36 protein-coding genes (2 of these 36 running past the window's edge) are annotated in these 57671 nt (G+C 47.6%); 29 read left to right on the top strand and 7 right to left on the bottom strand.

Annotated features, from left to right (window positions below; all coding sequences use genetic code 11):
• From purT to AC0WRU_RS13405, 12 genes are all read left to right on the top strand, one after another.
• On the top strand, nucleotides 1-960 hold the 3' portion of the coding sequence (gene purT / locus AC0WRU_RS13460; protein ID WP_476125061.1) for a formate-dependent phosphoribosylglycinamide formyltransferase. It extends 225 nt beyond the left edge of the window; the window shows 960 of its 1185 coding nt (coding positions 226-1185); its start codon lies beyond the left edge, outside the window; its stop codon occupies nucleotides 958-960.
• Entirely contained in the window at nucleotides 953-1414 is a 462-nt protein-coding gene (locus tag AC0WRU_RS13455) for a GNAT family N-acetyltransferase (RefSeq protein ID WP_476125059.1), read from the top strand. The genes purT and AC0WRU_RS13455 overlap by 8 nt, the downstream gene beginning before the upstream one ends.
• Before the next feature lie 206 nt (nucleotides 1415-1620).
• The gene (locus tag AC0WRU_RS13450) at nucleotides 1621-2364 is read left to right on the top strand and encodes a CAP domain-containing protein (protein WP_476125057.1); all 744 of its coding nucleotides are present in this window, start codon (nucleotides 1621-1623) and stop codon (nucleotides 2362-2364) included.
• Nucleotides 2365-2620: 256 nt separating this feature from the next.
• A complete protein-coding gene (locus tag AC0WRU_RS13445; RefSeq protein ID WP_476125055.1) occupies nucleotides 2621-3301 on the top strand; it encodes a TIGR00266 family protein in 681 nt (226 codons plus the stop codon).
• A gap of 208 nt (nucleotides 3302-3509) precedes the next feature.
• Nucleotides 3510-4421, top strand: a complete 912-nt coding sequence (locus tag AC0WRU_RS13440) for a GDSL-type esterase/lipase family protein (protein WP_476125053.1) — start codon at nucleotides 3510-3512, stop codon at nucleotides 4419-4421.
• A complete protein-coding gene (locus AC0WRU_RS13435; RefSeq protein ID WP_476125051.1) occupies nucleotides 4421-5497 on the top strand; it encodes an ABC transporter ATP-binding protein in 1077 nt (358 codons plus the stop codon). The genes AC0WRU_RS13440 and AC0WRU_RS13435 overlap by 1 nt, the downstream gene beginning before the upstream one ends.
• On the top strand, nucleotides 5490-6479 hold the full coding sequence (locus tag AC0WRU_RS13430) for an ABC transporter permease (protein WP_476125049.1): 990 nt from the start codon (nucleotides 5490-5492) through the stop codon (nucleotides 6477-6479). The genes AC0WRU_RS13435 and AC0WRU_RS13430 overlap by 8 nt, the downstream gene beginning before the upstream one ends.
• Nucleotides 6480-6577: 98 nt before the next feature.
• A complete protein-coding gene (gene parE / locus AC0WRU_RS13425) occupies nucleotides 6578-8557 on the top strand; it encodes a DNA topoisomerase IV subunit B (RefSeq protein WP_476125047.1) in 1980 nt (659 codons plus the stop codon).
• A 22-nt stretch (nucleotides 8558-8579) separates the two neighbouring features.
• Nucleotides 8580-11042: a DNA gyrase subunit A gene (gyrA, locus tag AC0WRU_RS13420; RefSeq protein WP_476125045.1), complete on the top strand. Its 2463-nt coding sequence runs from the start codon at nucleotides 8580-8582 to the stop codon at nucleotides 11040-11042.
• Between the two features lie 275 nt (nucleotides 11043-11317).
• Nucleotides 11318-11788: a MarR family winged helix-turn-helix transcriptional regulator gene (locus AC0WRU_RS13415; RefSeq protein ID WP_134914017.1), complete on the top strand. Its 471-nt coding sequence runs from the start codon at nucleotides 11318-11320 to the stop codon at nucleotides 11786-11788.
• Between the two features lie 345 nt (nucleotides 11789-12133).
• On the top strand, nucleotides 12134-12619 hold the full coding sequence (locus AC0WRU_RS13410; protein WP_476125043.1) for a MarR family winged helix-turn-helix transcriptional regulator: 486 nt from the start codon (nucleotides 12134-12136) through the stop codon (nucleotides 12617-12619).
• Complete coding sequence (locus AC0WRU_RS13405) at nucleotides 12603-14105, top strand: DHA2 family efflux MFS transporter permease subunit (RefSeq protein ID WP_476125041.1); 1503 nt, start codon at nucleotides 12603-12605, stop codon at nucleotides 14103-14105. Before AC0WRU_RS13410 ends, AC0WRU_RS13405 begins: the two co-directional genes overlap by 17 nt.
• 95 nt (nucleotides 14106-14200) lie before the next feature.
• Here the strand turns inward: AC0WRU_RS13405 and AC0WRU_RS13400 are convergent, their stop codons facing one another.
• Both AC0WRU_RS13400 and AC0WRU_RS13395 read right to left on the bottom strand, forming a co-directional pair.
• Complete coding sequence (locus AC0WRU_RS13400) at nucleotides 14201-14947, bottom strand: RluA family pseudouridine synthase (RefSeq protein WP_476125039.1); 747 nt, start codon at nucleotides 14945-14947, stop codon at nucleotides 14201-14203.
• An 8-nt stretch (nucleotides 14948-14955) separates the two neighbouring features.
• Nucleotides 14956-15819 (bottom strand): class I SAM-dependent methyltransferase, encoded by an 864-nt coding sequence (locus AC0WRU_RS13395; RefSeq protein ID WP_476125037.1) that lies wholly within the window; start codon nucleotides 15817-15819, stop codon nucleotides 14956-14958.
• 1178 nt (nucleotides 15820-16997) lie between these two features.
• Here AC0WRU_RS13395 and AC0WRU_RS13390 point away from each other — a divergent pair.
• From AC0WRU_RS13390 to araA, 3 genes are all read left to right on the top strand, one after another.
• Complete coding sequence (locus AC0WRU_RS13390) at nucleotides 16998-34763, top strand: amino acid adenylation domain-containing protein (protein ID WP_476128644.1); 17766 nt, start codon at nucleotides 16998-17000, stop codon at nucleotides 34761-34763.
• Nucleotides 34764-34775: 12 nt separating this feature from the next.
• Complete coding sequence (locus AC0WRU_RS13385; protein ID WP_476125035.1) at nucleotides 34776-36041, top strand: MFS transporter; 1266 nt, start codon at nucleotides 34776-34778, stop codon at nucleotides 36039-36041.
• Nucleotides 36042-36381: 340 nt separating this feature from the next.
• Nucleotides 36382-37872 (top strand): L-arabinose isomerase, encoded by a 1491-nt coding sequence (gene araA / locus AC0WRU_RS13380; protein WP_476128643.1) that lies wholly within the window; start codon nucleotides 36382-36384, stop codon nucleotides 37870-37872.
• A gap of 143 nt (nucleotides 37873-38015) precedes the next feature.
• Here the strand turns inward: araA and AC0WRU_RS13375 are convergent, their stop codons facing one another.
• Complete coding sequence (locus AC0WRU_RS13375) at nucleotides 38016-39575, bottom strand: IS1182 family transposase (protein WP_476125033.1); 1560 nt, start codon at nucleotides 39573-39575, stop codon at nucleotides 38016-38018.
• A 253-nt stretch (nucleotides 39576-39828) separates the two neighbouring features.
• Between AC0WRU_RS13375 and AC0WRU_RS13370 the strand changes: the two genes are divergently transcribed.
• From AC0WRU_RS13370 to AC0WRU_RS13325, 10 genes are all read left to right on the top strand, one after another.
• Nucleotides 39829-40287, top strand: a complete 459-nt coding sequence (locus tag AC0WRU_RS13370; protein WP_476125031.1) for a flavodoxin — start codon at nucleotides 39829-39831, stop codon at nucleotides 40285-40287.
• Nucleotides 40288-40307: 20 nt separating this feature from the next.
• Nucleotides 40308-41126 carry a hypothetical protein gene (locus AC0WRU_RS13365; RefSeq protein ID WP_476125029.1) on the top strand — a complete coding sequence of 273 codons (819 nt, stop codon included), beginning with the start codon at nucleotides 40308-40310 and terminating at the stop codon, nucleotides 41124-41126.
• Between the two features lie 360 nt (nucleotides 41127-41486).
• The gene (locus AC0WRU_RS13360) at nucleotides 41487-42140 is read left to right on the top strand and encodes an HlyD family secretion protein (RefSeq protein ID WP_476125027.1); all 654 of its coding nucleotides are present in this window, start codon (nucleotides 41487-41489) and stop codon (nucleotides 42138-42140) included.
• A 14-nt stretch (nucleotides 42141-42154) separates the two neighbouring features.
• Nucleotides 42155-43672, top strand: a complete 1518-nt coding sequence (locus AC0WRU_RS13355) for a DHA2 family efflux MFS transporter permease subunit (protein ID WP_476125025.1) — start codon at nucleotides 42155-42157, stop codon at nucleotides 43670-43672.
• Between the two features lie 70 nt (nucleotides 43673-43742).
• Nucleotides 43743-45209: an efflux RND transporter periplasmic adaptor subunit gene (locus AC0WRU_RS13350; protein ID WP_476125023.1), complete on the top strand. Its 1467-nt coding sequence runs from the start codon at nucleotides 43743-43745 to the stop codon at nucleotides 45207-45209.
• 248 nt (nucleotides 45210-45457) lie between these two features.
• Complete coding sequence (locus AC0WRU_RS13345) at nucleotides 45458-46300, top strand: STM4015 family protein (RefSeq protein WP_476125022.1); 843 nt, start codon at nucleotides 45458-45460, stop codon at nucleotides 46298-46300.
• A gap of 59 nt (nucleotides 46301-46359) precedes the next feature.
• A complete protein-coding gene (locus AC0WRU_RS13340; RefSeq protein WP_476125021.1) occupies nucleotides 46360-47697 on the top strand; it encodes an STM4014 family protein in 1338 nt (445 codons plus the stop codon).
• Nucleotides 47694-48476: an STM4013/SEN3800 family hydrolase gene (locus AC0WRU_RS13335; protein WP_025684064.1), complete on the top strand. Its 783-nt coding sequence runs from the start codon at nucleotides 47694-47696 to the stop codon at nucleotides 48474-48476. Before AC0WRU_RS13340 ends, AC0WRU_RS13335 begins: the two co-directional genes overlap by 4 nt.
• Before the next feature lie 69 nt (nucleotides 48477-48545).
• Nucleotides 48546-49970 carry an STM4012 family radical SAM protein gene (locus AC0WRU_RS13330; protein WP_476125019.1) on the top strand — a complete coding sequence of 475 codons (1425 nt, stop codon included), beginning with the start codon at nucleotides 48546-48548 and terminating at the stop codon, nucleotides 49968-49970.
• A complete protein-coding gene (locus tag AC0WRU_RS13325; RefSeq protein ID WP_476125017.1) occupies nucleotides 49967-50845 on the top strand; it encodes an STM4011 family radical SAM protein in 879 nt (292 codons plus the stop codon). The genes AC0WRU_RS13330 and AC0WRU_RS13325 overlap by 4 nt, the downstream gene beginning before the upstream one ends.
• Nucleotides 50846-50950: 105 nt before the next feature.
• On the opposite strand, the gene AC0WRU_RS13320 is transcribed toward AC0WRU_RS13325, so the two are convergent.
• The 4 genes from AC0WRU_RS13320 to AC0WRU_RS13305 all read right to left on the bottom strand — a co-directional run bounded on the left by AC0WRU_RS13320 (nucleotide 50951) and on the right by AC0WRU_RS13305 (nucleotide 53223).
• On the bottom strand, nucleotides 50951-51229 hold the full coding sequence (locus AC0WRU_RS13320) for a YxcD family protein (RefSeq protein WP_134914723.1): 279 nt from the start codon (nucleotides 51227-51229) through the stop codon (nucleotides 50951-50953).
• A gap of 3 nt (nucleotides 51230-51232) precedes the next feature.
• The gene (locus tag AC0WRU_RS13315; protein ID WP_025684060.1) at nucleotides 51233-51688 is read right to left on the bottom strand and encodes a hypothetical protein; all 456 of its coding nucleotides are present in this window, start codon (nucleotides 51686-51688) and stop codon (nucleotides 51233-51235) included.
• A gap of 156 nt (nucleotides 51689-51844) precedes the next feature.
• Nucleotides 51845-52411, bottom strand: coding sequence for a PadR family transcriptional regulator (locus AC0WRU_RS13310; RefSeq protein WP_025684059.1), 567 nt, complete (start codon nucleotides 52409-52411; stop codon nucleotides 51845-51847).
• A 248-nt stretch (nucleotides 52412-52659) separates the two neighbouring features.
• Nucleotides 52660-53223 carry a beta-class carbonic anhydrase gene (locus AC0WRU_RS13305; RefSeq protein ID WP_476125014.1) on the bottom strand — a complete coding sequence of 188 codons (564 nt, stop codon included), beginning with the start codon at nucleotides 53221-53223 and terminating at the stop codon, nucleotides 52660-52662.
• 257 nt (nucleotides 53224-53480) lie between these two features.
• On the opposite strand from AC0WRU_RS13305, the gene AC0WRU_RS13300 reads away from it, so the two are divergent.
• The 4 genes from AC0WRU_RS13300 to AC0WRU_RS13285 all read left to right on the top strand — a co-directional run.
• Nucleotides 53481-54998 (top strand): carboxypeptidase M32, encoded by a 1518-nt coding sequence (locus AC0WRU_RS13300; protein ID WP_476128642.1) that lies wholly within the window; start codon nucleotides 53481-53483, stop codon nucleotides 54996-54998.
• A gap of 146 nt (nucleotides 54999-55144) precedes the next feature.
• Nucleotides 55145-56233 carry an ABC transporter substrate-binding protein gene (locus AC0WRU_RS13295; RefSeq protein ID WP_476125012.1) on the top strand — a complete coding sequence of 363 codons (1089 nt, stop codon included), beginning with the start codon at nucleotides 55145-55147 and terminating at the stop codon, nucleotides 56231-56233.
• Nucleotides 56230-57042, top strand: coding sequence for an ABC transporter ATP-binding protein (locus tag AC0WRU_RS13290; protein WP_476125010.1), 813 nt, complete (start codon nucleotides 56230-56232; stop codon nucleotides 57040-57042). The genes AC0WRU_RS13295 and AC0WRU_RS13290 overlap by 4 nt, the downstream gene beginning before the upstream one ends.
• An 8-nt stretch (nucleotides 57043-57050) precedes the next feature.
• Nucleotides 57051-57671, top strand: the 5' portion of a protein-coding gene (locus AC0WRU_RS13285; protein ID WP_476125008.1) for an ABC transporter permease. It continues 213 nt past the right edge of the window; 621 of the gene's 834 nt are visible here — the first part of the coding sequence; the start codon lies at nucleotides 57051-57053; its stop codon lies beyond the right edge, outside the window.

Below are 57671 nucleotides of genomic sequence, written 5' to 3'. Positions count from 1 at the left end.
ATAATTGTACCTGAAATCGAAGCTATTGCTACGGGTGCTTTGGAAGAATTGGAGCAAGAGGGATTTCACGTAGTTCCAACGGCCCGGGCCGCCCGTCTTACGATGGACCGGGAGGGTATTCGCAGACTTGCTGCTGAGAAGTTGCAAATTCCGACTGCCGCCTACCGCTTTGCAGATGATTTTGAGCAATTGCGGTCAGCGGTTCATGAGCTGGGCACGCCATGCGTGGTCAAGCCCTTGATGAGTTCGTCGGGGAAAGGGCAGTCTGTATGCCGGACACCCGAAGACGCTGAATCCTGTTGGAATACGGCGCTGGAAGGCGCACGTGCCAAAACAACACGTGTCATTGTTGAAGCTTTTGTTCCGTTTGAGAGTGAAATTACGTTATTGACCGTCAGATCAGTATCGGGTACGACTTTTTGCCCACCGATTGGCCATATTCAGAAGGATGGGGATTATGTCGAATCTTGGCAACCTCATGGCATGACGGACAAGCAGCTCTTGGACGCGCAGGACATTGCCCGTACGATTACGGATGAACTGGGTGGTTACGGATTGTTTGGCGTTGAGCTGTTTTTAACGGCTGATGGCGTCGTATTCAGTGAAGTATCCCCCCGTCCGCATGATACGGGAATGGTGACGATGATTACGCAGGATTTGTCGGAATTTGCGCTTCACGTGCGGGCCATTCTCGGATTTCCGATACCGTCGGTCACACTGCTAACTCCTGGGGCTTCGGCTACCTTGAAGGCAGAACGAGCTACACGAGATTTTGTAATCGGTGGTCTGCATGATGCATTATTGCTTCCCCGGACACAGGTGCGAGTGTTCGGGAAGCCTGAAACCAAGCCGGGACGCCGGATGGCTGTAGCGCTTAGCGCTGCGGGAGATGTGGAAACAGCACGGAAGACGGCCAAAGAAGCTGCCAATATGCTGAAAGTGGAGGTAAATCATGTCTAACAATGTGATGATTCCAGTACTGACAATTCGTTCCGTAGAGCTTGGCGATTGCGAAGCCGTAACAGGACTGCTAAGAGAAGTCGGTTATCCGATGACTTGTGCTGTGATGAAAGAAGTTATGGGAACTACGCAGGAGGACTATCAAGCGAATATGATGGTCGCAGAAATGGATGGTCGTGTTGTCGGCGTAATCGGCATGCATACGGCTCAAAGCCTTGCTTATCCTGATCCTGCTGTACAAATCACCATGCTGGTCGTGAGCAAGGAGTATCGCGGCGAGGGCATCGGCAAGCGCCTGGTGGCCTGTGGTGAGGAGTGGGGTCGTGCGCAAGGAAGCTTCCATTTGTTCATTACCGGAGCGAATAACCGCATCAAACAAATAGAGGCCCAAGCATTCTACAACCGAATCGGCTTTGAAAAGCAAGGCTACCGTTTCAGCAAAAAGCTTAAATAAAAGTTCTGACAAGCCCGGATTATATTCAGAGCCTCATTAACCCATAGATCAGTCCCGTTTAGGCTATTGCCGAGCGGGGCTATTTTTTTTCCAAATATTATACCATTGATCCTGCTATGAAACATGATATACTGCTAGAGAAAAGATTACAAAGTTGTAACCAGGCGAGTTCACAACAAGATATTATACAACAAGGAGATGACGAAATGAAGAATATGTTGAAAAAAACACTGGTGATGGGAAGTTTAACCGCTATGTTATCCGCAGGATTCATCGTTCCGGCATCAGCTTCACCAGCCGACGATTTGTCTGCCCAACTACAACAATGGTTCCAAGATAACGGATATAAGGTGAATACCTCTAAGGGAACGACTACGATTACGAAGACCGTAATTCAGGATTTGTCCGGACAGGATAAAGCAAAGACGAAGACAAAGACAAAGAATCCTTCTTCCGACAAGCAAGTAGCAAAGCCAGCTAACCAAAAAGGTTCACAGCCTGCTACAAACAAACAGCCGAAATCACAAAATACGAATTCAGGAGCGGGTCAGTCCGCTGGGTCGGCTGCACAGCTCAGCAAGTCCCAATTTGCAGCAGAAGTAGTCAAGCTGGTGAATAACGAGCGTAGCCAAAAAGGTTTGAGTCCACTCGCTTCTAATGCGAAGCTTACCGAAGTGGCCTTGGCCAAGGCAAAGGATATGAGTACAAACAATTACTTTTCCCATACATCCCCGACCTACGGCTCACCATTTGATATGATGAAGAAATTCGGCGTTACTTATACGTATGCGGGTGAAAATATTGCGATGGGACAACAAACCCCGCAAGAGGTTATGAAAGCCTGGATGAACAGTCAGGGACACCGTGAAAATATTTTGAAGGCAGAATTTACACAAATCGGTGTAGCTTACTACAATGGATATTGGGTACAGGAATTCACACGTAACTAAAAGTCGATAATAAAAAGCGCTTCAAACGTCATTATGTTTCTCATGTATACCATTATACTGACAATTTAAAGCTAATTTTAAGGGCCTGCTGATACGTTCAGCGGGCTTTTTTACGTTGTTTTCCCTTCTAATAGAATAATGCGCTTACCTATTACTTTTGCTTATATGCAAGAACAGGTATAAGTGCTGCAAGTATAGTATGATAACACCAAGCTATATTGATAACTAATGACTTATGGGAAAGTCAGGTGAACGAATGAGCTACGAAATTGTGCATGAAGGTGCTTTTGCTATGCTCAAGGTGCAGTTGAACCCCGGAGAAACGATTAAAGCGGAGATGGGAGCTATGGTTTCCATGTCTTCCAGTGTGGATATAAAGGGGACTGTGGATGGTGGATTGTTGCGCGGTTTAGGCCGGATGCTGAGCGGGGAGAAATTCTTTTTTCAGGAGCTGAGAGCATCTCGAGGGCCAGCTGAAGTGCTGCTTGCTCCGGCAAGTATAGGTGATGTGCAAGCGGTGGAATTGGACGGTACGTATAGACTTTTGGTGCAAAAGGATGGCTTCCTGGCGTGTACGGAAGGCATTGAGGTCAGCACCAAAATGCAGAATCTGATGAAAGGATTGTTCTCGGGCGAAGGTTTTTTTATCGTTGAAATCAGCGGTCGCGGAACAGTATTTTTGTCCTCTTACGGGGCCATTCATCCGATTTATGTTGCACCCGGAGAGGAGCGTATTATTGATAACGCTCATCTGGTGGCATGGCCGGACTATATGGATTACAAAATTGAAAAAGCGTCCAAAGGCTGGTTGTCCAGTGTAACGAGCGGAGAAGCACTTGTATGCCGTTTTCGCGGCGAGGGGACGGTATTGATCCAAAGCCGAAATCCGGGCAGCTTCAGACAATGGATCAAAAGCTTTATACCCGATAGCAAGTAGTTTTTCGTTTATGTAGAGGTAAAGGATGAGCTGTACGAACCAAAAAGGCGTAATGAAAAGGATGGCTAAATGCCATCCTTTTTAACATACTTATGTAACTTTCTGCTTTCTTTTTACATGTATGCTTCATAACACTCAGAACAGTTTATTTGCAAAATGATATGAGAAGCTTTATGTTTATTTCACCAAGGATCAGGAGGGAACACAAGTGAATTCATCAAAATGGATCTGGCGGTCTGTCGGTTCCGTGTCCATCGCCGCCACACTGCTATTATTGTACGGATTTATTGCCGCAGTAGGAAGTATTACGGCCCCCGAGCCGCTCGCTAGCACCAAACCTGCAAATTCGGGTTCATCACAAATACAAAATGCGCCATCCGCTGCAACTCAGGTGGGGGAGTTTAGGGTAGCTGCCATAGGAGATTCGCTGGCAAAAGGAACCGGCGATGACTCGGGCAGTGGTTTTGTACGACGGTCGGTAACCTTGTTAAATGATCAGGAAGGCCATAAGGCTCAGCTCATTAATAACCTTGGCATTAACGGGCTGACGACTCAAGGACTTTTGACCAAACTGGATGAGCCTGGCGTGGCTTATGTGTTGAAAAAGGCTAATGTTATTATTGTGTCCATTGGCGGAAATGATTTGTTTCAGGGGGCACAAGCTGCCCAAACTGGCAAAGAGCCACCTACGCTTAATGGCTTGCGCAAGGCTCTGCCTGATGCAGCCAAGCGTTTGCAAAAAGTGCTGATAAAAGTCGGAAAAATCAATCCGAAGGCTAAAATTATATACGTTGGACTATATAATCCATTCAGTGACCTGCCGGAAATGAAAATTCCGGGAAATCTCGTCGTGACGGAATGGAATCTGGCTGCTATGGCGATTACCGATCAAAACAGTAATATGACGCTGATTCCAACCTTCGATTTATTTCAGCAAAATTTGCCGGTTTATTTATCCTCTGATCATTTTCATCCTAACGGACAGGGCTATCAGGCAATTGCTGAGCGTATCGCTCAAGGGTTTGCGGTAGCAGCGGCCAAGGAAGGCGACAATACGGGGGATGGACAACAGTCCACGAGCAGCCAACCCGCTGATGTGAAGAAGGGAGGGAACAAGTGATGGGTATTCAATCTGCTGACAAGACCGAGACCGATGTAGTAAGGGCTTCGACAACCACAGATGGAGCATCCGTCTATCATCCCGACAATCAGATCCGCAGTGCAGACGGAGGCAGAAGCGACAACGAAACGGTTCTCTCTGTTCAGCACGTCAAAAAGCGTATCGGACGCAAAATGATCATTCATGATGTAACCTTCGACGTACGTGCGGGTGAAATTTTTGGCTTTCTTGGTCCCAATGGAGCCGGAAAAACAACAACCATCCGTATGCTGGTCGATCTGATCAAGCCTACGGAGGGCACTATAACGGTATGTGGTCATAATGTGAACCGTGATCCGGAGCAGGCCTTGCAGCATATCGGTTCTATTGTGGAAAATCCGGAGGTGTACAGTTACCTGACAGGGTGGGAGAATCTGGAGCATTTTGCCCGGATGCAGCCTGGTGTGGATGAACAGCGTATTCGTGAAGTGGTGGAGCTGGTGCGGCTGGATCGCCGTATTCATGATAAGGTAAGTACGTATTCTCTCGGGATGCGTCAGCGTCTCGGTATTGCCCAGGCCTTGCTTGGCAAACCCAAGCTGCTTATTCTGGACGAACCGACAAACGGGCTGGACCCCAAGGGGATCAAGGAGATGAGAGCTTTTATCCGTCTGTTGGCGGCAGAGGGCATGGCTGTATTTGTTTCCAGTCATTTGCTTAGTGAAATCCAGTTGTTATGTGATCGTGTGGCAATTATAAGTCGGGGAAAGGTGCTGGCTGTTGGTGGTGTGCGGGAACTGGTTGAGACGCACTCGCACATGGCCGTATGGCAACTGGAGCCTCGTGATCAGGGCCTTGCCCTATTGCAAAAAAATCCGCATGTGCGAATTATTACGAATGCCGATGAACTGATTGATGACAGCATTGTTGCAGGCAGCGGAGCGGATGCCATTTTTACTGAAATGGACGAAGAACATATCGCGGAGCTGGTCGTACAAATGACGGCTTCCGGCATTTCCGTTAAAGGTGTAAGCAAAATCAACCCTACACTGGAGCAGCTATTCCTGAAAATGACGGAAGGTGAGATTCTTGAATAACATTTTACCGCTCGTACAAAATGAAACGCTCAAAATCATCAAGAAGAAACGATTTTATGTCATTTTACTTGTTTTGCTTGTGCTTGTGCCGATTTTTACGTACGCTCAGATGAAGGTGGCGGAAAATAACCGCGAAAAATTCGGCAATGACTGGCGACTGGAGCTGCGTCAGGCCATTACCGACAACCAAAATTCGCTGGGCAGCGACCGGGTTCCGGAAGAATGGAAGACCTACAGGCGAGTATTTGTCCAACAAATGCAATATTATCTGGAAAATGACGTGAACCCGAATGAGCCAAGTGGCGTAACCTTTACCAGAGAGTTTATGGACAATTCCATTAATTTGTTCGTTCCATTGCTTATTATGGCTATTGCCTCCGATCTGGTTTCAGGAGAACGAACGACGGGTACCATAAAAATGCTGCTGACCCGTCCTGTCAGGCGGTGGAAGGTACTGCTGAGCAAGCTGCTAACGCTATATATGTTCGTTTCGCTCATCATTTTGGCTGTGTTTGTGATTAGTTATCTTATATCGGGCTTGTTTTTTGGCTTTCGCGGTTTTAATGTTCCGGTATTTACGGGCTTTCAAATTGTTGGATCGACGGTGGATATGTCTGCGGTACATGCGATCCCGCAATGGTACTATCTGATGCTACAAGCCGGATTAATCTGGTTCGTCAGTCTCGTGGTAGCCTCGCTTGCCTTTATGGTATCGGTGCTGGTACGCAGTACGGCGGCAAGCATTGTGGTAATGATGGCTGCGCTTATTTCAGGCACAATTTTAACGAACATGGCCTCATCCTGGCAGAGTGCCAAATATTTATTTATGGTCAACCTCGAATTGACCGATTATTTATCAGGAAGCCCCGCCCCGATTGAGGGGATGACCTTGCCGTTTTCTTTGGCTGTACTGGGCATTTGGGGGGCTGCGGCGCTGATTGTTTCATTCGCCGTCTTTACGAAACGGGATATATTGAATTAAAATGGACAAGGTAAAAGAAAACATCTGTTTGCATTTTTGGTGAAAATCATCGAGAATAAGGCAAAACACGGTTACGATTAGACAAAGGGGGAGCATGAATGGTCGACAAAATCGACTTGTCTGCGGGAGCGTCCGGCACTCAGAACGGAGCTTTGGAATATGGCGTGGACGACATTCAAGTGCTCGAAGGGCTTGTAGCAGTTCGCAAACGGCCGGGCATGTATATTGGAAGCACCAGTTCTTCGGGACTACATCATTTGGTATGGGAAATTGTGGACAACGCGGTTGATGAGCATCTTGCCAAGTTTTGCTCCCGCATTGACATTACAATGCATAAGGACGGTTCCGTTACAGTAACAGATAACGGGCGTGGTATTCCTACGGGAATGCACAAAACAGGAATCCCAACACCACAGGTAGTATTTACCATTTTGCACGCCGGAGGTAAGTTCGGCGGTTCGGGATATAAAAAGTCCGGGGGTCTGCACGGTGTGGGCGCGTCCGTAACGAACGCTCTTTCGGAATGGCTTGAAGTGGAAATTTACCGGGACGGCAAGATTCACCGTCAGCGGTTTGAATATTGGCAGGACAAGAAGGGCGTGGAGCATGTCGGGGAACCGACCACAGGCCTTGAAGTGCTGGGCAATACCAACAAGACGGGCACCAAAATTACATTTAAACCGGATATTCGCGTATTCCAGGCAGGCATTCATTTCAACTACGATACGCTGGCCGAACGGCTTCAGGAAATTGCTTTTCTGAACTCGGGTCTCCGTATCCAGCTTAAAGATGAACGCAGCGGGAAGTCGGATGAGTATTTTTATGAGGGCGGAGCGAGTCAGTTTGTCGCTTTTCTGAATGAAGGCAAGGACGTGCTGCATGACGTCATTCACTTCAATGCAGAGAAGGAAGACGTTGAGGTGGAAATTGCCATTCAGTACAATGCAGGTTATACCGAAACGATTGCTTCGTTTGTCAACTCCATTCCGACACGGGGCGGGGGTACACATGAAACGGGCTTCAAAACCGCTTACACCCGTGTCATGAATGACTATGCGCGACGCACGGTAATGCTGAAGGAAAAGGATAAAAATCTGGAAGGCAATGATTTGCGAGAGGGAATGATGGCCGTAATCAGTGTCAAGATGGCTGAGGTTGAATTCGTCGGCCAGACAAAGGATCAGCTGGGTAGCGCATCCGCACGCAGTACCGTGGATGCGATTGTATCGGAGCAGATGCAGCGTTTTCTGGAGGAAAATCCGCAGGTCGCGCAAACGTTAATCAAAAAGGCAGTACAGGCGTCCAGAGCGCGTGAAGCAGCACGTAAGGCTCGTGACGAAATGCGTTCCGGCAAGAAACGCAGTGAAAGCTCTAATCTGAACGGCAAGCTGTCGCCTGCGCAGTCCAAGGATTTTACACGAAACGAGTTATTTATCGTGGAAGGTGATTCGGCTGGAGGATCGGCGAAGCAGGGACGGGATTCCAAAATTCAGGCTATTTTGCCCTTGAAGGGCAAGCCGATGAACCCGGAGAAATCCAAGCTGGCGGATGTTATGAAAAATGATGAGTACCGCGCGATTACAGCAGCAATCGGGGCGGGGGTAGGAACAGAGTTTACGCTGGAAGACAGCAATTATTCCAAAATCATCATTATGACGGATGCGGATACGGACGGCGCGCACATTCAAGTGCTGCTGCTAACGTTCTTTTATCGGTATATGAAAGAGCTGATTGATGCGGGACGCATATTTATCGCTCAACCGCCATTGTATAAGATAACCCGGAAGTCGGGTAAGCTCGAAACGGTACGTTATGCCTGGACTGACGAGCAGCTTGATAATTACTTAAAGGAATTTGGACGGAATTTTGAGCTTCAACGCTATAAAGGACTCGGGGAGATGAATCCTGATCAGTTATGGGAAACGACGATGAATCCCGAGTCACGTACCCTGCTGCGCGTCCAGATTGAGGATGCAGCCAAGGCTGAACGCCGTGTGTCCACATTGATGGGCGACAAGGTTGATCCGCGCAAGCGCTGGATTGTGGAAAACGTAGATTTTACGGAATATGTAGAGTAGTGCTATCAAATGAGGTGTATACATGAGCTTATCGGAGCAATTTTTGCCAGCTTTTCTGGAGGAAGTGGTCGGTGACCGCTTTGGCCGATATTCCAAATATATTATTCAGGATCGAGCGATACCCGATGTGCGGGATGGATTAAAGCCAGTACAGCGCCGGATTTTGTACTCCATGTACGATTCCGGCAACACACCGGATAAAGCATATCGGAAATCTGCCAAAACCGTCGGTGATGTTATGGGTAATTATCACCCCCACGGTGACTCGTCGATTTACGACGGAATGGTGCGGATGGCGCAGCCTTGGAAAATGAGTCACGTACTAGTGGACGGTCACGGCAACTGGGGTTCCCAGGACGATGACCCGGCAGCCGCTATGCGGTACACGGAGGCCCGTCTGTCTCCTATCGCGATGGAAATGCTGCGTGATATCGAAAAACGCACGGTTATGTTCAAGGATAACTTTGATAACTCGGCAAAGGAGCCGGTTGTGCTGCCTTCCCGCTATCCGAATCTGCTAGTAAACGGCTCCAGCGGAATTTCGGCCGGATTCGCGACTGAAATTCCAACGCACAGCTTACGTGAGGTCATTGACGCCAGCATTGCTGTGATGGAAAAGCCGGATATTGAGCTGGAAGAGATTATGACCTTTATTAAAGGTCCTGATTTCCCGACGGGCGGACTGATTATGGGTGGCGAAGGCATTAAAGACGCTTATCGCACAGGTAAAGGGCGTATTTATATCCGTTCCAAAACGGAAATTCAGTCTTTGCGCGGAGGTAAGCAGCAACTGGTCATTACGGAGATTCCATACCAGATTGTTAAATCAAGGCTCGTAACCGCCATGGAGAATATCCGTCTGGAGAAAAAGGTGGAAGGGATTGCCGAGGTTCGTGACGAGAGTGGACGGAACGGTTTGCGAATTGTGGTGGAACTGAAGAAGGAAGCCGATGCGGAAGGGATTTTGGCTTATTTGCTGAAAAAAACCGACCTTCAGGTGGCATACAACTTCAACATGGTAGCCATTGTGAACAAAGCGCCGCATCAGCTTGGATTGAAGTCCATTTTGGAAGCATATATCGCCCATCAACGCGAGGTTGTCACACACCGTATCCAGTTTGAGCTGGAAAAGGCGGAGGATCGTGCCCATGTGCTGGAAGGTTTGGTCAAGGCGCTGAACATTCTGGATGAGGTCATTGCGGCCATTAAAGCTTCCAAAAATCGCCAGGACGCGCAAAATAATTTGCAATGGATGTTTGGCTTTAGCGAACGTCAGGCTGATTCTATTTTGACCTTGCAGCTGTACCGTCTCACGAATCTGGAAATCACTACGCTGGAAAAGGAATTAAGTGAAATCCAGAAAAAAATTACCCAGTACCGTTCTATTTTGGAAAGTGATCGCAAGCTGATCAGTTTGATCCGCAAGGAACTGCTGGAAATCCGTGAGAAGTACGGCATTGACCGCCGTTCAGACATACAGGGTGAGGTTGAAGAGATTAAGGTAAATCTGGAGGTCATGGTTGGGGCAGAGGACGTATTGCTGACGCTTTCCAAAGACGGCTATGTGAAGCGTACAGGTATGCTGTCCTTTACCCGTTCCGGTGGGGAGCGCTCAGCTTCCGGCGTTAAGGAAGGGGATTATGTCACCCAGTTGCTTGATGTCAACACACTGGATGTGTTACTCGTCTTCACTCAACGCGGACAATATTTCTTATTGCCTGTGCACCAGGTGCCGGAGTACAAGTGGAAAGAGCCGGGAACTCCGATTGTTAACGTGATTCCGTTAACCAAGGATGATCGTATCGTGAGTGTTATTCCGGTCAAAAACATTGAGGAAATCGGCAAAAGTCTGGTGTTTGTAACAAAGAAGGGCCAAGTGAAGCGGACAGAGCTGACGGAATATGCAACGAAACGTTCCAGTGCTGTAGCAGCCTGCAAGGTAGCAGGGGACGATGAAGTGTTGTCGGTAACGCTAAGCGACGGCACCCGGGATATTATGCTGATTACCCGTGCGGGGATGAGCATACGCTTCAAGGAGCAAGAGGTTAATGCGATGGGCCGCGTCTCGGCAGGTGTTAAAGGTATACAACTGGCGGAAGGCGATGAAATTGTCGCAGCGCTGTGGGTGGTAGAGGATGAAGGAGAAGTACTGGTGCTGACTGAGTCCGGTTATGGCAAGCGTACGCTTCTACTGGATTATCCTGCTCAGGGACGAGGCGGTAAAGGAATCACCACCTTTGAGTTCAAGGAAGGTAAACGAGTACGTCCGAACGGAACTCGGATCGTGGCTGCCTTCTATTGCCGTGAAGCTATTCAATTATTTGCGATCACTGCAGAAGGGCAGACGATGTCTTTCCTTTCGGAAAAAGCTCCTTTGACCGACCGCAAGGATACAGGCAAGCTGCTGGCTCCTCTGGAGAAGAAGGACGAAATTGTGAATGTGCTGCCGCGTAGTGAACCGCTGGCTTCCCAGTCCATAGAATAACAGGAAAGTCAAGCGCTTTTTAGCTCGAAAAAGAGAGGTCCTCTCGTGCCATTCCGGCACGAATGAGGACCTTTTTGCCGTCATGCTGTCGAACCCTGAGCAGCCTCCAAAACCGAAGTGAGACTTCCTTCCCCTTTTCAATTGATGCTCCAAAAACGGCAGGAAACCAGGGCTGAATGGCGAAAATTTAATGTGATGAAATACAATCCGGACGGTGGCCCATACGGTAACTTTGATGCTTTTACTGACCCTGTTATTCAAAGGAGTGAGGCAAAATGCAAACGACCGAATTTGCGAAAATCTGGTCCAGAATGGCTAAGGATTACAAGGTTCATATGGAGCAGCAGTTGGCTCCATCATTGACTGAGGCTCAGCTTACGGTGCTGGAGGTTCTGAACGAATACGGCCGCATGAAACCGTCTCAACTGATCCCGTATCTCGCAACCACACCTGCGGCGGTTACGATGCTGCTGGACCGGATGGAGCGGAATCGCCTGGTCACCCGCTTTAGAGACGTAAAGGACCGTAGAATCGTATGGATTGTTATTTCGGATCAAGGGAGAGAAGAAGCTGAACGGGGATTGCAGATAAGAGATGATTTTCTGGGCTCTGCACTAAACCGGATTTCGCAGCATAATCAAAATTTGCTGGTTTATCTGTTGGGTAAAATCACCACAAAGACGAAACCGTCTGCATCGGCAAGCGAGGCAAAGGGAGTAAAGGAACAAATAGAGCGAGCGGAGTAAGCGGAACATCAGTTGAATGAAAAACGGCTTACATGAACAGACCGTCTCTTTAATATTCTAAATAAAAATGCGCGGATAATGCTGGCCAAATGGGCCACATATGTCCGCGTTTTTTGTGCTGAAAAAACACATTCTGTAGCTGTTGTCACTTTTTTAAATGACTTGTTGTATCCTGCAAGTTTCAGATGTTCTTTTCAATACCTAATGTCTGTTACAGGGGTGAATGTTGACATTTACATATAACATGATAAAATTAGTTATACATAAATAACATTTCGTATACGAATAATTGCTTTAATATGTATATGGAATGTGAATTGGGTAATGGGAAGAAGGATGGTTCCAGTGAGTGACAGAGAGGAAGACAGACTTGAGGTGTACCGGATTATTCAGTCGGTAAGGGAGGTTAACAAAACGATATTTTATGCCTTCTGGAATGAGGAGCAGCATTTGGAACTGACAGCCGTTCAGCACATGGCTTTGGCGATTCTGAATAAACGACCCAATATCGGGTTATCCGAGCTGGCAGACATAGCCCATATGGGGTGTAGCTCCATGAGCGGGGTGGTTGACCGCTTGACCAAGGCAGGATATATCGCTCGCGGACGGCATGAGCATGATCGTAGATCCTTAGTGCTGACGCTTACCCCGGAAGGAAAAGACATCATGCAAAAAGTAGACGCCATGTGGATGGAGCGCGTCTTGCCCATTCTGGACATCCCGAAGGAGCATCTGGAGATGGTTCTGGATACCCATAAACAAATGATAATGAAATTGACACCGAAGGGAATGAATCAACTTGAGCAGTCCTCAAATGACACTACCAGGTAATGTACGCAGAGCACCCATTGTGGCCGCTCTGTTGATTGGCGCGTTTGTTGCGATTTTAAACCAGACGTTGATAAGTGTGGCTTTACCGAAAATGATGAGTGATCTGAATGTAGATGCCAATGTAGCTCAGTGGCTTAGTACGGGCTTTATGCTCGTGAACGGGGTATTGATCCCGGTGACCGCATTTTTGATTGCGCGTTTTTCCACACGTAAATTGTTTATTAGTGCGATGATTATCTTTTCAATCGGCACGCTGTTATGCGCTATTGCGCCCAGTTTTAGCATATTGCTGATCGGACGTCTCGTTCAGGCCGCGGGTGCGGGTATTATGATGCCTTTAATGATGGTCGTTATCTTGAACATCTACCCAATAGAGCGTCGTGGGCGGGCGATGGGAACGCTGGGGATTGCGATGGGTTTTGCTCCAGCCATTGGACCAACCTTATCCGGTTATATAGTCCAGCATTATGACTGGCGGGTACTGTTCTGGATCATCCTGCCGATTTCAGTGATGTCGATTGTGATTGGATTTATTTTTCTAAAAAATGTAACGGAGCAATCCAAGCCTAAGCTGGACATTCCCGGTATTATTTTGTCTACGCTCGGTTTCGGCGGACTGTTATACGGCTTTAGTGATGCAGGAACATCGGGCTGGGGAAGTATTCCGGTCCTGTCTACACTTATTGTGGGGACGATCGCGCTCATTCTGTTTATTGTTCGCCAACTGAAGGTTGATGAACCTATGCTGGAGTTCCGTATCTTCAAATATGATGTGTATAGCTTGACGACAATCATTAATGTCATTGTGACGATGGCTTTGTACGCAGGTATGATATTACTGCCGATTTATTTGCAAAATATTCGCGGATTTTCACCGATTGAGTCCGGTATGCTGATGTTGCCGGGGGCGATTCTGATGGGGGTGATGTCTCCTGTAACCGGAGCTATTTTTGACCGGATCGGAGCACGATGGTTGTCTGTGATCGGTTTGTTGATCATGGCTGTGACGACTTGGGAGTTCACACGCTTGACCGAGACAACGACCTACATGACGCTGCTGGCTAATTATACGGTTCGGATGTTCGGAATGTCATTGCTGATGATGCCGATCCAAACGGCCGGGTTGAACCAGCTTCCGCAACGATTGAATGCGCATGGTACTGCGATGAGTAATACACTGCGTATGATTTCCGGTTCAATCGGAACAGCAATTCTGGTGACGGTGATGTCGACTCAAAGCAGCAACCGTCTGACGAATATTGTTGCATCTGAGGGATTATCTGTTACAAATAAAGCAGAGATGCTGGCAGCAGGCAACCAGGCTACGATTTATGGTATCAACTCAGCCTTTATCATTGCGACGCTGTTGAGTGTGACGGCCCTGATTTTGGCATTTTTCATCAAGAATACGAATGCTCAAAACGCTCGGCCCCGTCAGCAGTTGGTGAACAGCAAGAAAGGGCAGTCTGTGGTCTCCTCGTCATAAGGACGGGAGGGCTATCAGATTTTTAACAAAAAAAGAGCCCGTAATGCATGTTTGTTTGATTACATGCGTTACGGGTTCTTTTTGTATATGCCTGCTCAATTTTCAGCTTTGATCATGCTTTCATAAAGCGATTTGGGCCACTCACTCCATGGGAATTGGGCTGGAGGGAACGAGTGGAAGCTCATGTGCTCCTTGCTAACAGGATGCGGTGCCCCGGCAAGCAGAGACCAGAGCGCCAACTGTTGACCTGGGCGGCTCAGGCTGCCACCGTATTTTTGATCCCCGTATAGAGGACAGCCGATAGCCTGCATCTGTACACGAATCTGATGCGAGCGTCCGGTGTGTAGGTCAATTTGTACAAGACTGAGCCCATCTGCTTGCCCAAGCACTTGGTATTCTAAAATGGCCTCCTTGGCCCCGGCCGTACCAGGACGAACTGCCTGAACCGTGTTAGTGCGGCTGTCCTTTAGCAGATGATGGGTCAGACGGCCTTGTGAGGCCGCGGGAACACCGTTTAGAACCGCTGCATACATCTTGCGGAAACTACGGCCTCGAACCGACTCTGACAGCCGAGAAGCGGCTTTGGACGTCTTGGCAAAGATCATGGCACCGCCTACAGGCCGATCCAGTCTGTGAACCAGTCCTAAAAAGACATTACCAGGCTTATCGTGTCTGATTTTGAGGTCTTCCTTGAGTAAAGACAGCAGATCAGGATCACCGCTGGCGTCCTCTTGTGTCGGAACGTTGACAGGCTTTACAACGGCCAGAACATGGTTGTCCTCATATAGAACAGGGATATTCGGCTGTGCGTGTCCGTGCCGGGTAAGTTCATCTGGAGTCATAGGAGGAATTAAGCCTCCCAGCGTCCGAGAATACCACAAGGCAGATTCAGCCCCGAGCGGGTAATCGGCAATCCGATTTCACCAGCGCTGATTTGACCGCCATACTTTTGTTGCATCGTCATACTCAGCATGTTGCGCAGTACGGTAGGCGAAATCCCTGTGGTATAGGAGTTAATCAGCATGAACAGCGGTTGATCTGAAATGATACTCATGCAGGATTCCAGGAACGGATACAGGCTTTCTTCCAGCTTCCATGTTTCTCCGCTTGGTCCGCGCCCGTAAGAAGGAGGGTCCATAATGATCGCATCATACCGGTTTCCCCGGCGTTGCTCCCGCTGTACGAACTTGAATACGTCGTCTGTGATGAAGCGCACCGGACGGTCGGCTAAACCGGACAATTGCACGTTTTCCTTCGCCCATTGCACCATACCTTTGGCCGCATCCACGTGGACAACACTTGCTCCAGCATACGCTGCGGCAGTAGTGGCTCCCCCCGTGTAGGCGAACAGGTTCAGTACCGAAATCGGTCTGCCAGCGCCTTTGATTTTATCCATCATCCAGCTCCAGTTCGCTGCTTGCTCCGGAAAAAGACCGGTATGCTTGAAGCTGGTCGGTTTAATGTGGAATTTAAGCGGCCCGTAGCTGATCGTCCAACGCTCGGGAGTAGGCTTCTTCATATCCCAGCTGCCGCCCCCGGAGGAACTGCGGTGGTAATGTCCATGAACATCGCGCCACTCGGCTGTTTCCTGGGACAAAGGCCATATAATTTGCGGATCGGGCCGACGCAGGACAATATCGCCCCAACGCTCCAGCTTTTCGCCGCCGCCTGTATCTACTACTTCATAATCTTTCCATTCTTGTGCTACATACATGTACAATCCATCCTTCAGCAGTCAATTCAGGATTCCGGCAGTCCTCTGCACAAAAATCCCCATATGGAGTCTATTGTACAACAAACCTCAGCAACAATCGAATGATTCCATGGAGAAGCTGGTGCTGACCGTTATAGGTCCCAGCATTTTTTGTCGCTTTATGGCGGTTAGTGATGTGCAAATATTTGTTATGTTGCAGAATTGTTTATTTTCCAAATAATTTATATTATGAGGAATTTAAAAATCATTGACATTTTTCAAATTTATATTTTATCATGTAAATAAATAGTTATATGTTACGTTTACTTGTTAAACAAAACATCCTGCATTACCTCGACGTTATCTTATCAATTTCATTTATGATACTGAAATCTTTAGCTATAAATCTAAGGTTTCAGTCCACTTCCAGTTTTGCCTACTTCTAAGATCTCACACTTAAATTTAAAATACTTTACTCACACTACGAAACGCTATTCCATAATTCTATTCTATTTTAAAGTTTATTTTTTATTAAATTGATTTTTTATTAAATTGATTTTTCTACTGTCGGCTACAACGATTTCCGTACATATGCACGTTAACGCTTGAATCGTGGAAATATTTTTGTTTTGCCACCTCCTTGGGCAGGAAAATGGGTTTAATAAAGTACAAACATACATAGCAGTTATACAGACGCGAAGAGTCTATTGAACGATCGCTAATATTTGAGGTTTGTAAAAGAACGAGGCCACTTCGTCTACAAATTTTTCCAAATATTTATAATTTAAGAATACGCCTAACTATGAATTGTCAAGTGTTTGTATAATTTGGGTGGAGGTGAGCTCAATTAGATAGAGTTTTATCATGTGTTCATGGGTACGATGAGCGTTCACAATTTGGAAGGTTGGTGTATATTTCGGACTCCCAAAACAAGCTTCGAATATCAGTGTTTGTTGTCAGAAAGCCGGACCGGGTGCGTACCGAATCTTGTAATCGGTAATTTGTCGTCCAACATTTCAAGTTGAACCTTGTCGGAAGGTACGTATGATGCTTTCAATATGTGAAAAAATCCGCGATATAGGATATTTTTTACGTCGATTTGAGCAGACAGTAACGGAGCATACAAGATTGTCCCATTTATTCAACGAGATGCCAGACGAGCTCATAAAAACTCAGCGATAAAGGAGTATGTATATATGGTGAACGAGTATTCAGGGACAGAATCAGCCCCTGACCGGCACAAAGCTCATGTCAGACAAAAACTAGTCAAGATGATCGGAAATGTGACCCAACTTAACGAAGATGAAATGGAACTGCAAACGCATTTTTTAGAGCTAGGGCTGGATTCCATTACTCTATCTCAAGTCCGTCATAGCATTAAGAATACATTTGGATTTGACATACCTATCAATGAGTTTTTCGATACGCTGACCACGTTGGAATTGTTGACGAATCATGTGGCCGAAAGAGTAGTTATTCCCATTGAGTCTTCAAATCAGAAGGTGGTAGAAAATCCTTTAGAGATGCCGGGTAATGGGATAGAATATACGGCCCCCGATGTGTTACATGCGAGCGAAAAACCGGACCTTTCGCTATCCACGCCTGTGTATACGGCCGAGAAAGCAGAGGTTCAAAGTAATCTAGGGGCTACCGCATATTTGGGTTTAGAACGAATTCTGGAGCAACAGCTTCATTTAATGACACATCAGCTTGAGGTGCTGCGGGATCATACCACAACACCTGTGAACGCTACCGCTATATATCGCTCCGAGGCGGGGGTACCGTTTTCAGAATCAGTAGATAGTCAACATGCTGGAATATCTCAAAATGAAGCAAAGCAGGAGGTCGCAGCTGTGCTACCGGTACCACCGGTCTCGAAGCCGGATGTTTCTGAACCTAAGTCGTTTACGCCATATAAAAAACTGGATGTCAAAGCTCAGGAATGGCTTTCACTACGCCAGCAGAAACATCTGCAAGAGCTGATTGAACGCTATACAGCTCGTACAAAAGGTACCAAGCAGTACACACAGCGATATCGGTCTGTATATGCCAATAACCGCAATGTAGCTGGATTCCGTCCTGTTTTGAAGGAAATGGTGTACCAAATCGTATCTAAACATGCAGATGGGTCAAAGATTTGGGATCTGGACGGCAATGAATATGTCGATTTGACGATGGGGTTTGGTGTGAATTTGTTTGGACACAATCCGATTTTTATTCGTAAAGCGATTGAGGAAGAGCTGAAAAATGGTATGTGTGTGGGCCCAATGTCCAACATGGCTGGACAGGTTGCCGAGAAGATTTGCCGTATGACAGGCGTGGAACGGATCGCGTTGTACAATTCCGGCACCGAGGCGGTGATGGTTGCGCTTCGCTTGGCGCGTGCCGCCACCGGACGAGCCAAAGTCGTCCTTTTCGCCGGCTCGTACCATGGTACGTTCGATGGGGTTCTGGCGCTGGGCAGTACAGGCGACAATAAAGAGCATTCTACGCCTCTGGCGCCGGGCATATTGCAACATATGGTGGACGACATCGTCGTGCTCCACTACGGGACAGAGGAGTCATTGGATTACATTCGTACCCATGGGCATGAGCTCGCTGCAGTGCTGGTAGAACCGGTGCAAAGCCGTCGTCCTGATGTTCAGCCTAAAGAATTTTTACAGGAAATTCGTCAGATCACGGAGCAATCCGGTACCGCCTTTATTTTGGATGAAGTAATTACAGGCTTCCGGATTCAGCCGGGAGGGGCCCAAGCGTGGCTTGGCGTGCAAGCCGACCTTGTGACCTACGGTAAAATCATTGGCGGCGGACTGCCCATCGGCATCGTCGCCGGAAAAGTCAGCTTTATGAATGGCATCGACGGAGGGATGTGGAGCTTCGGGGACGATTCCTATCCACAGTATGAGCATCAGCGAACCTTTGTAGCGGGAACCTTCTGTCATCATCCGCTGGCTATGGCAGCATCCTTAGCGGTGCTCAATCAATTGGAAAAAAGAGGTGAAGAGCTTCAAAATCAGCTGAACAGTCGCACTTCGGTGCTGGCAACAGAGTTGAACGGTTATTTTAAGGATGAAGATGTGCCTATGAAAGTTGTTCACTTTGGTTCACTATTCCGCTTCGTGTTCAAGGGCGATCTGGAGCTGTTCTTCTATCACATGCTGGAAAAAGGCATTTATATTTGGGAGGGACGGAATTGCTTCTTGTCCACGGCTCACACCGAGGAAGACATTGCAAAGATCGTGCAAGCAGTCAAGGATAGCGTAAGCGGGCTTCGTCAAGGGGGCTTTTTACCCGACCCGCCGCCGAACGGAAGCGGCCCAGGTCCGGCAAAGCATCCTTTAGCTGTATCCGTGCCTCCGGAAACGGTGACATTGGGCGCTCAGGAAACTGTTATTGCACTGACCCCGGATCAAAAGCAGCTTTGGTTCGCCACGGTTTCAGAACGAAGTGACTCACAATCTTTACATGAAACCGCTTTGCTACGTTTTTGTGGACCGCTTCAGCCCGAAGCTTTTATTGAGGCAGTCCATACCATTGTGAACCGCCACGAAGCCTTACGTACCTTTATGAATGATGATGGGGAGACACAGGTAATCACAGCTGCAATGAAGATTAACGTTCCGCTGCATGATTTTAGCGACTGTTCGCCAGATGGACAGGAACAGCACGTCCGAAATTGGCTGGCCAAGGATAGCACAATTCCGTTCCCATTAGTACCTGATCAGCCATTATTCCATGTCCAATTGCTGAAAATATCAGCTGTAGAACACATTGGTGTATTTACCTTCCACCATTTGATTGCGGACGGCTGGTCGATGGGAGTGTTCATGCGGGAGTTAGAGCACATCTATTCCGCGTTAGTCCGCAATGAAGCTGTTACTCTACCCGATCCGGTATCATTTCGGAACTATGCCGTTTGGCAGCATGATCAGTTGAGGTCTGGAGGAGAGGAGGCTGTTACGTTTTGGTCGGCTGTACTAAAGAGGTCTCTGCCTGTGCTAGATTTACCTTCTCCGGTGCGTGGGCTACAGATGCCATCTTCCCAAGGAAGCAGACATACTTTGGTTCTGGAGGCACCGTTAGTTCAACGGCTGAGAAACGTAAGTATCAAACTCGGAAACAGTTTATTCATCACCCTTTTATCCGCATTTCAGCTTTTTCTGCATCGCCTGACAGGCCAAAAAGAAGTGATGGTAAGCGTACCGACAGCAGGACAAGCGCAAATGGATGCTTTTTCGCTGATTGGTAACTGTGTGAATATGCTTCCGGTCATTAGCGAAGTGTGTCCTGACGTTTCATTTCATGCATTTGCTCAAACGGTCAAACACCGGATGAATGAGCTGGAAGCCTACCAAAAATACAGCTTTGCGGCTCTGGCCCCACTAGGATTAAAACATTTGCCGGTAATGAACGTTGTGTTTAATATGGATCGACCGATTCCTCGTTTTCACTTCCATCAATTGGATGTAGAAGTGCTTGAAAACGAAATATCTTTCAGTAAATACGAGCTGTTTTTGAACGTTACGGAAGTACAGGAGCAGTTGCGCCTTAACTTTGACTATAATACAGATCTTTTTCAAGAAAATATTGTTAAAACGTGGTCAAAATACTTCCTTCACCTGTTGCATTTAATTGTGGAGAATCAGGAAACTCGTGTATCCTCGCTTTCCTTACTTGATGTTGTGGGACAGGAACGGCTCCGGTCTATATGGGCTGATTACGCCGATTCTAACGGTAATTATCCTTGCGTGCTTGATGCATACAAGCAGCCGGTGCCTGCCGGAACAGCAGGGGAGGTCTATCAGACTTCGGCGGTCACTGGTATTTTGGGAACGACCCGGGAATGGGCTTACGTGGAAGGTGGGGGCAAGCTCCTACATATCGGTCATTTGGACCGAAGTATCTGCATCCGCGGACATCAAGTGAATTTGGAACAACTGGAGAAGCATCTGCTTCAAACTTTCCAACTAAGTGATTGCTTGATTACCCCGCAAACGAATGAAGCCGGTGAAGTATTGCATTTAACCGCCTATGTTGTGGCAGCCGCTTCAAAGCCTTGGGAAGAATCCGAGCTGAAGCAAGCTGTGAATAGACTCCTTCCGGATTATACGCGCCCTCGTTGGTGCATTAAGATGGATCGTATTCCTCTCTTAGCAAATGGAGAGCCGGATCTACAGGTGCTGCGAGAAGCGGGAAAAGCAAGTGTTAATACAGCAAAGGATGTTGGTTCTGAGGTACAAGCCGCTGAGGAGAAGCTGACGACTATTTGGAAGGACGTTTTGAATGTGTCCGAATTTAACCGTCATGAATCCTTTTTCCAATTGGGTGGGGATTCGCTAAAAGCGACCGTCATCTTGTCCAAAGTGAACAAGGAGTTGGGTGTACACATCCCACTCAGCCGCATTTTTGATTTGCAAACGATCGCCGAACTTTCTGCATTTATTGTCGGAGGGCAGAAGCAGACAAATGAATCGATTGTTCCTGTGCTCCTCGAACCTTTTTACCCGGTGTCTTCAGCCCAAAAAAGGATGTACGCACTGGATCAATTGGGTGGCGGAACAGCCTACCATATTTCAGGTCAGCTCCTCATAGAAGGAGACTTGGAAGTTTCAAAGTTTATTGAAGCTACTAGGGAAGTTATTTTAAGACATGAGTCCTTCCGGACATATTTTGAATTGCAGGCTGGGGAGATTGTACAAAAAATTAGGGACACGATAACGTTTGAGATACCGTTCTCACGGATTCCCCAAGAAGAGGCAGCGCAGGCACGAATCTCGTTTATTCAGCCCTTTTACTTGGATAAGGCCCCTTTGCTCCGAATTAAACTGTTCGAACTTATCCAGGGCGGTTTTATGCTCCTGGTGGATTTGCATCACATCATTGCGGACGGTTTTTCTATGACCATTATGATGGGTGAGATCATCCAGCGTTATCAGGGCAGAGAGCTTGCTGACATTCAGCTTCATTACAAGGACTTTGTGGCTTGGAAGCAGCAGCAAATCACTAGCAGTAAATGGAAGGAGCATAGACCATATTGGTTAGGGGCCTTGAATGGAAAACTTCCCGTTCTGCAAATGCCTACGGACTTTTCGCGACCGCAGACACAAAGTTTTGAAGGGGACAGTTTGACGGTCACATTGGATGGGAAGTTGGCAAAATCCTTATACCAACTAGCCCAAAATACCGAATCAACGCTTTTCATGGTGCTTTTAGCAGCGTATAACGTTTTGCTGGCCAAGTATTCGGGTCAAGAAGATATCATTGTAGGTTCGCCTGTGGCTGGAAGAGAACATGTGGATACGCAAGCGATGATCGGGATGTTCGTCAATACACTGGCGCTACGCAATTACCCGCATTCGACACTGACGTTCCAATCCTTTTTACAGGAGGTCAAGCAAAGCACGTTGTTGGCACTGGAGCATCAGGAATATCCATTTGATGAACTGGTAGATCAACTTGAACTGGTTCGTGATGTCAGCCGAAATCCTGTGTTCGATACGATGTTCAGTTTGCAAAATGTCGGGATGGACACTTTGGAGGTCGAGGGGGTCCGATTTAAACCGGAGGAATATAATGCTGGCGTAGCGCAGGTCGATTTTTCATTGCTTGTGACTGAAGAACAAGATCGAGTGACCCTTGTCTGGGAATATGCCACTAAATTATTTAAGTCAGGGACAATCCGGAAGCTGGCAGGGCATTATATAAAGATTTTGGAGACAATCACACAGGATAGCGGATTGCGATTGGCTGATATGAATGTTTTGTCTGATCGTGAAGAACAGTTGATTTCAACAAGGTTAAATGAAATGTCTACACTTAAAACACTAGGAAAAAGTAGACATATTGATTATTCGGAGTATCCAAATCATTATGCATCTGTGCATTACTGGAGAGCATATTTGAAGGATTACGAGGGTCAATCCCGTTTGCCGCAGGCGCGAATGAAGAGAACATGGAATCGTCAGAACGAATGTCATGATTTTAATTTGGATGCAAAAATGACAGCCGAGCTGCAATCCATTGCCCAGGAATATGAGGTAACAATCCAAATACTGGTACAAACGGTGTGGGGGATTCTGCTGCAAAAATATAACGGTGCGGATGATGTGGTGTTTGGTAGTGTGGTTTCAGGGGTCACATCTGTGGTACCAAATGAAGAGCAAAATATCTATCTGAAAACAAATACAGTACCCGTGCGCATTAGCATACGTGACAATAGTCGATTTTCGGAAGAGATTAAGCAACAACAAATGCATGTTATGGTTTCCCTTGCCCATAATGCGTATTCACTCCAAGAAATAGAGGCAATGGCAGAGCAAAATCAGGAATTAATTAATCACGTCCTTATTTTTGATCGTGTATCAGTAGAGGAAGGAATTCAGCAACTGGGTGATAGCGATGTGGATCGCTTTTGTATTGACGAAATCGATTGGATGAAGCAGACAAATTATGACTTTAATCTGGTTGTAGTGCCGGGAAAAACGATACAAATGAGAGCTATTTATAACTCCCTGGTATTTGATCACGAACATATGGAGCAAATTCAGGGACATTTGCTGCAACTGCTGAAGCAAGTGGTGCTAAACCCGGATATCCTGGTGAATGAACTGGATATTGTGACGGAACAGGAGCGCGAGCAAATTCTGGGTGTTTGGGGAGATACGGTGGTGGAGTATCCAAGCGAGCAGACAATTCACGGTTTGTTCGAAGCGCAAGTCTTGCAAACACCAGAACAGGTAGCCTTGTTCTTTGAGGGAGAACAGCTGACATATCGTGAGTTGAATGAGCGCGCCAATCAATTGGCAAGAACACTCCGTTCTTATGGTGTCCAGCCAGAACAGCGAATTGGTCTACTTGTGGAACGATCTATTGAGATGATTGTTGGTATACTGGCAGTTCTCAAAGCAGGTGGTGCTTATGTACCGATAGACCCGGAATATCCAGTAGAGCGTATTCATTATATGCTGGAGGACTTCGATGCGCAGATTGTACTGACACAACAGGCTTTTACTGAACGAATATCTTTTAACGGGACTATTCTTGCACTGGATGATTCCAGAATATATAGTGCAGATGGCTCTAATTTGATGATATCCACAGACAGGGTGGATCATCTGATGTACGTCCTATACACCTCAGGAACGACTGGACAGCCGAAAGGGGTCATGGTCACCCATCGTAGTGCAATTAACACGGTGAGCTGGTTTTCGGAACGTTACGCAATAAGTGGTGGACTTGGTATGATCCTGACAGCGGAATTTACATTTGATCCAAGTATTGAGCAGATCTTTGGGACGTTGCTGCATGGGGGCAAGCTGCATTGTATCCGGCGTACAACGCTACTGAGTAAGCAGCTACTGACCGAATATATTAAGACTCATAATATCGGGGTACTAGACATTCCGCCAGCCCTGCTGAGAGCATTTTTATCTGAAGATTCCAAAATAACTTGCTTGGATACGTTAATCTGCGGTGGTGAACGGTTGGAAGATTCATTAAAGGAAAACATAGTGAGCAAAGGATACATTCTGAATAATCATTATGGACCGACGGAAACAACCATTGATGTACTGGCTTCCGTGTGTGAACCAGAAATAGCAGTAAATCTGGGTAGACCTATTCACAATACGCGCGCATATATTCTGAACGAGCATGGGAAGCTTCAACCAATAGGGGTAATTGGTGAGCTATGCATCAGCGGTGTAGGCGTAGCCCTAGGGTACCTGAACCGACCGGAGCTGACGGCTGAAAAATTTGTGCCAAATCCATTTGCTGGCGGAGAAGCGGATTATGAACGGATGTATCGGACAGGCGATTTAGCCCGCTGGCTACCGAATGGGAATATAGAGTATTTGGGCCGGGTTGACTATCAGGTGAAAATTCGGGGGTATCGGATTGAATTGGGTGAGGTTGAGGCCAACCTGATGAAGGTGACTGATGTGCAAGAGGTCGTCGTATTAGTCCATGAAGACAATCAAGGACAAACCCAACTGGTTGCCTATTATGTAGCTGAACAAGATGTGGATGCGGGTGAATTGCGCAGCTTGCTAGCTAAGGAACTTCCAAATTATATGGTGCCTGCATACTTCGTACAGTTGGAGCATATTCCGCTGACCTCGAACGGAAAAATTGATCGGAAGTCACTGCCAACACCGGAAGGCAGCCTGCAAAGCGGAGCAGATTATGCTGAGCCGCGTACGGAGACGGAATCGAAGTTGATAAAAATATGGCAAAATGTGCTTGGGTTGAATAAAATTGGTATAAAAGATAACTTTTTTGAGATCGGCGGACATTCTCTACGTGCGATGACGCTGGTTTCGAAGATTCACAAAGAACTTAACAAATCCATCTCATTACGAATTATTTTTGAAGCGCCGACAATTGAACAACTGGCGGTAGTGCTTAAAGATCTCAATCAGGTGGCGTATGTGTCGATTTCGGTGGCGGAAGAGCGCCCATTCTACCCGCTGTCCTCGGCGCAAAAACGGATGTATGTGCTGCAACAACTTGATCCTAACGATGTGAATTACAATATGCCAGCTGCGCTTCAGGTGAATGGACCTCTCGATGTTAAAAGGTTAGAAGAAGTGTTTCATCAGTTGATCTCACGTCATGCCACCCTCCGTACTAGCTTTGCAATGGTGGACAACAAGCCGATGCAGCGGATTCACGATACTGTATCGTTCGAGGTCGAGTATAGCAAACTACAAGAAAACCGTGCCTTAATGGATATGCTTGCTGTAGGTGCGAACATAAAAAAACGTATTCGTTCTTTTGCGCGTCCGTTTGATTTACAATCCGCTCCGCTGCTACGAGTGGGATTATTGGATTTGGGCGTACAAGGAGCAAAAAAAGTACCGCAGCATCTGTTGATGTTGGACATGCACCATATTATTTCGGATGGCGTATCAACCAATGTTTTGACCAATGAATTAGTTCGCTTGTACAACGGTGAAAAGTTATCTCCATTGCGGATACAATATAAAGACTATGCCGTATGGCAGCAAAATGGAGTGCAGCAGGGCTGGTTAAAACAACAGGAAGCGTATTGGCTGGACACCTTTGATGGTGAGTTACCCGTCTTGAACCTGGCGACCGATTTTGCTCGTCCAGAGGTACGTAGTACAGCAGGGGCTACAGTGGAATTCGAATTGGACGGGAAAGTCAGCCAGCGCCTGAAAGAGCTGGCGGCCCAAACAGGCTCGACACTGTACATGGTGCTACTGGCAGCCTACACAGCATTGCTGCACCAGTACACCGGGCAGGAGGATATTATTGTAGGTAGCCCGATAGCCGGACGACCACATGCGGATCTGGAGCCAATCATTGGAATGTTCGTTGGCACGCTGGCTATGCGTAATTACCCAACCGCAGGGCAAACATTCCGCAGCTATGTGGAGAACGTGAAGAAACACGCATTGAAGGCGTACGAGCATCAGGACTATCCATTTGAGGAACTTGTGGACAAACTGAAGGTGAAGCGTGACATGAGCCGCAATCCGCTGTTTGATACGATGTTTGTATTGCAAAACACGGAGCAAAACGAGTTGAAGCTGGCTGACCTAAGCTTCCGTCCATATGGGATGGAGCAAGTTCCGGCAAAGTTTGATTTGACGCTGGAAGCCAGTGAGGGAGAAGCGGGTATTCAGTTCGGACTAGAGTATGCGACATCGCTATATCAGCGGGAAACAGTAGAGCAGATGACGCGCCACTTTGTACGGTTGGTGGAGACTGTTGTGGTGAACCCGGATCTCACACTTGGAGAACTGGAATGGGTTACAACGGAAGAAACGGTGCCTGTCCTGAAAGAGCATCAAGAACGGCAAAAAGCATTACGTTACTGGAGCAACTATCTGGCGGGGTACGAGGAACAAGCCCATTTACCGCAGGCTACAAAGCAGAATCAGACAACATATCAGGCGGAGTATGTAAACCTGGATCTGGGTATGGAGCTGACCACCGGAATACGGCGAATCGCTGAGCAGGAAGAGGTATCGGTCAGTACGTTACTACAGACGGCATGGGGGATTTTACTGCAAAGATATAACGGAACTGAGGACGTCATGTTCGGCAGCGTTTATTTAGATGGGGCGGCTGATAGTGCAAATACAGAAACAATGACGGGAGCATTCATAAACACGATGCCCGTGCGTATCCAAGGCGGAGAAAACAGTTTGTTCACAGAATTAATGAAGCAAAACGAAAAGTTACTCAAGTATGCACATGTGCATGCCACATATCCACCTCATGAGATTCCGGAGCTATCTGAGCTCATGCAGGAATGGATCAATCATAGGGTCATTTTTGCAGATGTTCTGGTGGAGGAGGAAGTGGAGCATCTGAGTGATGGTGAAGAATTCGACGCCAGCCTTTGGACAGCTAAGTTAACGGGGGCAACGAACGACGACTTTAATCTGGTGGTGTTGCCAGGAAAAACGATCCAAATGAGCTTTAGCTACAATGCATTGGTGTTTGACCGTGCGAGTGTAGAACAAATTCAGGGCCATCTAGTACAACTGCTTGAGCAAGTGGCGACGAACCCAAATATTCGGATAGATGAGCTGGATATCGTGACAGAACAGGAACGCGAGCAAATCCTGAGAGTATGGGGAGATACGGCAATGGAGTTTCCGCGCGAGCAGACGGTTCACGGTTTGTTCGAAGTGCAAGCGTTGCAGACGCCAGAGCAGGTAGCCTTGTATTTCGAAGGAGAGAAGTTGACCTACCACGAGTTGAACGAGCGTGCCAACTCACTGGCACGGGTGCTTCGAACGCAAGGGGTGGGACCCGACAAACTGGTGGGCCTGATGGTGCAGCGCTCGGCAGAGATGATTGTCGGTCTGCTGGCTGTGCTTAAAGCAGGCGGTGCTTATGTGCCGATCGATCCTGAATACCCGTCAGCAAGAATTGAATATGTGCTTGGAGACAGTGGAGCTACTGTACTTTTAACTTCCCGTGATCTGGTTGAAGGGCATAGCTATAGTGCCAACACTTATTTTGTCGAAGATGAAGAGTTGTACCAAGGGGAAACAACGAATCTGGAAATAACGGCTCAGCCAGATCACCTGGCTTACGTAATTTATACGTCAGGCTCGACTGGTAATCCCAAAGGGGTCATGCTTCAGCATCGGTCGGTTCTGAACTTTATAACTGGGATGCATAGAGTCTTTGACATCGCAGCAGACAAAACAATTTTATCGCTAACGACGATTTCCTTTGATATTTTCGTGCTGGAAACAATCCTGCCATTGCTCAGTGGAATGACGGCCGTGATTGGTGACTACCGTCATCAGACAGATCCGCAGGAACTTGGCAAGTTGATCGTCGCTCATCATATCGATATGCTGCAAATGACGCCGTCCCGGCTGCAAATGCTACTTGATCATGATGAAGGCGCTCATGCGCTACAAGGTGTACAGGAGATTTTAGTCGGGGGAGAGGCAATTGCGCCGAAGCTGCTAAAGAGACTGCAAACTATTAACGGGCTGCGTATTTATAACATGTATGGTCCGACAGAAACGACGGTTTATTCGACAACCCAGGAATTGACGACTGCGAACCGGATTGATATTGGACGCCCCATCGCTAATACGCAAATATACATCATTGGGGCGCACGGAAAATTGCAACCGATCGGTATTCCTGGCGAATTATGTATTGGCGGGGAAGGTCTCGCGCGTGGATATTGGAATCGGGAGGAACTAACAGCAGAGAAGTTTGTGAACAACCCGTTTTCACCAGGAACACGAATGTACAGAACGGGGGATATTGCCCGTTGGAAGCCAGATGGTAATTTGGAATTTATTGGTCGGATTGATCATCAGGTGAAGATTCGTGGATTCAGAATTGAGCTTGGCGAGGTTGAATCACAAATCTTGAAAATGGAAGATGTGCAAAAGGCCATCGTGCTGGCCCATGAGGACAAGCAAGGAGAAAACCAACTGGTCGCCTATTATGTGGCAGAGCGGGAAGTGAGTGCAGGTGAATTACGTAGCTTGCTGGCTAAGGAGCTTCCAAACTACATGGTGCCTACGTACTTTGTACAACTGGAGTATATCCCGCTAACCCCGAACGGCAAAATTGATCGGAAGGCACTGCCAGCACCAGAGGACAGATTGCAAGGTGGAATAGAACAGATTGCACCTCGGACGTGGGTGGAATCGAAGCTGGCGATGATCTGGAAGGAAGTTTTAGATTTAGAGCAGGTCAGCGTGAAAGATAACTTCTTTGAAATTGGTGGACATTCTCTGCGAGCGACGACGCTGGTTTCGAAAATTCATAAGGAACTGAATAAGTCGCTTCCACTACGCAGCATTTTTGAAGCACCAACCATTGAGCAGTTGGCGGAAGTGATGGACAGTCTGGATCAGCTGGCGTACGCGTCGATTCCGGTGGCGGAAGAGCGCCCATTCTACCCGCTGTCCTCGGCTCAGAAACGGATGTATGTGCTCCAACGATTGGAATCGAACAATGTGAACTATAACATGCCGGCTGTGCTTCAGGTGAGTGGATCGCTTGATGTGGAACGTGTGGAAGAAGTGTTTTGTCAATTAATCGAACGTCATGCATCCTTGCGTACTCGCTTTGAAATGGTAGAGAACGAACCTGTGCAGTTCATTGAGGACAGAGTGTCGTTCGAAGTAGAATATGCGAAGATACAGGTAGAAGATGCCCCCCACGATGTTGTACACGGGCAGGCTGCAAGGCAGAAGGTGCAGGAGCAGATTCAAGCTTTTGTGCGCTCATTCAACTTAGAAACGGCTCCGCTGCTGAGGGTAGCTTTACTGGATATTGGCGTACATGGAACGATGCAAGAAGCGCAGCATCTCTTAATGTTGGATATGCATCATATTATTTCGGACGGTGTATCAGCAGGGGTGCTGACCGACGAGTTTGTACGCTTGTACAGCGGAGAGGAGTTGTCTCCGCTACGGATTCAGTATAAGGATTATGCCGTATGGCAGCATAATGAAGCGCAGCAAGCGTGGATAAAACGTCAGGAAGCGTATTGGCTGGACACCTTTGATGGTGAGTTACCCGTCTTGAACCTGGCGACCGATTTTGCTCGTCCAGAGGTACGTAGTACAGCAGGGGCTACAGTGGAATTCGAATTGGACGGGAAAGTCAGCCAGCGCCTGAAAGAGCTGGCGGCCCAAACAGGCTCGACGCTGTACATGGTGCTACTGGCAGCCTACACAGCATTGCTGCATCAGTACACCGGGCAGGAGGATATTATTGTAGGTAGCCCGATAGCCGGACGACCGCATGCGGATCTGGAGCCAATCATTGGAATGTTCGTTGGGACGCTGGCTATGCGTAATTACCCAACCGCAGGGCAAACATTCCGCAGCTATGTGGAGAACGTGAAGAAACACGCATTGAAGGCGTACGAGCATCAGGACTATCCATTTGAGGAACTCGTGGACAAACTGAAGGTGAAGCGTGACATGAGCCGCAATCCGCTGTTTGATACGATGTTTGTATTGCAAAACACGGAGCAAAACGAGTTGAAGCTGGCTGACCTAAGCTTCCGTCCATATGGGATGGAGCAAGTCCCGGCAAAGTTTGATTTGACGCTGGAAGCCAGTGAGGGAGAAGCGGGTATTCGGTTCGGACTAGAGTATGCGACATCGCTATATCAGCGGGAAACAGTAGAGCAGATGACGCGCCACTTTGTACGGTTGGTGGAGACTGTTGTGATGAACCCGGATCTCACACTTGGAGAACTGGAATGGGTTACAACGGAAGAAACGGTGCCTGTCCTGAAAGAGCATCAAGAACGGCAAAAAGCATTACGTTACTGGAGCAACTATCTGGCGGGGTACGAGGAACAAGCCCATTTACCGCAGGCTACAAAGCAGAATCAGACAACATATCAGGCGGAGTATGTAAACCTGGATCTGGATATGGAGCTGACCACCGGAATACGGCGAATCGCCGAACATGATCGGGTATCGGTCAGTACGTTACTACAGACGGCATGGGGGATTTTACTGCAAAGATATAACGGAACTGAGGATGTCATGTTTGGCAGCGTTTATTTAGATGGGGCGGCTGATAGTGCAAATACAGAAACAATGACGGGAGCATTCATAAACACGATGCCCGTACGTATCCAAAGCGGAGAAAACAGTCTATTTACAGAATTGATGAGGCAAAACGAAAAGTTACTCAAGTATGCACATGTGCATGCCACATATCCACCCCATGAGATTCCGGAGCTATCTGAGCTCATGCAGGAATGGATCAATCATAGGGTCATTTTTGCAGATGTTCTGGTGGAGGAGGAAGTGGAGCATCTGAGTGATGGTGAAGAATTCGACGCCAGCCTTTGGACAGCTAAGTTAACGGGGGCAACGAACGACGACTTTAATCTGGCGGTGTTGCCAGGAAAAACGATCCAAATGAGCTTTAGCTACAATGCATTGGTGTTTGACCGTGCGAGCGTAGAACAAATTCAGGGCCATCTGCTACAGCTGCTGGAGCAAGTGGTGGCGAACCCGGACATTCGAGTGCGCGAACTGGATATTGTGACGGAGCAGGAGCGTGAACAAATTCTGGCGATTTGGGGAGATACGGCGGCAGAGTATCCGCACGTGCAAACGATTCACGGCTTGTTTGAAGCGCAAGCGTTGCAGACGCCAGAGCAGGTAGCCTTGTATTTCGAAGGAGAGCAGTTGACCTACCGCGAGCTGAATGAGCGCGCCAATCAATTGGCAAGAACGCTACAATCTTACGGTGTGCAGTCAGATCAGCGAATTGGTTTACTTGTTGAACGTTCTGTTGAGATGATTGTAGGCATATTGGCAGTGCTCAAGGCGGGTGGTGCTTATGTGCCGATTGATCCGACGTATCCGCAGGAGCGAATCCAATACATGCTGGAAGATTCCGGAGCGAAATTGCTGTTGACGCAAAGTCATTTGGCAGAAAAAGAGATGTTCGAGGGTCAGGTGTTGATTCTGAATGAGGAAACATGGGTGTATCACAAGGATGGTTCAAACCTGGATGTGGTAAAGGGTCCAAATGACCTGGCGTATGTGATTTATACGTCGGGAACCACAGGACAACCCAAAGGCGTTATGCTGGAACATCGAGGATTGTGCAATCTGAAAACGTATTTTGATCAAACGCTACAGATTATCTCATCAGATCATGTGTTGTTATTCGCCAGCTATTCGTTTGATGCCTCCTGCTGGGAAATCTTCCAGGGACTATTCAGTGGAGCGACCTTGTACATGCCGACTCAAGAGACGATTTTGAATTATGAGCGGTTTGAGCAGTACATGTCGGAACACCGAATTACGGTGGCCACACTCCCACCTACCTATACGGTGTATCTGGAACCAGCACGTATGCCAGACTTACGCATTTTGGTCACGGCAGGCTCAGCAGCCTCAATAGAGCTGGTGCTTAAGTGGAAGGAGAAAGTGGCGTACTACAATGCTTATGGCCCAACGGAAAACTCGGTCGCCACATCGGTATGGTCCGTGTCTGAAGATCCGCGAGCTGAGGATCTGATTACGATCGGGCGTCCTCTACCGAATCATCGGGTGTACATGGTGGATGTGCATGGTCGTCTAGCACCAGTGGGCGTAGCGGGTGAACTGTGCGTATCCGGTCCGGGGCTGGCGCGGGGTTATCTGGATCGTCCGGAGCTGACAGCTGAAAAATTCGTGAAAAATCCGTTTAGTAGCGGAGAAGCAAGTTATGAGCGGATGTACAGAACGGGTGACTTGGCAAGATGGATGCCGAATGGCAACATTGAGTACTTGGGCCGGATCGACCATCAGGTGAAAATCCGAGGGTATCGGATTGAATTGGGCGAGGTCGAGGCGCAAATTCTGAAAATGGAAGCTGTGCAAGAGGTCATTGTGCTGGCAAGTGCTGAAGACCAGGGGCAAAACCAACTGGTCGCATACTATGTGGCAGAGTGTGAAGTAAGCGTAAGCGAACTGCGCAACACATTGATGGAAAAGTTACCTAATTACATGGTTCCTTCATACCTTATGCAGTTGCAGTATATGCCCCTGACTCCGAATGGGAAAATTGACCGCAAAGCGCTACCCGTACCGACAGGGACAGGCAGTTGGAATGAAGCATACGTTGCCCCGAGAAATGAACTAGAACAACAACTTGTAGAGCTTTGGCAAACGGTGCTTGGTGCGGAAAAGGTAGGCATTGACAATAACTTTTTTGAACTCGGAGGTCATTCTCTAAAGGCTATACAGCTTGTCTCTAAAGCACAAGAAAGAGGTATCTATCTAGGAATCCATCAGGTATTACAACATCAAACGATTCGTGTTTTGTCTGATTTGCTGCAAGCTGAACGTTGTGACACACACCATAACACATCATGGGTTACCAGTATCACAGAAGCTGAACAGTGGATTAGCAACACTTTTGATGTACGAGCCATGCTTCAATTTGTAACGGTGGATGAGCAAGACTATCTGCTTTTGCAAGTGCATCCATTCCGAGCAGAACAAGTAGATAAGATCGTGGCTTCCATTCCGTCTCATGTGCATCCTGACCTGCACCCGCATTACATTATGCCCAGGGGTGGAGATGATACAGGTCAATCGATTGAAGCTATGCTTACAATGATTAAAGTAACAGCTGATGAACAGGAAAAAGTTCTTCACTTTTATTCAGAGGAATGGATTTCCAAAATCGCTGAAATGAATGCAACTTGGAATGGTAGTCTGCTAAGCTCAGAGAAGATCGGGCAGTTTCCGCTGGCACCTGCTCAACATTATCATTTGCAGCATCCTGCTTCTTCTGGCACGATGATTCGTCTGGATCACTATGTAGATAAGCAACGTCTGTCCACAGCTGTTCAGCAGCTCATGCGTAGGCATGAATTACTGCGAAGCGTGCTTGTTCAATCGAAAGGAGTTTGGGCATGGGAAATACAATCAACCCCGGAGAGCTTATCTTTACCTATGGTGGATCTATCGACATATCCGATACAGACCCAGCGTAAGCTTCTTTCATCTATTATGTCGCATCTTTATTTTGAACCGTATGAGCAGATGAAATCTTTGCAATACCGAATTGCATTGGTCCGCTTAAATTTGCGGGAACATTTATTGCTTCTGCCATGCTCACACATTATTTTCGATGGCACGAGCAGCATGATTTTGGAGAGTCAGTTACTTGAAGAATATGGGAATACACAGCTGGAGCATGCAACAGAGGTATTCCACTATATGGACTATGTCAAACATATCCGTCAAGGACCACAGGGGATAAGTGATCAGCAAATTGTTGAGCAATATAAACTCCAGTCATTTGTTGAAAATAATAGTCAAATCTATGATTTAACCCGGGAATTCAAATATGGCCAAATGACCACGTATCAATGGGATATAACACTACCGAATATTTCAACGCAGAATGGGTCTGTAAGCCTGTGGAATATTGCGCTGCACATGGCGTTCCAATTCTTTAGTATATATTTCCATCAGTTGGAAGTCCCGTTATGGTTAACGCAGTATGGAAGACAATATGGGGATCGGAATTACTTTGAATCTGTGGGAGAATACATCGATCATATTCCCGTGTTACTCCATAAGGAAGAAATGCTATCTTATGACAAGTTGATCCAAAGACAATTAAACGTTGCTGCAAATCATCATTTAAACTTCTTTAATCTAATTTTTAATGAAGAAATGGAGCCTATCTATCCACAAGCAAGCAATATGTTAAAAAAGGGACTTGGACAATTACCAATCGTGTTCAATTACCTGGGAGAAATGCAAGAGGCCTCGAAGATGTTGAGCGCCTTAAACAGAAGTACGACGTTAGTTGACGGAGAAGAAGTAATTTTCTTTGAAGCTGCCCATACCGGAACAGCGCTTCAAATCTTTCTGCGCCTTCCCTATGAGGAGAACCATGAGGATATCTATCGAATATTGCAATCTGCTAACGATAAGATTATTTCTGACCTGGCCATACGGCAGTAGGGAGCTGAAAACGTGAATAATTTGTTTAAAGACAGCCGTTTCGTCCGATTTTTTGCTTCACGCACCGTGGCAAATATAGCGGATAGCATTTATTCCATTGTATTGTTATATTTTGTTCAGCAATCGACCCAGTCAGTGGCATTTACCAGTTTCACGTATGCGGCAGTATCTACAGCATCTATTTTTAGCTTTTTTGTTGGCCCTCTCGTAGATCGTTATTCACCCGCACGCTTGGCCAGCATTGCTTTGTTTGCGCAGGCGATATTAATTTCGGTCGTTCCGTTTCTTATTCAAGACGGGATGACCAATTTAGTAGTTATCCTCGTGATCGTTTTTATAGCGTCTTGCTTTTCCATGCTGTTCTATCCAGTTAACAGCAAAATGCTGCCTCAGCTCGTTCGTGAACCAGATTTAATTATCAGGGCGAACACCATGATTTCATCGTCGGATCAGATCATTAATATCACCGGTTATCTGGCTGGAGCTTCGCTCATTATCGCTATGGGCATGAAAAACACCTTTTTACTGGCCAGCGGTATGCTGTTCCTTGCAGGTGTCGTATATATTAGACTCAGCAAACAACTCGACACCCATTCAACGGAAGGGACACATAGCGAGGGCTCGCTAAAGTTAGGGCCCTATTGGAGAGAACTGAAAGAAGGCTATACCTTTGTAAAACGCCACACCTTTTTGCGAATTATGTTGCCTTTTTTTACACTTGCCAACTTTTCAATGGCTTTCCTGATTATCACCATGCCCTCCATCGCTGTTAATTACGGTTCGCCCATCTATTACAGTTTGCTGTATATTTCTTATTTCATCGGCATTTTTATAGGTTCTTTTCTGGTAAATGTGCTTAAAAGAAATGGTCTTACCATTGCTGCTGCGTGGGTAGCTACGGGACTTGCCATTTTCCTGTTTTCCGTGATGCCCCAGATGTGGATGAAACTGCTGGCTGCCCTGCTAATAGGTGCTTTTACAGGCATTATTAATGTATTGCAAATGTCTTTGATCCAAATTATTACCCCCTTACCGCTGTTAGGACGTGTAATCGCCTTTACGAACACCCTCTCGAATGCGGCCCTTCCGCTGGGAGCTTTGATTGGCGGCGCGTTAGCATTACGATTTGCTCTGCCTGAGGTCTTGTTTATCAGCGCTCTGTTTACCGCATTGTCTGGATTAATCATGTTCTTCATCAAGGCAGTTCGGCAGTTTGAAATCCCATTAGAAAAGGCTGGGGGGGTAGAGCATCCTCATGTACCAAATGAAGTAAGTTAAAAGCCTGAACGTCTGTTTTTTATTTGAATTAGGTGATCCACTCTGTGTGGTAATTTCCTCATAATAATGCCAAGTCCGAAATTACAGGGCTTGGCATTATTTAATATGTCATGACTACTAGGACTTACGTGCTTGTTTATCTTCAGCTTTCAGATCAAAAAAATTTTTTTGCCAGATACACTTGTAATTAGAGCGCTTCCATATTAAAATGAAATCAATCCAACTTGTACGTACAACTAATCATTTTTCATCATAATCATAAGAAAAATATTAGATTGTACGTACATAATATTTTATCTATGAATACAGCTGCAACTATACTTATTTCCTGACAGGAGGAATTTTAATTATGAAACCGTTTAAATTTTGGTTTGCTACAGGAAGTCAGCATTTGTATGGACCCGAGACGCTCGATCAGGTACAAGAGCATTCTCGTCAAATTGTAGAGGGATTGAACCGTAGTGGTCATTTACCGTTTGAAGTGGTACTCAAGCCGGTTCTGACGAATTCCGACGCGATTCGTCGTCTCATTATTGATGCGAACGGAGATGACCTGTGTGCAGGGATTATTACCTGGATGCATACATTTTCTCCGGCGAAAATGTGGATTGCTGGCTTGACGCGTTTGGCAAAGCCTTTGCTGCATCTGCATACTCAATTTAACCGTGATATCCCTTGGGATAGTATTGATATGGACTTTATGAACCTGAACCAATCCGCACATGGTGACCGTGAATTTGGCTTTATCGGTGCCCGTCTGGGTGTAACTCGCAAAGTCGTCGTAGGCTATTGGGAGGAAGAAGGCGTTCAGAAACGCATCGGCGGCTGGATGTCCACGGCTGCTGCTTATAGCGAAAGCCAAAATCTCAAAGTAGCCCGTTTTGGTGACAATATGCGTGAAGTAGCTGTAACCGACGGCAACAAAGTATCTGCTCAGGCCCAGTTGGGCTGGTCGATCAACGGCTATGGTGTGGGTGATCTGGTTGAGGTCGTTAATAGCGTGTCACAGGGGGATATCAACTCTCTGTTCGAGGAGTATCACGACCTGTATGAGTTGTCCGCAGAAGCCAAGCAACCGGGTGCAGTACGTGATTCTATTTTGGAGCAGGCTCGTATTGAGCTGGGCTTGAAAAAGTTTTTGCAGGATGGTGAATTTGGAGCCTTTACAACAACGTTTGAAGATCTGCATGGTCTGAAACAACTGCCTGGTTTGGCGGTTCAGCGTTTGATGGCCCAAGGTTACGGCTTCGGCGGCGAGGGTGACTGGAAAACGGCAGCGTTGACGCGTCTGATGAAGCTGATGGCTAACAATGTGGATACTTCCTTTATGGAAGATTACACGTACCATTTGGAACCGGGCAATGAGCTGAATTTGGGTTCTCATATGCTGGAGGTATGTCCGACGATTGCTGTGAACAAACCGCGTATTGATGTCCAACCGTTGGGTATTGGCGGCAAAGCCGATCCGGCTCGTCTTATTTTTGAAGGCAAACCGGGTAAGGCGCTCGTAGCATCTATCATTGAGCTGGGAGGACGTTACCGTCTGATCATTAACCAAATCCATGCTGTGGAAAATAAAAACCAAATGCCGAAGCTGCCTGTAGCCAGCGTGTTGTGGAAACCAGAGCCTTCGCTTGAAGTATCTGCAGAAGCATGGATTCATGCGGGTGGAGCGCATCATACGGTGTTGTCCTATGCTGTAACCACTGAGCAATTGCTGGATTATGCAGAGCTGACAGGTATTGAAGCCGTCGTTATTGACAACAACACGAACATCCGTCAGTTCCGTCAGGAGCTGCAATGGAATGAACTGTACTGGCGTAATAAATAATGGATGCAATGAATAACAAGCTTCTTGTTAAAGCAGCTTATTCATAGGTTTTATCAGCGAACGGGGCTGTCCCAAAAGCCCTTAAAAAGCATATCGAAAAAGAACAAAAACACCGATATGTTCAAAAGGGACGAAGCAGAGGTTTATCCTGCTTCGTCCCTTTTGCGTTTTTCCGTCATTGCGGCTTTTTTGAGCAGATTGTGGGCAAGGCAAAGCCACCCGACCTCCAGGCTTACTTTTTGCAAGCCGCGAAGCAGGAACCTTCGGAAACCCCGATTGTTTTTTATTTGTCCAAACACGCTCTCGGGCTCAGTCATGCGCCGAACGGAAAGGGTGTATCCTTCCTCGCTGCGCAGTCGTTCCCGCATGTCGTTTTTTTGCCGCATATAGGTCAGACTGACGGCAATCTCCCGGTTGCCCTTGGCTGTGGTGCATTTCGCTTTTAGGGGACAATCGCTACAATCTTCACTTCGATAATGGCGTGTCCGAATCGTGTAGCCGCTCTCCGTGACCGTCTGGCCTTCGTATCGAAAACGTAACATTTTTCCAGCCGCACAGGTCCATGTATCTTCCGTTTCGTTGTAGCTCCAGTTGTCCACTTTGCCTATCGCTTGCTTCCAGGCCCTGGTTTTCTCTTTGTGGTATGTCCCGTATTTGACGATCGCTTGGATGTTGTGCTCTTCGAAATAGCTGTAATTTTCTTCGCTTCCATACCCTGCATCGGCAATGACCATCTCTGGTCGTCTCCCGAGTGATTCTTCCAGATGTTCCAAATGGGGCTTCAAGCATTTCGTATCGGTAGGCCGCTGATGCACGCTGTAACCGAGCACAAACTGGTTTTCCGTGCCCATCTGCACATTGTATCCCGGCTTCAGTTGACCATTTCGCATGTGATCTTCCTTCATTCGCATGAACGTCGCGTCCAAATCGGTTTTGCTGTAGCTATTGCGCTCGCCCGCGGTTTCGATCTGATGCTCATACTTTTGGAGCCGCGGCAGCAAGTCCTTGCGTAACTGGCCCACGGCTTTCTTTAAGGTTTTGTTTTTCGGTTTTTCTTGCAAAGCTTCCTCCAGTTGTTGAACCGCGTTTTCCAGCTTTTCTGCCGTGAGCGAGGAAGCTTCGCCAAGCTCAGGAAGGTCTGTACCCGCGTGGAGCGCATCTTCTTCGCTTTCGGCCGCTTCGATGGTTTGGAACAGGGTATGTACTTTTTCTTGCAGCTTGGCCTGGTGCTTGACAACGGCCTTTTTCCAGACGAAGGTGTACCTGTTTGCATTCGCTTCAAACTTGGTTCCGTCCAGAAAGTAGTGTTCCAAGGACACGTATTGCTCCTGAACAAGCAGCTCCAGCACATGGGTAAACACGGTTTCCAGCACCTCTTTCATCCGCTCCGAACGGAAGCGGTTGATGGTACGGAAATCCGGTTGTTGCCGCGCAGCGAGCCACATGAACATGATATTTTCGCGGACGGCCTTGGCGATTTGACGGGAAGAGTAGATGCGCTGGGTGTAGGCGTAAATGATGATTTTGGTGAGCATTTTAGGATGATAACTATGACGGCCACCGCCAGGATACGCAGCGTTGAAAATGGAATCACTCAGGCGGTTGACTGCGTCGTTTACCACACGGACGATGTGGTTTTCGGGGATATCTGCCTCTAAATCCATTGGTAAGAAAAGTTGATCCATGGTATATTGAATGTACAAAGAAACCGTCTCCTTTCGAATGGTTGGGTGGTACCTCCATTTTACCAAGGAACGGTTTCTTTTTGTTTTACAATTTGGAGAAAAGGGCCGTCCCCAGCCAATTTTATGACTTTTGGGACAGCCCCGTTTTGCGTATGTTTTACCAAGCATAAAACACTTTTTTGAAATTAACATTTGACAATGAGAATCATTATCAAATATTATTTGAGTAATAGGGAATAAATGCATTCCATATGTCAAACAAAAGTGAGGGATGAACTTGGGTAAAATCATGATTGCTTATGCCAGTATGACTGGTAATACAGAGGAAATCGCAGAATTGATCGCCGAAGGCGTCCGCCAGGCAGGACATGAGGCGGAGTTGAAGGCTTCATATGATTGCAGCGCGCAGGAACTGCTCGGTTATGACGGATTCCTGTTGGGTGTATATACATGGGGAGACGGTGAGCTTCCTGATGAATTTTTAGATTTTTACGAGGAACTGGATGAGCTTGATCTATTCGGTAAAAAGACCGCTGTATTTGGCAGCGGAGATACATCCTATACACAATTCTGCGGCGCGGTTGACCTGGTAGAGGAAAAAGTCAAAGAACGCGGCGCAACTGTTATTCAGGAGAGCTTGAAGATCGAATTTAACCCACTGGACGATGAGAAGGAAAATTGCCGGGCTTACGGAAGACAATTTGCACAGGCTGGTATTGGGGTGTCCTGAGATGAGAGCGAGGGATAGGTATGCGCAATAGCGATAGCTTAAGCGGCTTTCCTCTTCTGCACGACTATCAGCTTGAGGAGATGTGGAGAACTACGCAGTCTACCCGTCAATCGCAGGGAAAACGCGGGCGTGAAGGCTGGAATTGGAGGCAACGGGTTCAATATGCGGTAGGGCATGCGCTAAATGAATACTTCGAAATGGAAGTAGAGGTGCGGCGGGAAATCCCCGTCCAGTACGTGCTGGAGAAATGGTGGCCCAAGCAACCAACCGGCTTCGAATCGTTGTTCCATTACTGGGAAGTTAAAAATAAAGTGTCAGGCGAGCTGTCTAAAATTTGTGCGTTAAATAGGGACTTGTCAGTGCCGGTGATGTTGTATGAGCAATTTTGCACGTCGGTCCCTGAGCTTGAGGTCGACATTTCGCTCATTGTGCAGGCTGCCTGGCAACTGTCAGCTGGAGCCGATTCCTTGCTGATTCAGAAATACATCGTGGATTATAATCCCAACGTTATTCATACATTTCAACATTTGACGAATGTTTTTTGTTACTATGCATTTGGCGCTCTTCCGCAGCTTATTGAGGTCTACTGTCTGCTGGAGGGCAAAAAAATCCGCCTTATCCCGGGCCCTACTTCTTTACAGCAATCTCTGGATTACGTTTGGCTATTGCGGGACTCCAGAGAGGATGTACACGCGACAACAGAACGATGTCGTTGCGGAGCCTGCCTGGGGGAACAACAATCACAGGGCAATAGCAACAGGCTGGATAAGAACAAAAAAGAGCAGCAGGAGGCCAAAAACCGTAAAGAACGGTCATGGGGACCTTTGCTTTTCTCTTAGTGTATTCTTTGAAAACCTTTAAATGTAATTAATACCTTTTCGTTGAAAGAGCCTTGTTTCCCAAGGCTCTTTTTTATGAAAATTTTTTTTGAAAACTGAAAATTTATATTGCCTGAATAGATAAATGTAACTATAATATTTCAATGTACGATATTTATATGAAAATATTTAAATATAAAGGAGACGATGTGTGAGCATAGACAAGGATTGCCTATGTACATAGATAATGTTCTTTCTTTTGCATGGTAATGCTGCCATGTGCTTATTTTACGTTCTCGGTTTGGTTTGATGGCCTAATATTTCGAAATTAAAATATTAGCGTTGAATAATAAAATTTTTTGGACAACAGGGGTGGAAGAAGTGAGTAAGAAAACCGTACTGCCAATTCTCATCGTACTGCTCATTCTGAGCGGTGGAGCCATTGGCTATTATTATTGGTATCAGGCAACACACTTTGTTAAGAGTGACGATGCGCGCATTCAAGCGGATCAATATAAGGTAATGCCGCAAATTTCCGGTGAGATTACACACATTGATGTGGAGGAAGGCGATGTTCTTCAGCGTAATGAACCGATTGCGGAGCAGGATGTATCGGGGCTGGATTCCAGCATGATCAGTAAATCCGTACTGCGTGCGCCGATCAACGGTACCGTCATTAAGATTTACTCGAAGGAGCATGAAATCGGTTCTCCGGGCAGTGCTGTTGCAACCATGGTTGATATGAACAGCCTGTATGTCTCCACGAATATTGAAGAAACCGATATTGACCGCATTAAACCGGGACAGCTTGTTGACATCACGCTTGATGCTGCAGGTGACAAGACGATCCAAGGCAAAGTTCGCAAAGTGGGCGAAGCCTCAAATGCGGTGTTCTCGCTCGTTCCTGCAGTGAACACAAGTGGTAACTTTAACAAGGTGACCCAGCGTGTGCCTGTAGAGATTGCCTTGAACAAGCCGAAGGATATGAAGCTCATTCCAGGAACGAACGTGGAAGTTAAAATTCATACACCTTAAAAGGAGGGGTCCATGTGGCTGCCAATGAAACTGCTGCTGCTCCTTCGACAGATACTTCCAAAGAACGCTGGCTTGCTTTTTTTGCCATCGTTTTAGGCGCCTTTGTCGCCATTCTGAACAACAGTCTGATCAATGTCGCCATTCCTCGATTGACGACGGACTTAGGATCAACGACGACACGTATTCAGTGGGTTATTACAGGTTACACGCTTGCATCTGGTGTAATCGTCCCGATTACCGGATATATGGAGCAGCGCATCGGATACAAAAAGTTTTTAATACTTGCGCTCAGCGTGTTCTCGCTGGGAACGGGAATATGTATTTTTGCATGGAGTGATTCTTCCCTGATCGCAGCACGGGTGCTGGCTGGTCTGGGAGGCGGTGTCATTATGCCGCTGAGTATGACGATTATTTACAAAATCATGCCGCGTGAACAAATCGGTATGTCCCTTGGGATATGGGGGATCGCCGCAATGGCGGCTCCAGCCGTTGGACCTACACTGAGTGGCTATTTAATTGAATGGCTTAACTGGCGTTTCTTGTTTATTGTCAGTGTGCCGGTAGCTTTATTTGCAATTTTAATGGTTATTCTTCTGATCAAGGAGCCGCCTAAAGTAAAACCAAAGCCGTTTGATTTACCTGGTTTTTTGCTGGCCGCAACTTGTGCAGGAACACTCTTGTACGCATTGACAAACGGACAGCATGATGGCTGGACTTCTTTTAAAATTGTATCTCTACTGTTCGTCGCCTTCTGGGCGCTTGTCTTTCTCATTTATGTAGAAAGCGGAAAAGACAATGCTGTAATCGAAATTTCATTATTCAAAAATTCAAAATATACGATTAGTGTCATTGCCTCTAGTTTCGTCATGATGGGGATGTATGGAGGAACTTTTTTGACACCGTTGTTTTTGCAAAATATTCAGCATGTGTCACCGATTGATACTGGAATCATCCTCATTCCACAGGCGATTGCAATGGCGGCTATGATGCCGATTGCAGGGAAGTTATTTGATAAGTTCGGCATTGTACCTCTGGGACTTGTTGGTCTGACACTGACCAGCTTTATGACATACCATTTGCATCAACTTACGCCAGATACACCGCATATTTGGCTGGAAACCGTAATGGCATTCCGGGGTCTGGGAATCGGTATTTGTATGATGCCATTGTCCACGGTCGGTATGAACGCGGTTCATCCGAGCAAGGTAGCGAATGCGTCTACAGCATCCAATCTGGTGCGTACCGTTGCAGCATCTATGGCCATTGCAGTGCTGACAGCGATTATGCAAAGTCGTTCTGCAGCTCATGCCCAACAAATTTCGGAGACCATTACACCAGACTCGGCTCATGCGCTGCAAGCGACGTTGGGCAGCTCTTGGGTGTCATCTATAAGTGGTTTAATCACGCTGGATGCCACATCGAGAGGGATTGGGGATACGTTCCTCATTTCATCCATACCGCTGTTTTGCACGATTCCACTGATCTTTTTGTTTATTCAAAGGAAGAAAGCAAAGACACAGCCGGAGGCTTAATCAAAAGAACTACAAAATATCGACTGGATGGCTTACATTATTTCCACGGACAGAAAGAAAGGGAATTATCATGAAAATATTGAGAGTAGAAAGTACATTAGCGGCCTTGGTGCTCGGCGGCGCAGTGCTGGCAGGCTGCTCCAGTAATAGCGGAGCGGCACAGGATATGGTCGTTCCTGTCAAGATCAGCCAAGCGCAGCAGGGTATCATTGGGCAAGGGAACATTTATACAGGAACGGTAACACCTTCGGAGACGGTGAATATTGTGCCAAAAGTGGGTGGTAAAGTAGTTGAACTGCCTGTGGATATTGGCTCAGAGGTCAAAAAAGGTCAAGTGCTGTTCAAGCTTGATGACAAGGACATGCGGAATAATGTAGCGAAAGCCCGCGCCGCCGCCGCCGCGGCAGCAGCAGGAGTGGGCTCTGCTCAGGCCTCCCATGAATCGACGATGGTTCAAGCCAACTCGGGCGTAGTACAATCCAAAAGCGGCGTGATTCAGTCCCAAAGCGCAATCAATCAGGCGCAGGGAGCCATTAATCAGGCTACTACAGCCGTAGAACAGGCGACACACGGCGTCTCCTCGGCCGCCAATACAGTGAAGCAAACGCGGCAAGCGCTGGCGGATGCTCAGAAAAATGTGACACGTACACAAAGCCTGTTCGACGCGGGTGCGAGTACCCAAGCACAATTGGAACAAGCAAAAACAGCCGTTGTGAACGCTGAAGCGGCATACAACAATGCGCAAAACGCACAGGCTAATGCCCAGGACCAACTGGTGGCTGCTCAGAAGGCGCTCACTACGGCCCGTAACAGCTACGATTCAGCAAAAAACAGCTACAGTAATGCTAACAGCGGCTACAGCAATGCACAAAATCAACTGAAGGTATCTCAAAATACAGCGGTTATCGAGTCCAGCCAACAGTCTCTCAAGCAGGCTCAGTTGAATGTGAGCATTGCTCAGGACGCACTCGACGATACAGTGATTACATCACCGATTAACGGTATTGTAGGTACGAAAAATGCAGAAGTAGGCGAAATGGTATCCGCACAGGCTCCTGCGCTGGTCATTGCCAACCTGAGTACAGTTAATACACTGATCTATGTACCGGCTGAGCAGATCAACAATGTAAAAGCGGGCGACAAGGTACAGGTACGTGTAGCAGCCTCCAATATTGTGACAACAGGTACAGTTAAAAATGTAAGCCCGTTGGACGCAAGTGGAAAAGGATATCCTGTGAAAATTTCGGTGGCTAATCCGAACGTGAAATTGAAATCCGGTATGCTGGCTGATATCAGCTTTGTCGCTGCAAATGCGCAAGAAGGTATTGTTGTTCCTACCGCAGCGATTCAAAAGGATCAAGGTAAGCAATATGTATACGTTGTGAATGGTGACCATGCGAAACGCAAGGAAGTGAAGACGGTGCAGACGACAGGCTCACAAACACTGGTTACCAGTGGCTTGAGCAACGAAGAGAATGTAATCGTGAATAATCTGGCGTTGCTGTCTGATAACTCACCGATCACCATTAGCCAATAATTCGGCTTCAAAATCTCTTGTATTATATAGTAGAGATTTATTAGGGAGTATAAGCGCAGGGCAGACCGGAGCAGTTTTACCGGGCTGCCTTGTTTAATTTCATTGCGCACATTTTACATAGGATTGATGTCGTTAGGGGTCTATTTTTGACGAACATTGGTATGATAGGATAGACTAAACTGGAAATAGATAGTTTACGAGATAGGGATTTATTACATTTTCAGATCAGTGATCGGAGGTATTACGAGATGGAAGTAAAGCTGGTTGTGGATTATGAAGCTTATGAGAATGGTCAAACGATGGCTAAGTCTATTGAAGAACAGGCAGGTAAGCCAGAGAGCGCGGAAATTACAGATTTGATTATTGGAGACTGGGGCGGAGCCTATGAACAATCGCCGGAGGATTTTATTCCGGTACTGGTAAAGCACAAAGATCAATTTCCGAAGCTGCGTAAGCTGTTTATCGGGGATATGGAATATGATGAGTGTGAGGTTTCGTGGATTAACCAGACGAATCTGTCTCCGCTGTTGGAGGCGTTTCCAGCATTGGAATCCTTTTATGTCAAAGGAAGTCAGGACCTGAGCCTGGAACCGTTGCGGCATAGCCATCTTCAGGAATTGGTTATTATTTGCGGAGGTTTGCCTGCGAGTGTCCTTCAGGAAATTCGTAATGCCGAGCTGCCTGAGCTACGCAAGCTGGAGTTGTATTTGGGCGTGGATCAATACGGCTTTGATGGTGGCCTGAAGGATGTATTACCGTTCCTGAACGACAATCTTTTTCCTAAGCTTACCTATTTGGGGCTGAAGGATAGTGAAATACAAGATGAAATTGCGATTGCTGCGGCAAACGCACCTGTGATTGGACAACTGGAGGTACTGGATCTGTCTCAAGGCACGTTGTCTGATAATGGGGCTGAGGCACTGCTCGCTAGTGAAAGTATCAAGGGGCTGAAGCATCTGGATTTGAGCTATCATTATATGTCTGATGAAATGATAAAACGTTGGAAAAGCTCCGGACTGTCTGTGAATGTGGAGGATCAGCAGCAAGCGGACGAGGAAGATGATTGGCGTTATCCATCGTTGACCGAGTAATCCATAAAAAGGACTCTTTACGATCGAAGCTTATTCAAAAATTAAAGTGAGGCGGCTTTATGGTTGGGATATCAGACAGCAATATCAGCGAGCCGTTTATTTTGTTCGGCAATCCGGGGAATCGGCGGACCACAGGACTACAGGAGGCGCGAAGCAGATTGAAGCTGCCGCCCGCTGTTGAGATTTCCTATAAAAATGTGCTGGAAGCCATCCATGAGAAGCAAAGTCTGGGGGAGTTGTTGGCCCGAATGGCTGCACAGGCTGCGCCAGACAGCGTAAATGCTAGTGTTTATGTGCAAGAGAGCATTCGCCAGTTACTGACGGGAAGGGCGGACATTAGTCCGCTGCTTCGTCTGGATGCACCGGGTGAAAGCTTTGAGGTAGAGCGTGAATTGATCGCTTTGGGCGCCTCGGATGCAGAAGGAGACGATTCTTTGTTGCCGTGGGCGGAATTAGCACATAGCCCAGGTATATTGGCGTCAGAGGCGCGAGGCCTGCTGGAGCAGCACGGTCGTATTTGGCACCCGGCACAATGGTTCCGGGGCTATTGCCGTCTGCTGGCGTGGCTACGGCATGAAGCAGCCCTGCTATGGCCTTCGTCGCGCTGGATGAATGATCCGGCGGAAGTGGCTGTGATGTTCGACAAACGGCGTTGCAGCATCGTATTGGACAAGGCGGGTATAAGAGTACCACCTGTGCTTGTATCATCAGAGGGTACCTTTCGTAATGTTGCTGATCTGCACGCGGCGATGAAGGAGAGCGGGGCTCACCGCCTGTTTGTGAAAATATTTTGCGGGTCCGGTGCTTCCGGTGTAATGGCCTATCAGGTGCATCCGCGGACACGGGCAGAGCTGGCAGTAACCACCATTGGAACGGAAACCATACACGGACAGCCTGTGTATTACAATGCGGGACGCTTGCGCCGTTATACGGACAAGCAGGATATTCATGCCATCCTGGGCTGGCTATGCTCGGAAGGGGTGCATGTGGAGCGCTGGATACCTAAAGCGAGTCTGAACGGACGTGTTTACGATGTGCGCCAGCTTGTTTGCGGATCAGAGGCTTGTCATGCCGTTTTACGTTTAAGCCGAAGCCCAATTACGAATCTGCATTTGCGCAATGAACGGCTGTTGCTGGAGGACGCCGGGTTGCTGCAGGATACGGTAAAATCGGTTCGGCAAACTGCGGAAGCCGCAATGAGCGCTTTTCCGGCGTCTATGGTTGCTGGGCTGGATGTGCTGGTTCCTGCGCATGGTGGTCGTCCCTACGTGCTGGATGTAAATCCTTTCGGCGATCTGTTATACCGGGTGAAACATCAGGGGTGGAATCCATATGAATGGGAAATGCTGCATCTCCCCAATGGGACTGCAACTTTGGAAAGGAAAGACTTATTATGACCGATATGAACCAGATTGTCGGTTCTCATGATATTGTCATGATTACGCTTGACACGCTGCGTTACGATGTAGCCAAGCTGGAGGAAGAAAACTGTCCGAATCTATGTGGCTCCGGGCCGTGGGAAAAACGCCATACACCGGGCAGCTTTACCTATGCTGCACATCATGCGTTTTTTGGCGGATTCTTGCCTACACCGGCTAATACGGATAAGGCTTCTCACATACGGCTGTTTCATACTAAAGATACGGGACTGCGTACACATCCGCATACGTGGCTGTTTGATGCACCGGATATTGTATCCGGGCTGGCGTGTGAAGGTTACCGGACTATTTGCATCGGCGGTGTTATTTTTTTTACGAAAAAAAACAAGCTTGCCAAGGTGCTGCCGGGGTATTTTCAGGAAAGCTACTGGCGTATGACCTTCGGCGTTACGAATCCCCGTTCGACGGAGCATCAGGTGAATCATGCCCTAAAGCTGCTGGAGAAGGCGGACCCGGCGCAGCGGCTGTTTTTGTTCCTGAATGTATCAGCTATTCATGGCCCTAATCACTATTTTCTGGAGGGCTCAGCCAAGGATTCGGTGAAGTCTCAACGCGCAGCCTTGCGTTATGTGGATGGGCAGCTTGGACGTTTGTTCGACGCATTACGAGAACGGGGGAAGACATTTTGCATGGCCTTTTCCGATCATGGTACGGCTTATGGGGAAGACGGCTACGAAGGGCATCGTCTGGCACATGAGGTAGTATGGAATGTGCCTTACCGCGAATTTGTATTGTAGGGAAAAAGAAATGATAGACTGCACTGGTAAAATGTAAAGAAATCAATCCAGCGCGAGGAGGGAGCAGAAATGAAAGCCATGAATCTGAATCATTCGCTTCTAACGGGAGCAGGAGCCAATACCCCTGCGGGGCTGGACACAAATTCGACATCAAGGTCTTCATGGCCTGAGAATCCTATTGAATGGGCACGCACGATCCGTGAAGCTCCCTACCGTTCCTATTTGTACTCTTACCCGCATAAAACGGCCTATCGGTCGTTTGATACACCGCTCTCACTGCAAGAATTGTGGGAGAAGGAGGAGCTGGAGAGCTATTTTTTGTATATGCATATTCCGTTTTGCGCGGCTCGTTGCGGGTTTTGTAATTTGTTCACTTTGCCGGACAAGCGGCTGGATGTGCATAAGGAATATGTGGATGCACTTGAAAGACAAGCCCGACAATGGGCGCCAATCCTGGGCGGTCGGCCTTTTTCACGCTTTGCCATCGGCGGCGGTACGCCAACCTTGCTGGAGGCTCCTTTGGTCGAACGATTGTTTGACATTGCGGAGAATATAATGGGCTTAGACCCGGAGCATGCTTCCATTTCGGTGGAAACGTCACCGGATACGGTAACCGAAGATCGGCTGGAGGTGCTCAAGCGCCGCCGAACGGACCGTGTCAGCATGGGAATCCAGAGCTTTGTGGAGTCGGAGAGTGCGGCCATATACCGCCCTCAGAAGCCCAAGCTGGTACGCGAAGCGCTTGCGCGGCTGGTAGAGTACGATTTTCCGCTGTTGAACGTGGATTTGATCTATGGTCTCCCCGGTCAAACGGCAGAAACCTGGCTGTATTCTCTGGAAGAGGCGTTATCATACGAACCGGGTGAAATTTTTATTTATCCATTATACATTCGGGAAAATACGATTTTAAAGCCGGGCTATACCGGGCTGGAGCATGATATTCGTCTGAGCTTGTACGAAGTAGCACGTGAAAGACTCCAACAGGCGGGATATGTGCAGTACTCCATGCGCCGTTTTGCCAAAAATGAGGATACACCCGGCAAGGAGTTGCTGCCATATAGCTGTCAGGAGGAAGGCATGGCCGGTCTGGGCTGCGGTGCGCGTTCTTATACGCGTAATGTCCACTATGCCAGCCGATACGGTGTTAGTGCAGCGGCAACGCGCGGAATTATTGCTGATTATGTCGCCGCCGAGCGTCATGATCTGGCTGATTACGGCTTTATTTTAAATGTGGAGGAGAGCAAGCGGCGTTTTATTCTGAAGGCACTTCTCCATCGTGAAGGTCTGGAGCTATCTGCTTACGCCGCGCGCTTCGATGCGTCTCTGGCGGATGATTTTACAGGAATGTCCTTGCTATTGGAATCTGGTATGGCAGTGGTTGTAGACGACACACTGCGACTGACCGAGGAAGGAATGGCTTATTCCGATGCGATTGGCGACTGGATGATTTCCACGGCAGTACGCGAGCGGATGGAAGGCTACGTAGGCGCATGAGAGCAACCCTATATTATCGTGGCTCGTTGACTTCCTGTAACTATGCTTGCCCTTACTGTCCGTTCAGCAAAAACGTGGATAGCCGTGAGAGATTGGACAAGGATCGGACGCAGCTGGAGCGTTTTGCCGATTGGGTACGGGAGCAGGGAACTTTGGGGCATCGACTCTCCATTTTTTTTAACCCGTATGGAGAAGCTCTGATTCATTCCTGGTACCGCAAAACCATGATTGAGTTTTCCCATATGGCGCATGTGGAAAAAGTGGCTGTGCAGACGAACCTGTCGGCAAAGCTGGACTGGGCTAAGGAACTGAATCCGAGAACAGCTGCGCTGTGGGCTACGTATCATCCAGGAGAGACGAGGGAGCAGGCATTTATATCTCAATGTATAAAGTTAATTGAACTTGGTATTTCCTATAGTGTCGGCACCGTGGGACTGAGACAGGCTTTTCCCGCTATCCATTCCTTGAGATCACAGCTTCCGAAGGATGTTTATTTGTGGGTTAACGCCTATAAAGATCGGCCTCACTATTATACCGAAGCCGAGATTGATGAATTAACGGCTATAGATCCCTATTTCCAATGGAATTTGCATGATTATAGTAGTCAGGGTCGGGCGTGTCGCGCTGGAGAGGATGTATTTTACGTACAAGGTGATGGGCGTGTAAAACATTGCTACCAGGATCGGCGAGTGCTGGGTCACTTGTACAGAGATGGCCTTGAAGGACTAAGTGCCAAGCGTCCGTGCCAGATGAAGGAATGCGGCTGTTATATCGGGTACATTCATATGGAGGAGCAGCCATTTCGGGAAATGTACGGCAGTGGTCTGCTTGAAAGGGCGCCCCAGGTTCCGGTATTCTCAGTTCCACACATTTAGCTATGTCCTATAGAACGCAAAAAAAGAACCGACCCTTGCATCAAGCGAAGGTCGGTTCTTTCGTTTCACTGCATATTCTGTTAGATGTCCCTATGCGTTATTCCATCAAGTCTGGACAATGGCAGTGATTTCTTCGTCCAGATCCAGTCTGACTTGCTCGCGATAGGCACGGATATTGTACTCGGAATGCAGGTATCTCAGGATAGCCTCGATCATGTTGGCTTCCACCAGATACTGGCTGCGACCCTGTACATGGACTTCTGCCGAGTATCCTGTATCCTCTTCCCAGCTTAATTCTACTGTCACATCAGTGGGCTGGACGCCTTTTCGTTCAGCCATATGCAGACAGATGGCATTGACAATTTCATCCATACTTAAAATCATAACTTAGTAACGTCCTCCACGGGAATCATCAGGTCTGCGACGATTTTTAATGGCACGGTAGATACCTACTCCGACCATGATCAGGACGTATATAGCGAGAATGTTGACCGCAAGGCCAAGCAAGCTGCCCAGTGCGCCCATATTGCCGAACAGTCCGCCGAAGAGCATACCTGCCAAACCACCCAGCATCATGCCTTTCAGGAATCCGCCGCCACCGCCAAGGAATCCACCCGTTCTGCTTGTATTACCCGCAGTTGCACTGGATTTGGTGCCACTATCGGACTTATTGACACCGTTGCTGTCAGTGGCCTTACTCGGTGTAGATTGGTACGTTTTTTGCCCGGATTTAAATCCGCCGCCTCGCCTCGCGTCGGCTGTAGATGGTGCGACCATAACAATCAGCAGGGTAAAAGCCATCATCAGCATCATCATAGTTCTCAAAGTAAATGTTTTTTTCATGTAAATATAATCCCCCTTGGTATGTTGGTTTGATATAGGTCAAACAGCCGCTTACCAGTAATACGAAACGGATAGAATAGGGTTTCAATAAAATTTAAAACATTCAAATTTTATTGATATATAAAGCCTATGCATGATTGGACTAAGCATTCAGTCTTATGGTTTAAGTGAAAATGGATTAGTGTCCGCTTTTACATCTCCGGCGAGCAGCATACGCAGTACCATTTGGCACCACTCCAGACCCGCTTTGGCATTCATAAGCCCTTTTTGCACGAGAATGTAATCGCCGAAGCTTTTGCTGCCAAAATGCAGATCCTCGTCGGGAATGTCGTTCAGAATATCCTCAAGGTGCCGTATTCGCTCAATAAAATGACGCTTGCGTTCCTCCAGCATACGGTTGGCACTGCTTTTGTCCGTCAGCCAGAGACAGAACAGCCGCAGGCTTAATTCGTCCCGTGTGACAGGAGCGGCCAGTGATTCCTGGGACCATTGCTGAAGCATATGGATTCCCTTGTCAGTTATGGTATACATTTTTTTATCAGGTTTGTCGGACTGCTGAATCCAGCGGGAAGCAAGCAATTCCTTGCTTTCCATACGCGCGAGCAGTGGATAGATCTGACTGTGCTTGGCCTGCCAAAAAGGCTGGATACGCAACATCAGATCATAGCCGGAGGATTCTTCTCTGGCGAGAAGGCCCAACAGACCATACGATAGTAAATTCATAGATTTTATCTCCTTCATCCATCTTAGTAACGGTTATAACGGCTCTGCAGCAGGTGTCCTGCCGCAACATGAAAAGTGTACACTGAAACTGTATGGTTTGACAACTTTCAGGTAAGCCGTTCACAGGTTAGCCAAAATTAGCTCCGGTCAACATACACTCATATGTGCTTATTTTCATAAAAAAGAGGTACCTTCAGATCGTATTTTACGACCTAAAGATACCCTCTTTAACGTTAATTATGGGACTTTTATTGCTTATTTCCATCAACAATCAGCGTTAACTCCCCGGTGTCCGGATGAATGACCATACCGTGTACAGGCGCATTAGGCGGGAGAAGAGGGTGGTTTTTAATAAGCTTTACGGTACTTCTAACCCCTTCCTCAATGTTGTCAAAACCTTTCAGCCATTTGTTCAGCTTAATTCCCGAATTTTCCAGCGTATTCAGCACCTCTTGCGAAATTCCACGCTCCAGCATTTCATTGATCATGTGGTCGGCATTCAGCGCGGCCATACCGCATTCGTAATGGCCTATGACGAGCACTTCATCCGCTTCCAACTCATACAGGGCAACGAGCACACTACGCATAACGCTTCCAAAAGGCTGGGAGATAATCGCACCCGCATTTTTAATAATTTTGACATCACCATTGCGCAGATTCATGGCTTTGGGCAGCAGTTCGGTCAGACGCGTATCCATACAGGTAATAATGACCATTCTCTTATTAGGGAACCTGCCTGTACGATAGGCTTCGTATTCTTTGTTTTCCACGAAAACGCGGTTGTATTCCAAAATCTCTTTGATGTGATCCACGATTGTTCCCTCCGTATGCTATTTAATGTTGAACCATTTTTTTGCAGCAGACCAGCATGGAAGAAGCCTAACTCCGATCTACACAGACCGATAATCAGGATTTACCCCTTGACAAATAGTACTATCTGACGGTTTTTCAAAGCCTTCAGGAGCTGGTCGCAAATGTTGTGTGTTGATTATACTTTTTAATATAAGTATCATCAAGTATAAGAAGTATAAAGTTTTATCCATTTTTAGATAAAGAGGTGACCTCGATGATGGCGCAACAGACGTTGGATCAATTGGCAGCTTTAAAAGAATTAGCACACAAAATCAAAAGTTATGGTGAGGCCGTGGGCTTGATGCACTGGGACTTACGGACAGGTGCTCCGCGCAAGGGCGTTGACATTCGTTCGGAAACATTGGGGATGCTGTCCACTGAAATGTTCAAGCTGGTTATTTCGGATGAAATGGGACAACTGCTGCAATTTTTTGCCGCAGAAGACAAGCTGGAGCAACTGGAGGACAATGATCGCAGACTGGTGGAGGAATGCCGCAAAAATTATGAGCTGAACCGTTCCGTTCCGGCTGACCGTTACCGGGAATACAGCGTACTCGCTGCTCAGGCGGAGAGCAAGTGGGAGGATGCCAAGGAACATAGCGATTTTGCCGGATTCGAGCCTTACTTGTCTAAAATCGTAGACATGAAGCGTGAGTTTATCGGTTATTGGGGTGTCAAGGACACGGAATATGACACGCTTTTGGATCAATATGAACCGGATATGACGGTAGATAAGCTGGATGCTGTGTTTGATCGTCTCAAAAAGCGTCTTGTGCCGCTATTATCTAAAATCCAGGCTTCACCAAACCAGCCGGACAAAAGCTTTCTGGATGGTGTGTTTGATGTGAAGCAGCAAGAGAAGTTCGGCCTGTTCATTTTGAGACAGATGGGCTATGACTTCGACGCAGGTCGTTTGGATGAGAGCGTGCATCCTTTTGCGACAGGATTAAATCCGGGTGATGTGCGCATAACAACACATTATTTGCAAGATGATGTGACTAGTGCAATTTTCAGCTCATTGCATGAAGGTGGTCATGCGCTGTATGAGCAAAATATTGCGCCTGAGCTGGCAGGATCGCTGCTTTCCGAAGGAACCTCCATGGGGATTCATGAATCTCAGTCTCGCTTATGGGAAAATATGATTGGACGCAGCCGTGCTTTTTGGGATCGGTATTATGCTGACCTGCAAAAGCATTTTCCAGACCGTCTGGCGAAGGTTACAGCAGAGCAATTCTACCGGGCAGTCAACCGTGTGGAAAATTCACTGATTCGTATTGAAGCGGATGAGCTGACATATAACTTACATATCATTATCCGCTATGAAATTGAAAAAATGCTGTTTAATGAAAAGCTGGACGTGAAGCGCCTTCCAGAAGTATGGAACGCGAAATATAAGGAATATCTGGGACTTCTCCCGCCGGATGACGGCCATGGCGTTCTTCAGGACGTTCACTGGTCCGGTGGTGATTTTGGTTATTTTGCTTCTTACTCGCTTGGCAATATGTATGCAGCGCAAATTTTGGCGACACTGCGCAAGGAGTTGCCAAATCTGGATGAGTTGATTGCCGCTGGAGAGCTTGAGCCAATCAAGCAATGGCTGACCGAACGGATTTATCGTTACGGCAAGAGCCGGACGCCGTCCGAGTTAATTGTAGCCATTACGGGTGAGGATCTGAACCCGGATTATCTCGCCGACTATCTGGAAGAGAAATATACCTCCATATACAAGCTGTGATTTAGAAACTCTAAAGTAAACATATATGCATCTACCCCGCGTTCCTTGGGCGAACGCGGGGTTTTTGTATGAGATTAACGATTATATCGACAGCCGCATAACAATATATGAAGTCTATAATGCAAAAAGGTGGGGAGGGAACAGGGATGAACATCGGCGCTCGTTTCAAAGCTGTGGCGGCTGCGGCACTGCTCGGATTGCTGCTGCTCGGCGGGTGCGCACCCAAAGGGGAGCAGACGATTGAGATCAGACTGGGCGAAGTAGCCCGAACGGTCTTTTATGCGCCACAGTATGTAGCCTTGAGCCAAGGGATGTTTGCTCAGGAGGGACTGGATGTCCAACTGGCGACGATTCCCGGTGGCGACAAGACGATGACGGCGTTGCTGTCTAATCAGGCGGATATCGCGCTTATCGGTGCGGAAACATCTATTTATGTGTATCAGCAAGGGGCAGAGGACCCCATTATTAATTTTGCCCAACTGACGCAGACAGACGGAACCTTTCTGTTTGCCCGGCAAACGCAGGGTAGCTTTGACTGGGAAAAGCTGAAAGGGCAAAATTTTCTTGGACAGCGCAAGGGCGGAATGCCACAAATGTCGTTGGAATTTGCACTACGCAAACACGGCATTGATCCACGCAAGGATTTGAAGCTGATTCAAAATATTGATTTTGCCAATGTTGCCTCTGCTTTCGGTTCCGGTACAGGGGATTATGTGCAGTTATTCGAGCCGCAGGCGTCTATTTTTGAAAAAGAAGGCCGGGGACGGGTAGTGGCCTCCATTGGTGTGGAGAGCGGCGAGCTGCCTTATACCGTATATATGGCTAAACAAAGCTATCTGAACGAAAATGGCGAAGCCGCACAAAAGTTTACGAAGGCTGTATACCGGGCACAGCAGTGGATTGCCACGCATACACCTGAGCAGATTGCCGAAGTCATTACGCCCTATTTCAAGGATACCGATCTGGCGGTTCTGACCAGTAGTGTCAAGCGTTATAAGGAACAAGGTACCTATGCTGTGAACCCGATGATTGAGGAAAAAGAATGGAAGAATTTGCAGGATGTCATGACTTCGGCGGGCGAGCTGAAAAGTCCGGTTGCGCTGGATCAACTGGTGAATCGAAGCTTTGCAGAGAAGGCGATTGCCGCAGGCTCATTGGGGAACTCTGATCAGCTTGTAAAAGCGGGAACAAATGGAGCCGCAGATACAGGCGCAGACGCCGGAGGCTCGCCATGACCGAAGAACGGAGTTGTCTTATTTCGGATGCAAGGGTCCCGGTGGTGGAGCTGAAGCAAGTGACGCATGTGTATGTAACGGATCGGGAAGCTTCGCTGGCGGTTGAGAATATTGATTTTTCCGTAGAGACAGGGGAGTTTGTCAGTTTGGTCGGTCCAAGCGGTTGCGGCAAAACGACGATCCTATCCATGATCGCCGGGCTGCTGCGTCCAGCGGCAGGCCAAGTCATGTTACAAGGTCAGCCGGTAAGTGGCCCGAGTCCGGAGGTCGGGTACATGTTGCAGCAGGATTATCTGTTTCCGTGGCGTACGATCATGGATAATGCGCTGCTGGGTCTGGAACTGGGCAACCGGGTAGATGAGGACTCGCGTGAACGGACCCGACTGCTGCTGGAAGGCATGGGGCTGGGAGGAAAGGAGCATCTGCACCCGTCCCAGTTATCCGGGGGGATGCGCCAACGCGTGGCGCTGGTACGGACGCTGACGACCAATCCAGGGCTACTGCTGCTGGATGAGCCGTTCTCCGCGCTGGATTATCAGACCAAGCTCCAGCTGGAAGACCTGATTGCCGAAACCTTGCGTGAGCGGGGGAAGACGGCTATTTTGGTCACACACGATTTGGCCGAGGCGATTGCGGTCAGTGACCGGATTATTGTGCTGGGCCGGAATCCGGGCCACATCCGGCGTACCTTTGAAATTCCGGATTCGATCCGGGAAGTTCAGCCTTTTTATGCGCGCGAGCAGCCGGGCTTTAATGGGCTTTTTCATGAAATATGGGGTGAACTGGAGGCTTCGGGAGCAAAGGAGTGAGTCAAAGGATGAAGGGCGAAGGAGATCGACTTGGAGAACGCTGGATTCAAGGGCTGTATCAGGAGTATCAACGCAGCAGACGTTCGGAGCGGCGGTTGGTAACGGGTGTACAGACAGCTATTTTAGTGTTTTTATTCGTGTTGTGGGAAGTTGCGGGCCGGATGAAATGGATTGATGTACTGCTGTTTAGCTATCCAAGCAAAATATTTTCCCAAATTGGCAAGGATGCGGTCAGCGGCGAGCTGTGGGGGCATGTTGGTGTCACGGTTGGAGAGACGTTGGCGGGTTTTTTACTTGGGACGCTGCTGGGAACACTGCTGGCTGTACTGATCTGGTGGTCGCCGTTTTTGTCGAAGGTACTGGACCCCTATATGGTCGTCTTCAACAGTATGCCCAAGGTGGCGCTGGGGCCCATTTTTATCGTCATGTTTGGAGCCGGATTTACCGCTATTCTAATGACGACCCTCTCGATTACGGTCATTATTACGACGTTAGTCGTGTACAACAGCTTTCAGGAAGTCGATTCGAATCTGATCAAAGTGGTTCGCACGTTTGGAGGATCGCGCCGTGATACGTTTCAAAAGGTGATTTTGCCTGCGTCCTTTCCGGCAATCGTCTCTACACTGAAG

It is taken from the genome of Paenibacillus sp. 1-8 (genome assembly GCF_056316205.1).
Note: the sequence above shows the minus strand (reverse complement) of the source record. Positions and strands in the feature narration are given on the sequence as shown.

Bases quoted from the DNA above. Each gene is read 5' to 3' on its own strand.
- AC0WRU_RS13325 (WP_476125017.1), top strand. From the start codon at position 49,967: ATGAGAGCAACCCTATATTATCGTGGCTCGTTGACTTCCTGTAACTAT.
- AC0WRU_RS13370 (WP_476125031.1), top strand. From the start codon at position 39,829: ATGAACTTGGGTAAAATCATGATTGCTTATGCCAGTATGACTGGTAAT.
- gyrA (WP_476125045.1), top strand. From the start codon at position 8,580: ATGAGCTTATCGGAGCAATTTTTGCCAGCTTTTCTGGAGGAAGTGGTC.
- AC0WRU_RS13295 (WP_476125012.1), top strand. From the start codon at position 55,145: ATGAACATCGGCGCTCGTTTCAAAGCTGTGGCGGCTGCGGCACTGCTC.
- AC0WRU_RS13450 (WP_476125057.1), top strand. From the start codon at position 1,621: ATGAAGAATATGTTGAAAAAAACACTGGTGATGGGAAGTTTAACCGCT.
- AC0WRU_RS13340 (WP_476125021.1), top strand. From the start codon at position 46,360: ATGGTTGGGATATCAGACAGCAATATCAGCGAGCCGTTTATTTTGTTC.
- AC0WRU_RS13300 (WP_476128642.1), top strand. From the start codon at position 53,481: ATGGCGCAACAGACGTTGGATCAATTGGCAGCTTTAAAAGAATTAGCA.
- AC0WRU_RS13345 (WP_476125022.1), top strand. From the start codon at position 45,458: ATGGAAGTAAAGCTGGTTGTGGATTATGAAGCTTATGAGAATGGTCAA.
- AC0WRU_RS13335 (WP_025684064.1), top strand. From the start codon at position 47,694: ATGACCGATATGAACCAGATTGTCGGTTCTCATGATATTGTCATGATT.
- AC0WRU_RS13320 (WP_134914723.1), bottom strand. From the start codon at position 51,229: ATGATTTTAAGTATGGATGAAATTGTCAATGCCATCTGTCTGCATATG.
- AC0WRU_RS13445 (WP_476125055.1), top strand. From the start codon at position 2,621: ATGAGCTACGAAATTGTGCATGAAGGTGCTTTTGCTATGCTCAAGGTG.
- AC0WRU_RS13365 (WP_476125029.1), top strand. From the start codon at position 40,308: ATGCGCAATAGCGATAGCTTAAGCGGCTTTCCTCTTCTGCACGACTAT.
- AC0WRU_RS13350 (WP_476125023.1), top strand. From the start codon at position 43,743: ATGAAAATATTGAGAGTAGAAAGTACATTAGCGGCCTTGGTGCTCGGC.
- AC0WRU_RS13400 (WP_476125039.1), bottom strand. From the start codon at position 14,947: ATGACTCCAGATGAACTTACCCGGCACGGACACGCACAGCCGAATATC.
- AC0WRU_RS13315 (WP_025684060.1), bottom strand. From the start codon at position 51,688: ATGAAAAAAACATTTACTTTGAGAACTATGATGATGCTGATGATGGCT.
- AC0WRU_RS13455 (WP_476125059.1), top strand. From the start codon at position 953: ATGTCTAACAATGTGATGATTCCAGTACTGACAATTCGTTCCGTAGAG.
- AC0WRU_RS13310 (WP_025684059.1), bottom strand. From the start codon at position 52,411: ATGAATTTACTATCGTATGGTCTGTTGGGCCTTCTCGCCAGAGAAGAA.
- AC0WRU_RS13415 (WP_134914017.1), top strand. From the start codon at position 11,318: ATGCAAACGACCGAATTTGCGAAAATCTGGTCCAGAATGGCTAAGGAT.
- AC0WRU_RS13405 (WP_476125041.1), top strand. From the start codon at position 12,603: ATGACACTACCAGGTAATGTACGCAGAGCACCCATTGTGGCCGCTCTG.
- AC0WRU_RS13435 (WP_476125051.1), top strand. From the start codon at position 4,421: ATGGGTATTCAATCTGCTGACAAGACCGAGACCGATGTAGTAAGGGCT.
- AC0WRU_RS13290 (WP_476125010.1), top strand. From the start codon at position 56,230: ATGACCGAAGAACGGAGTTGTCTTATTTCGGATGCAAGGGTCCCGGTG.
- parE (WP_476125047.1), top strand. From the start codon at position 6,578: ATGGTCGACAAAATCGACTTGTCTGCGGGAGCGTCCGGCACTCAGAAC.
- AC0WRU_RS13395 (WP_476125037.1), bottom strand. From the start codon at position 15,819: ATGTATGTAGCACAAGAATGGAAAGATTATGAAGTAGTAGATACAGGC.
- AC0WRU_RS13330 (WP_476125019.1), top strand. From the start codon at position 48,546: ATGAAAGCCATGAATCTGAATCATTCGCTTCTAACGGGAGCAGGAGCC.